This window comes from Streptomyces sp. NPDC004721, from assembly GCF_053601495.1.
In genome coordinates, this window is record NZ_JBSGBZ010000063.1 from 1 (window position 1) to 42,074 (window position 42,074).

Sequence of the window (42,074 nt, forward strand, 5' to 3'; positions counted from 1 at the left end):
GCTCGGGCTGGGTGCTGGACTACCCGTTCAACGCCAACTTCCTGCGTGACCTGTTCGGTACCCACTCGGACGGCAACCAGGGTGGCTTCTCCAACCCGACGATCGACAAGGAGATCGCCGCTGCCGACACCGCCAGCTCCCTGGAGGAGTCGGAGAAGAAGTACCAGGAGCTCGAGAAGAACCTGGTCAACTACATGCCGACCATCCCGCTCTGGTACAACAAGGTCAACGCCGGCTATTCGACCAAGGTCACCGGCGTCCAGTACGACCAGCACGGTGACCCGGTCCTGACTGGCGTTCAGGTCAAGAAGTAAACACAAACAGCCCGTTCGTCCCGGGGTGCGCGATACCGCACCCCGGGGAACGGCAGCGGCTGGGGGCCCTTTCCGCACGTACCGTCCTGCGCTTGCCGAATACCTCATCCGTGTTGGTCGGCCGCATGTTGGTACTCGCGGAGGGTTCCCCCAAGCCGTGCTCGTCGTCGCATGTCCAGACGGGCGATCCGGTCCGGGTCCTCGATCGGAGCGGGCAGCAGGGGTGGGGGCGGGTGTTCGCAAGGCCCTGGTGCGGCCTGTGCTCGTTGTAGAACGTCTCGAACTCGCACAGTGTGTGCACGAGATGCCGCTCGTCCCAGATCAACATGCGGTCCAGCGGTTCTCGCAGGCAGGTCCGCACCCACCGCTACATGATCGAGTTCATTCTCGGCATCCGGACGCCGCTGAGCACGACCTCGATACCCTCGTCCTTGCGAAGGCCCCGTCCGTGCTCGACGGGGCTCAGGAGAGGGGAACGATGGTTGTGCAGGATCTGTTACCGGGCCTTCAGAACGTGGGCAGTCGCACGGCTCCGGCCTGGGCGTCTTCCGCTGGGTGGTCGAATGCACCATCGTCTGGCTGGTAGACGGGGCGGTGGTCTCTGCGCCGAACCGTGATCAAGGAAGCGGTGCTTCTCTTCTTTCACCGGGGATACTGTTCCGAACTGCCGTTATCGTGGGGGGACACGATCATCACCAAGTTTCTGAGATCCGCCTTCGCCGTCACGCTCCTGGCCTCGGTCACCGCCTGCGGTGCGTCGTCCGGGCCGGCTGTCTCTGTGGGCACGCCCACTGGCTCGGGTTCTGCCGAGACGCACCGTTCGGCGAACCCGGAGCCAGTCGCGGCTGTCATGCCCGACGTCGTCGGCGGTAACGCCGGGCGTGCGCAGGAGCAGATGAGCTCCGAAATCGACATGATCTTCGAGGACGCAAGCGGGCAGGGCCGTCTGGTGGACGACCCGGCTGAGTGGAAGATCTGCAACTCCGAGCCGGGCCCGAACCAGCAGATCACTGATTTCCCGGTGGTCTTCGGCGTGGTGAGAGTTTCGGAGAGCTGTGAGGACACGGTGCCGGAGTGATGCTCCGAGCACTCCGGCGTCCCGCCTGTGGGGCTCGGAAAGTCATCGTTGCTACTCAGGTCGAGTAGCGGTACTCGTTGATGACGCCGTCGAGCACTCGGGTGCGCAGGAGTCTGCGCGTATCGAAGTCGTGCATGGTGGCGGGCTGTTGGACCGAGTCGGGTGGCAGCTGGCTGCGGGTCTGATGAGGCCGCCGCACGTTGTAGTGCTTCTCGTGGGTGGCCAGGACCTGTCGGGCGTGAGCCTCGTCCACGAGGAGGACGTGATCGAGGGCCTCATGCCGGATACTGCCGATGGTCCTCTCGCGGTGGGCATTCATCCGCGGCGCTCGCGGCGCGCTCTTGAGGATCTCCATCTCTGCCGCTGCAAGGCCGCGTCGAAGGTCTCGCCGTACATGTCATCGCGGTCGCGCAGCAGGACGCGCAGTGGCTCCCAGCGCGTGCCCTGGTCGACGGCGAGATTTCGTGCCTGTTGACCGGCCCAGGCCTGGGCCGGGTGGGCGGTGACGCCGGTGCCCGAACGCCGCAGCCAGCGACTACGTCCGTGCCGGCACCACCACCCTGTTCGCCGCCCTGGAGGTCGCCACTGGCAAGGTGATCGGTTCCCTGCACCGGCGGCACCGGGCCGTCGAACGCGACATCCGCAGCCGGCTCGCCGACTGGAACGAGCATCGAAGGCCCTTCGTCGTCGTCGGGAGCCTGCTGCGGCCAGGCCGCGTGGAATGAAGGCCCGACCCTAGATGCGGGGCCTTCAGCACAGTAGCCCGTTCAGGACATTCCGCAACACCTCATCGGCGACCACGCAGCTGCCCCACCTGGGCCCACTCGGCTGTGACTTCGAGCGATAGGTGGCCAGGGACGCTCGGACGCGCCCTGGCCACCTATCGCTGACGGCTCGTAGTTGGCCACTGTGCAGACTCAGGTCACTGGGTTTCCGGGGCTCTGGTCACCATGCGTTGATGATCGGCGTGTCGGGTTCGTGCTGCCGCCAGGCCTCGTTGAGGCGCGCGAGCCGGCCCGCGGCGGCGATGCCGCGCAGGGACGCGACCTTGCCGTCGCTGACGTCGAACGCCACGGCGCCCACGACCCGGTCGTCAACCACGGCGAGGACGGCCGGGGAGCCGTTGACCAGCGCGATGTGGAACGCGGGGGAGCCGCCCGCCAGCCGCCGCTTCGCCGGCGTGGGCTTGAAGCCGGCCCGCACGTAGGTGGCGACGCGCTCGCGCGTCTTGTACCGCAGCAGCCGCCTGGCCAGTCCGGCGCCGTCCGAGACCGCCGTCACGTCGTCGGTGAGCAGCGCCACCAGCCGTTCGGTGCGCCCTGATGTGGCGGCGGCGAGGAACTCCTCGACGACCCGGCGCGCGGACGCGGGGTCCACCTCATCGCCGCCGCGACGCTCGGCGACGACCCGGCGTCGGGCCCGGTGGACATGCTGCTGGCTCGCGGACTCGGTGATGTCGAGGATCCCGGCGATCTCGGCGTGGGGGTACGAGAAGGCCTCGCGCAGGACGTAAGCGGTCCGCTCGACCGGCGAGAGGCGCTCCATGAGGGTCAGTACGGCCAAGGATACCGATTCGCGCTGCTCGAAGGTGTCGGCAGGGCCGAGCATAGGGTCGCCCTCAAGGAGTGGCTCGGGCAGCCAGTCTCCGGCAGCGCGCTCATGGCGCGCCTGCGCCGAGCGGAGCCGGTCGAGGCAGAGATTGGTGACGACCTTGGTCAGCCACGCCTCCGGCACCTCGATACGTTCCCGGTCCGCGGCCTGCCAGCGCAGGAACGCGTCCTGCACGGCGTCCTCGGCGTCGGCCGCAGAGCCGAGCAGACGGTACGCGAGCGAGGCCAGCCGGCCCCGGCTGGCCTCGAACCGATCGATGGCTGCACTGTCCATGCGGAACAACCTATGCGGCGGCCCTCACACCGACCAGGTCAGGCGCGGTGGCCAGGCGACGCTTGCGCTTCGGCATGCCGAAGGTCGGGTGGGCGATGCCCCACCCGGCCCCCTTGAGCACGCCCGACTTGAGCCGCGCGGCGGTCCGGCCACCCAGGTACCAGGACTTCGACCGGGCATCCCCGTCCACCATCTGGAAGATCGCGTCCCGCCGCCCGAGGCTGATGTGGTTGCCGAGGTACTTCAGCCCGGTGGTTGGGATCTTGCTGCCCGTCAGGCGCGCGATGATCGCGGCGGTCGCCTGCATGTTGGTGAAGCCGGCCGAGGCGCAGGACATCGGCAGCGGCCGGCCGTTCTCGCCGATCGCATAGGCACAGTCACCGGCGGCGTAGACGTCCGGGTGCGAGACCGAGCGCATGGTGCGGTCGACGACGATCTGGCCGGTCTCGGCGACCTCCAGACCGCTGGCGGCCGCGATGGGATGCACGGCGAACCCGGCCGACCACACAGTCACGTCGGCCGGGATGGACGTACCGTCGGCGGCGATCGCCCGAGTCGGCTCGACGGCTTCGATGCCGGTGTGCTCGTGGACGGTGATGCCGAGCCGCTCGAAGGCCTGGCGCAGGTGACGGCGGGCCTTCGGGGAGAGCCAGGCGCCCAGCTCGCCGTGGGCGGCGAGTGCGACGGAGAGGTCGGGCCGGGACTCGGCGAACTCGGTGGCGGTCTCGATGCCGGTCAACCCCTCACCGACGATCAGCACGGTGCCGCCCTCGTCCAGGCCGGCCAGGCGCTCGCGCAGACGCAGCGCCGAGGACCGGCCGGTCACATCGAAGGCGTACTCGGCCACACCGGGGACGTCGTGATGGGCCACGGAGCTGCCGAGCGCGTAGAGAAGCGTGTCGTACGCGAGCTCGCCGTCGCCGTCCTCGCCGGTCACGGCGACAGCCCTGCGCTCGGGGTCGACGCCGGTGACGCGCGCCAGGCGCAGCCGCACCCCGGTACCCGCGAATACGTCGGCGAGCTTGCGGAACGCGAGGTCCTGACCGATCGCGAGCTGGTGGAGCCGCATCCGCTCCACGAAGTCGGGCACGGCGTTGACGACGGTGATCACGGTGTCGGCGGGGGAGAGCCGGCGGGCCAGATTTCCGGCGGCGAAGGCCCCGGCGTATCCGGCGCCGAGTACGACGATGCGGTGCTTCATGGCGTTGCTCCTGTCTCGTTCGCGTGCCCCTTGAACGAGACGGGGCCTTGATTGCTGACAGGAGCCGGGTGTGACGCGGGTCACCGAACCAAGACGAGCGGCTGAGCCTCCGACAGGCGCCTGGGCCTGTCTTGGGCAGTCGAAACGGGGCGATGGCCGACTAGCTGTCAGCCCCCGTGAACGCGCCCTGGCGGCGCCCCGCCCACAGATGTCCCCCCGGGGCAGGCGGACAGGCCACCCTCAAGCCACCCCAACCAAGTCGTTGACGATGACCATGACGACCGTGGAAACCGAGACCGACAGGCCACCCGGGCTACAGCATCACAATGTCCTCCATGCCGGAGACGGCCGCCGAGGCGCGGCGCTTGGCCCGCCAGAGCTGCGCCCTGGAGGCTCGCGAAGGGCGCCGCCGCTCAGTCTCCATGAGGCCGGGCCAGGCCGTGGTCATAGGCGAAGATCACCGCCTGGATGCGGTCGCGGGCGCCGATCTTGGCCAGGACGCGGCCGACATGAGTCTTCACCGTGGACTCCGACAGGACGAAGCGGGCGGCGATCTCGCCGTTGCTCCAGCCCTTGCCGATGGCGACGAGGATCTCGCGCTCACGGTCGGTGAGGGAGCTCAAGCGCGGGTCCTCAGCGGAGCCGTCGCCGCCGAGTGGCACGAGACGGGCGAACTCGTGCAGGAGACGGCGGGTGAGCGCGGGGGCGATCACAGCGTCTCCGACGGCCACGGCCCGGATGCCCGCGAGGAGTTCCTCGGGGCGGGCGTCCTTGAGGAGGAAGCCGCTGGCTCCGGCGCGCAGAGCCGCATACACGTACTCGTCCAGGTCGAACGTGGTCAGCATCAGGACGCGCGAGCGATCGCCCGCGGCGACGATGCGGCGGGTGGCCTCGATGCCGTCCATGCCCGGCATGCGTACGTCCATGAGGACGACGTCGGGCCGGAGTTCGGCGGCCTTGCGCACCGCTTCCGCTCCGTGCGCGGCATCGCCGACCACCTCTGTTTCGGGCACGGAGTCCAGGAGCATGCGGAAGCCGTACCGCTGGAGCGGCTGGTCGTCCACGACGAGCACGGTGGTCACCGGGCACCGCCCTGGGGAGTGAGGTCGAGTGCGGCCCGTACCGTCCAGCCGCCGCCCGCGGGACCCGCGCTTACGTGTCCGCCGTAGAGAGCCGCTCGTTCCCGCATGCCCACCAGGCCGTGTCCTTCCTCGTTCGCCGTGCTGGGACGGTCGCCCGGGACGAGTGGGCCGGAGTCCTGGACGGTGATGGTCAGCCGCGTGTCCTCCACGGCGACAGCCAGGTTCGCACGCGCGCCGGCGCCGGCGTGTTTCAGGGTATTCGTCAGGGCCTCCTGCACGATGCGGTAGACCGTGAGCTGGACCCCGCTGTCGAGGGCGTCGACGTCTCCGGCGGTACGGTAGACGACCTCCAAGCCGGCGGCGCGCACCCCTTCGCACAGCGCGTTGATGTCCGCGAGACCGGGCTGCGGGCTCAGCTCGGGCTCGGCCGGCGGGCCGTCCACCTCGCGCAGCACGCCGAGCACCCGGCGCAGTTCGCCCAGGGCCTTGCGACCGGTGTCGCCGATGAGGTGGAGGGCCTCCCTGCCCCGCTCCGGAGCGACCCCGGCGGCATAGGCACCCGCGTCGGCGAGCGTGATGATGACGGACAGGTTGTGGCCGACGACATCGTGCATCTCACGGGCCACCCGTGCTCGTTCGGCCGCGACTGCGAGCCTGCCACGCTGGTCGCGTTCGATCTCCAGCCGGGCCGCACGGTCCCGAAGCCCGGCCAGCTGAGCCCGCCGGATACGGATCATCAGGCCGAGCGCGAGGGCCGCGGTCGCCGTGCTGAGCAGGAAGAACAGCGCGTCCCAGACCGACACCGCCGCCGACACCCGTGCCGCGACCAGGCCCACCGCGCCCGCCGTGGCCGCACAGGCCCACGGCAGCTGCCGCAGCCGTCCGTGCAGGGCCAGGCTGTACAGGGCGACGAAGAGGGCGACGTCCGCACGGAGCGCGGCGCCGAGGGACCACTGGAGGACGAACACGGCCGCGATGGCGCCGAACGCGGCGGTGGGTGCCCGGCGCCGCCACAGCAGCGGCAGCACCAGCCCGGCCTGCAAGGCCAGCATGCCCGCCACGGGCAACCGGGTGAACACCAGGCGGAAGCGGCGCGGGCCGTCGCCTTCCCCGTCGATGGCACCGACCGCGTGCAGCAGGTCCGGCAGGCAGAACATCAGGAAGACCAGCACCACGACCGCGGTGTCCAGCACCCACGGACGGGCCCGGTCGGCATGCCGGAGCCACTGGCCGGCCCGGCCGAGCCGGGCGACCAGCGGCCCCATCCCGCTGAGATCTTCGGTGGTCACGGAGTTCACGAGCCCATGATGCGGGTGGCTGCTCAGACGTCGCTGCGCCGCAGCCGGTACGCCGCTGCGGCCAGCGCCAGTGCCGTCCAGCCGAGGAAGACCCAGAGCCCGGCGCCCGGCGACAGGGTGGTCGAGTCGTGGGTCAGGGCGAAGATCGACTCGCCGGCGTGGCTGGGCAGATAGGGGTCGATGTTCCCCCTCCATGAGCTGGGCAGCAGGGAGATCAGTCCGGGTACGAGCATGAGGGCGGCCACCAGGACCGAGATACCGCCGGCCACGGACCGCAGCAGCGCGCCCAGGGCGGTGCCGATCACGCCGACCAGGCCCAGGTAGAGCCCGGCGCCCAGCAGACTGCGAAGGACACCGGCGTGGCCGAGGCCCATGGCGGCGGGCGTGCCGGAGACGACCTGGCTGCCCACGAGGAAGGCGACGAACGCGCCGACGGTCGCGATCAACAGCGCGACCAGCCCGTACACAGCCGCCTTGGACCACAGCACGGGCAGCCGGCGCGGCACCGCGGCCATGGTGGAGCGGATCATGCCGGTCGAGTACTCGCCCGCCGTGACCAGCACGCCCAGCACGCCGAGGGCCAACTGGGCGAAGTTCGTGCCGAAGAGGGACAGACTCACGGCCGTCGCGTCGGCGAAGTCGCCGTGCATGGGGCGGCCGGAGTCGATCCCGGACTTGTAGCGGCTCGCGGCGATGACGCCGAAGGCGACGAGGAACAGCAGGCCCAGGCCGAGAGTGATCCAGGTGGAGCGCAGAGACCACAGTTTGGCCCACTCCGAGGCCAGCACGCGCCGTCCGGTCACCCGGTAGGCGGGGCGGGCCGGCGCGGCCTGAGCGGTCTCGGGGGACTCCGGGGTTGCCGTGAGGGTGCTCATGCCGCGCTCCCGGAGGTCTCGGTGCCGGTCGTGGAGCCGTGGTACTCCACGGCGTCCCTGGTCAGTTCCATGAATGCCTCCTCCAACGACACCGCCTTCGTGGTCAGCTCGAACAGCGGAATCCTGTGCTCGGCCGCCTTCAGCCCGATCTCGCGGGCGGACAGCCCGGTCACCTGCAGTTCCTCGGAGCCCACGCGGCCGGTGATCTCCACGCCGTATCCGGCCAGTACCTCCCGCAGCCGTGCGGGGTCGTCCGTCGCGACCTTCACGGCGTCGCCGCCGGCCTCGCGGACCAGGTCCCGTACGGTCGTGTCGGCCAGCAACCGTCCACGGCCGACGATGATGAGGTGATCAGCCACCAGGGACACCTCGCTCATCAGGTGCGAAGAGACGAACACCGTGCGCCCTTCACTCGCGAGGGAGGTGAGCAGGTTCCGGATCCAGAGGACGCCCTCGGGGTCCAGCCCGTTGACCGGCTCGTCGAGCATCACGGTCTGCGGATCGCCGAGCAGGGCGGCCGCGATGCCGAGCCGCTGGCCCATGCCGAGGGAGAAGGCACCGGCCCGCTTCTTCGCGACGCTGCCAAGACCGGCAAGGTCGATGACTTCGTCGACCCGGCGGCGCGGGATGCCGTGAGTGAGGGCGAGGGCCCGGAGATGGTTGTAGGCCGAGCGGCCCGGGTGGATCGACCTCGCCTCCAGCAGCGCCCCGACCTCCTGGAGCGGCGCCTGGTGGCGGGCGTAGCGTCGTCCGTTCACCGTGACGGAGCCGCTCGTCGGCGCGTCAAGCCCGACGATCATGCGCATCGTCGTCGACTTGCCCGCCCCGTTGGGGCCGAGGAAGCCGGTCACCGTGCCCGGCTTCACGGTGAAGTCCAGCCCGGCGACGGCTGTCTTCTCCCCGTACCTCTTGGTGAGCTGCTGTGCCTCGATCATTCGCGTTCCCTCTTTCGGACTCCGGCGCGCCCTGTACGCCTGACGCCTCCTCCGTCACGCTAAGCCCGCGATCTGCCGGATCCGGTCGTACCGGGGACTGAACACTGCCAGGCAGGTGGTACCGGGGTACTACAGCCCCGCTGGCGGCGGGGCGTGGTTCCGGGATACCAGTGACACGGGCGGCCGTCATCGGCCATGGGGAACCACAGGGGACCACTTCATGACCACCTTCTGATCCTGAACCGCGTGCAGCGCCCGGACAGCACCTGGTACCAGCATGCCGTCGCGGCCGGGACGCTCTACACCCTCAGGATGAACACGGAGGTGTGTGAGGAGCTGGGCCTGGCGACGGTGCCCCGCGAGGTGACGCCGGGCCTGCGACCGGCAATGGAGATAGCCGCAGTCGGCTCCGAGCTGATCCACTGGTCCTCCACCCGCCGCCAGCGGATCGAGGACGCCCTGGAGGGCCTCACTGACCAGTACGTGAAGGACCACGGGCGGCTGCCCGGCGAGCGCGGCCGCCACGGCCTCGGATGGGCGCAGGACACTCGCCCGGAGAAGAAGACCGCCCGCCCGCTGGAGCAGCTGCGCGCGTGGTCGCGGACGTCCGCGATCCTCCACTTCGGACAGCAGCTGGTCGACGGGCCCCTGGAGCGCTGCCGGGCGGCCGGTGCGGCGATCCGGGCCCGGGTGGGGCCGGTGGTGGACACCGCCCTCGCTGCCGTCGACGTTGCCGCGGTTGTCTTCACCGTCCGCGGTACGTTCGCCCGCCGTCACGTCCTCGCCGAAGCCCGCCGGCACCTGCTGGAGACGCGGCGCGGCCGGGCGTTCCCGCCCGGCGCGGACGACTACATCGCCGACCAGGCTCTCCCGCCACGGTCGCCACCTCACCGTTCCCCAGCCCGGCCGCCGGAGTCCGGCACTGGAGCAGCTCACCTACACCGTCGACTTCGCGTGGCCCGCCCGCTGGTGGATCGCCAGCACCGACGGCAAACCGCCCCGCGCATCGACTCGGTACGAGCGGGCCCTGGCCGCCGGCCTCGCCTGTCGTCCACGCCCACCAGCAGGCCACGATGCCGGAGCTGCTGGAAGGCCGCACGACCGCTGAGCGGTGGGCGCCGCGCCCTTCCGCTGTCGTCCACGCCCACCAGCAGGCCACGATGCCGGAGCTGCTGGAAGGCCGCACGACCGCTGAGCGGTGGGCGCCGCGCCCTTCCGCCGGCCGTCGGCGGGCCTGGCGCCGCCCAGGCCGAAAGCGGAGACCGCCGCCCCAGCAGTCGGCGCGGTTAGTGCCGCCGCCGTCCGTGAGTGGAGTCGCACACTCGGTACGGCAATTACTACGAAGAGTTCCTAGTAATCGATGTTTGGAGCACGTATATGTGGATGAGGCGGTATACCATTTCGTAACCTCATCGGAGTTTTCTCTTCATGTCTTGCGGAGCCGACACCGGATCCCAGCAGCCCAATCCTCACGCCGATCCGGTTCGCGCCCGCGGTTGTGAGGAGTGCCGGGAGTGGGGGAGCGTGGTCAATGACGAGGGTGGGCACGAACTTTGCCCCAACTGCCAGACGGACGTGGTCGGGGCTGAGCCGGCCGCACGTTCACCGCGGACTCGAAACGAAGGCGGCCGGCCTGGTTCGGTTCAGGCCGGCGGCGCTCAGCGGGTGATTGACGACAAGTGCCGGTGAGCGGGCTGTCATGGCAGGCCGCTCACCGGTCGCCTTCGGAGACGAGCAGTTGCCGATGGTCCCCGAGGCCGGGCCTGTCCGCCGAGGACATCATGGTCGCCATCGTGTCCGTCGGCGCGCCCCCGACGGGGCGCGAACTCCCGCGCCACGCCGACCGTGCGCAGAGCCCTCAGGCATGGCGACCTCATTGTGATGGGCGGCTCCTGCCAGCGCACTTGGAAACACGCGATCCCCAAGTCGGCGCGGGCGGCCGGGCCAGGATCAGCATTCAGTTCCGGCCGGACGGGGTGCGCTGAGCCGGCACCCGGCCCCCCGCCCACCGCTCCGGCGACCCCGCCGGAGCCGACGTGACCTGGGGGAACATCAAGTCGCGGATCCCGAGTGCGAGTTCGGGTCCGCATGTGCATCGGGCCCAGCCCGTGCCCGCTTCCCTCGCGCCCGCGGACCGCGGCGGGACACGGACTTGATCCCACCCCTTGTCCTGCCGCCCGTCGGCACCGAAGAATGCGCACGGCAACCATCGGCTACAGACGTCACACCCGGCGTCGGCAAGGGGGCTCCACCCAATGTCACCTGCAGCACCGATGACACGCACGACACGTCGCTCACCGAGGATCGGCAAGGCGCTCACCGGCGCGGCGTTCGCGCTCGCCCTGGTCGGCGCGGGCGCGGCACCCGCCGTCGCCGGGACCGCGGGCGGGGACGCCGGCACCCGCACGAGACCGAACGACGCACCCGTCACGTTCGCCGGCACCGTAGCGCTCAGCAACTGTTCCGGTTCCGTCGTGCGCACCCCGCAGTCACAGCCCGACGACCCCGCCCTCGTGCTGTCCAACGGGCATTGCATCGAGGGCGGCTTCCCGAAGGCCGGCCAGGTCATCGTGGACCGGCCGTCCACCCGCACGTTCAAACTCCTCGACGAGGACGCCGGGGTGCTCGGCACGCTCCAGGCCGACCAGATCTCGTACGCGACGATGACCGACACCGACATCTCGCTGTACCGGACGACCACCACCTACGCCGAGATCGAGAGCACCTACCACGTACGGCCGCTACTGCTCGACCCGCGCCACCCGCGCAAGAACACCGAGATCACCGTGGCGTCGGGATACTGGAAGAAGCAGTACAAGTGCTCCGTCGACGGGTTCGTAAACCAGCTCAAGGAGTACTGGTGGACCTGGAAGGACTCGGTGCGCTACACGCCCGGGTGCGAGACCATCGGCGGCACCTCCGGCTCCCCGGTGATCGACGACCACACCGGACGCGTGATCGCCGTCAACAACACCCATAACGAGGACGGCGAGCAGTGCACGCTCAACAACCCCTGCGAGGTCGACCGCAAGGGGCTCATCACCGTCCGCTACAACGCGCGCTACGCGCAGGAGACCTACGGGATCGTGCCGTGCGTCATCGACGGCAGCAAGCTCGACCTGGGCCGCAAGGGATGTGAACTCCTCGAGCCCCAGGCCTAGTCCGCAGAAGGGCGTACGCCGTACGGACCGGCCCGCGAGCAGGTCCGTGCGGCGGTCCTCGATGACGTAAGGGAGCCGCAAGTGGTGTGGTCTCCGTCGACTATGTGTGCAGCATCTTGTAATCGCATTTTGGGACAGGAGATCTCATGGCAGACACCGCGCTGACCGCACGCACCGGTTGGTTCCACGCCGCCGCGAGTTTGCTGCTCGGAGCCGTATCCGTGGCAGCCCTGGCGGTCAACTTCCTGCTGGCGGTGCCGGTCGGGCTTGCCGCAGTCGGCAGCTCGCTGATCGGCCGTCGACGCGACGCCGAGCACCGCGGCATCCACAGCGCCGCGCTCATCATGGGTACCGTCGCCGCCGTGGCGGGACTGCTCCTGGCGATGCTCCTGCTGTCGGCCACCTCCGGCGTCAGCAGCACCAGCGTTCCGGCCCCGTGAACCACCGGGGCAACACTGCCTGATCGCTGCCCATGGGCCCCGTCCGCCAACCCAAGGCGGACGGGGCTTCTTGCTTTCAGTCCATCCATTGGATGAGCCATGAGGGCCGGGGCGACACGAGCGAGGGTGTCGCTACGAGAGCCGACTCATCGGCCGATCAACTCATTGCCCTTTGACGCGTACCTGGGTCACACCCCCTGATCCCTCTCCGGCCCACCTCAACCCCGACTACGTGACAGACCCTGATTCCTGACGGACCCCGTCCAGCAGTCCCGGAAGCGGAGCCGGGCTGGAGGACGGGGCGAGCCGGAGTGGTGCCACCAGTGTGACCGGCGTGGGGCGTGATGAGGAGACGAGCACGGCAACCTTGCGGATCTTGAAGCGTAGACGCCTCCATGATCCACATGTGCCGTGCTCGTCTGGGTTTTCCTCTCCCAGCCCGCCGTGATCAAAACGGGCGAAGCGAACTCTCCCCGGGGTCCTGAGCCGAGTTGAGTTAGCGGGTCACGACTTACTGCCCGTTGTTCGGCACCGCGTCCATGACGGTCAGCGTCATGCTGTTGTTCTTGTAGGACACCCGGAACAGGTAACCGCCCACGTTCAGGGCCCGGTTCTCCGGCAGCGCGTGGAAGGCGCCCTTGATCGAGCTACCGCTCATGATCGTGAACACGGTGCCCGGTGTCAGCTTGCCCCGCACGTCCAGGTCCAGCTCACCGTCCAGCACCAGGTTTCCCGCAGCCCGGACGCTCGTGTAGTCCCGGTCGCCGGAGATCGTGACGGCAACGCGACCCTGCTTGCCGATGGTCGCGTTCCCGCCGACGTTCAGGACATTGCCTGCGGCGCCGGAAGCGCTGGTGATCTGCGCGGCCTCGTCGGCCGTGAGACCCGGCCGCAGCACGCCGCCGCCGACGTTGATGCTGCCACCCACGGTGCCGCTGCCGCCGAGTGTTCCGCCGCGCACGTCGACAGCGCTCGCGTGCGAGCCGACGACCGAGAGTTTGCCGTCGAGGACGGTGCTCGTCCCGTGCCAGGTCTCGCTGCCGGTGAGGAACAGGGTGCCGGCGCCACGCTTCGTGAGGCTGCCCTCGTAGGCGCGGGCCTCGCGGGCTTGCTCACGGCGGACCCCGATGGCGTAGTCCGACTTGTCGGCGTCGCTCGCGCCGGCCGGCAGGCCCTTGGTCCAGCCCTTGGCGGCCTTGGTCGCCGCCCAGGCGTCCGCCTCGGTGGCGTCCTCCTGCTGGCGGGCCCGGATCGCGACGTCCGAGATGTCGTTCGACCACACGTCGTCGCGCCCCTGCGTGTCGACGACGAACGGCCCCAGGAACTGGCCCGGGCCGTTCATGGCCTCCCGCAGGCTGACCGTGCCCCAGCCATTGCGGCTGTCCGGCACCTGCACGATCTGGCCGCCGGCGGGGTTCAGCACGGCGTTGCCCGCCGCGTCATTGATCGTGTTGTTCTGCCGGCCGGTGGTGAACATCGTGTAGAGCGCCTGCTCGTTGGTCATGTACGGGAAGCGCTGCATGATCAACGACAGTGCGGCCGCCGAGTGCGGGCCGGCCATCGACGTCCCCGACGCACTGCCGTAACGGGGCTCGGGCACGCCGTTGACGACCGATACGGTCGTGCTGTTGATGCCGTTGGCCGGCGCCGTCACGCAGGACCACTTCGCGACGCCGCACTGGTTGAACGTCTGCTGGCCGGGGACCAGGACGGAGCCGTCAGGGTTGAACGTGCGCCCCACGGTGGGGTTGATCCCCGACGTCGTGTACCAGCTACCCTCCAGCTCGGGCATGAAGTACGGCGCGGCGCCTCGTGGCGACGGGTTCACGTAACCGCTGTTCCCGGCGGTGAACTGGATGACCGTGCCGGTACGCGCGGCCTCGATGGCACCGTTCAGCCAGTGGGCGGTGCTGCCGTTCGCGTCGACGACGCCGTCCGGAGTGGACCAGAGGCGCCATGCCGTGTTCAGACCGAAGCCCGCCGGGCTGCCGGACGGCGTGTCATACGTGTTGTAGTTTTCCGTGTTGGGCTGGCTACCCCAACTGCTGGTGATGATCCTGACGGGCTCGCCGTTCGCCGTCTTGGCGGAGTTCACGGCCCGGTAGACATTGCCGATGTAGGCGTCGTCCGGTTTCTGCGCGGCGGTCGCGTTCGCCGGCAGGAGACCGTAGAGCACGCCGTCCGTCTTGCCGGTGTTGCCCATGTACACGTTGCTGTTGAACGCGACGCCGTGCATGTTGGCATCCGGCCCGGCCGGTTGCGTCTCGCCGACGCCGTCGCGGCTCGCACCGATGGTCCCGGTGACGTGGGTGCCGTGACTGTCGTTGAATGCCGGGTTGTAGAACCCCGGCGTGGGGCCCGTCTGGCCGCCCTGGGCCTCCACTGAGAAGTAGCGGTCCCCGACCGCGTAGTTCGTGTCCAGGCTTCCGTGCTCCCGGACGTGCCCGGCGAAGACGCCCGAGTCGACGACGCCGATGTTCATCCCGGTGCCGGAGTAGCCTGCGGCGTAGGCGAATTCGGCTCCCATCGACGCCAGGCCGGCGTCCCGGTTGAACTCAGGGGTACGCCAGCTCGCCGCGTCGCCGAGTCGGCCGGGATCTCCCTCGTAGGTCTTGATCGGCGGTGGCACGGGCACCTGCCCCATCGCCGGCTGCGCGGCGACGCCGAGCACCACTATCGGTATCAGCGCTGTGATCAGCACCGGCTTCACGCGTTTTGTGTTCGGCACTTCGACCCCTTCCAAGATCAATCGCGCCGGATGCTATTCCCTCCTTCAGGAGCGGTTCAAGGCCTCGGCGGACACGTTATCCATCCGTCGAGATCCATGAGTTGGCGGAGGCCGTTGAGGGCGCCGGGTATGGGCGGGTCGTAGATGGTGCCGTCGTGCCGGCCTCGGGAGTACCGGTGGACAGCTCCGTCGAAGTCGACCGCGAGCGTCATGAGGACTTGTCTCCTGGGGTGGTGAGAGTGGTGAGTCGGTGGGCGAGGTTGAGTAGGAGGCGGGCTGCCAGAGGCGGCCTTGGGGCGGAGCCGGGGGCTACATGACCGCAAGATGTCCGTTCTCAGATCCTCAAGATCCACGTCTCAAGTGTCCGAGATCCGGGGCCAAGGCCCCAGACAGTTTGACCCTCTCCTTACGTCAGGCTTAAGGCTGTATGCCGACGAAAGGGCAGGTGGATGAGCTACTCCGTGGGACAGGTCTCGGCCTTCGCCGGGGTGACGGTGCGTACGCTGCATCACTACGACAAGGCAGGGCTGCTCTCGCCCAGCGGCCGCAGCCACGCCGGCTACCGGCTCTACAGTGACGCTGACCTGGTCCGTCTCCAGCAGATCCTCTTCTACCGCGAGCTCGGCTTCTCCCTCGTTGAGATCGCTGCGATCCTCAAGGATCCGCAGTCGAACGCCCTTGAGTATCTGCGGGCCCGACAGCGGCAGTTGGGTGAGAAGATCGCCAGATTGCAGCGGCTGGCCGAGGTGGCAGAACGGGCGATAGAAGTCCAGCAGACCGGGGTGTCCCTGACTCCCCAGGAACGCTTCGAGGTCTTCGGCGAGATTACCTTCGACCTGAGCTATGCCACCGAGGCGGAGCTGAAGTGGGCGCAGTCGGAGGGACAGCGCGAGGCGATGGCGCGCGCGGCTGCCCACACCAAAGAGGACTGGCGGCAGCTCATGGGCGAGGCCGCCGCCTGGCGCGCGGAGCTACTCGCGGCCTTCGACAAGGGGGAGCCGAACGACGGCGAGCGGGCCATGGACCTCGCCGAGGAGCACCGCCTGCACATCGCACGCTGGTTCACCTCCTGTCCGCCCGACATGCACTGGCGCATCGCGGACGACTTCATCGCCGATCCGCGCGCCTTCGCTCTGGTGGTGCCGCCGTCGCAGCAACGGCCGGGGCTGGCCGCCTATCTGTGCAAGGCGATCCACGCCAACACGGCCCGCCACGCAGGTCGCCGTACCGATTCCGAGGAGGACTGATGAGGGTTCTGATCGCCGCGGCCGGATCGCGGGGCGACGTCGCGCCCTACACCGGGCTGGGCGCCGCACTGCGTCGCGCCGGGTACGACGTCGCCCTTGCTACCACGGATGACTTCGCGCCCCTCGTACACGACGCAGGGCTAGAGTTCCGACGTCTGCCCGCCGACCCGCGGGCCCACGGCGGCGTCACGGGCCGACGTGAACTGATGTGCGCGGCCGCCGCGTTCATCACCGAACTGGGCCAGGGATTCGCCGATGCGGTGGCCGATGGCACGGATCTGCTCTTGCTGTCGGCCGCCACCGCCCCGCTCGGCTGGCACCTCGCCGAGGCGACGGGCATACCGAGCCTGGGCGCATACCTGGTGCCCACCGCACCTACCGGCGACTTCCCGCCCGTCGTCACGAGTATGCGTTCGCTGGGCCGTCCCGCCAACCGCATGGCCGGAGGCTTCACTCTTCGCATGGTCGACCGCGTCTACGAGCAGGCGGTCGCAAAGCTGCGCCACAGCCTGAAGCTGCCGCCACTGTCCGCCGCTGCGATGCGCCGACGGCAGGAACAGGCGAATTGGCCCATCCTGCATGGCTTCAGCGCGGCACTCGTGCCTCGCCCCTCCGACTGGCGCTCCGGCCTGGAGGTAGTGGGCACCTGGTGGCCCCATCAGGATGCGTCTGAACGGCTGCCCACCGGCCTGGAGGACTTCCTTCGTGCCGGACCCCGGCCCGTCCTCATCGGCTTCGGGAGTATGGCAGCCGGCGACGGGGAGCGGTTGAGCGAGATCGCCGTGCGAGCCCTGCGCCACGCCGGGCTGCGCGGCATTCTCCAAGCCGGCAGTGCCGGACTCGCGGCCGACGGCGACAACGTGCTCACCATTGGGGACGTACCGCACGCCCTACTGTTCCCACGGCTGGCTGCGGTGGTTCACCACGCAGGGGCCGGCACGTCGGCCGCGGCGTTGCGTGCCGGAGTGCCCGCGGTCACCGTGCCGGTGACCGCCGACCAGCCGTTCTGGGCGGGACGACTTGCTGCCCTCGGCGCCGCCACAGACCCGATCCCCTTCCGATCCCTGACTGTTGAACGGCTTGCCGACTCACTCGACCAAGTCGTGAAGCAGCAGACATACGCACGAGCCGCCGCGAGAGGCGCGCAACACATGGTGACCGAGGACGGAGCGGGCCAGACCCTCGAGGCCATCCAGCAACTGGCCAACGGATGATGCCGATCCGTTCCCCACCGTCGTCACTCAACGTTGTGCTCCGCCAGCCGCCATATCGAATGACTGAGCCTTTCCAACCTGGCTTGCAGCGAGCTGAGTCGACGTGGAGGCCGGCAAGCCGTCAACCGCTCCCACGCCAAGATCCGAGCCGTCGGCGAACAGGCCATGGCCACCCTCAAGACCTGGCGACTCCTGCGCAAACTGCGGTGCAGCACGGGCCGCATCACGGATCTGATCAAGGTCGGCTCAATCTCCAGACCAACCCCAGAAGTAGATCTCCTGTGGCATCCCGTGGTCGTCGTGCAGTACTGCGCAACGGCCGTACCAGCGCTCGCGAGCGAGGTCTTGGATCGCTGGAACGTGTTCGCGGGTCAGCCGCTCAGTGCCGATGGCCCTCCGGGCCTCTTCGGCGGTCACCGGCTGTACTGCACAGACCTCGGGCACCTCGTCTTCCCGTTGAACGTGGAAGACATCGAGAATCGAGTGGGTTCCAGAGTGCTGTGTCCACTCGTCGGCCCACAGTTCGTCCAGGGTCAAAGGCTGCGGGCGGCGCTCCTCCTCAGGAAGCCAGTCGCCACCGCGCACCCAGTAGTAGTCACCGGCGAGGAACGCTCGGTTCCGCAACTCCTGCAGCGCGGCATCAAGATCCTCTTGGTACGGCACGTAGTAGTCCCAGGCCGAAGCACCCATCCTGTACCCCTCCGAGTCAGCTGCCATCGCGGTACCACGTCACAAGAACGTTAGCTGTCGCCCCTGACAGGCCATGAAGGCTGACGACATTCCTCGTGCAGCGACGCGGAGACGTACCGAAGAAGACGACCAGCCCATGCATGGTCGACGAAGAGCCGAGCGGAGTTGTCACGCTGCGCAAGGTCTGCTCGCCGTGACCAAGGTGCCCGGCCCAGTTGGGGCGACTACTCTCGGCCGTTGCCCAACAGCGAGGCTGTGGACCGCGCATGGAGGCGTTCTCCGGCTGCATGTACTACGCGGCCATGAGACCGGCGGAAGTCATCCATCTCCGGCTCGTGCAGTGTCACTTGCCCAAGCACGGGTGGGGATGCTGAACCTGTCGGGAGGTGTCGTCATCGCTTCGGAGTGGCAGACGATGGCCGGCGAGGGCTTGGATGCGCGTCCTGACCGGAGTCCATCATGGGCGGTCGTGGGGCCCATTCGGGCGGATGGCACCGGCGGCCGGGCGTGGCCGCGTGGCACGGGATCCTTGTGCCCTTACTCTTCCGCTGACTGACCAGCAGCATACGGATCTCCGTCCGGACGTTCCCGGTCGGGGCCCGCCCGTTTTCCTGGGGGAGACAAGTGACCCGGCCCACCACACGTTGTTCCTCGCCGTCCAGCATCGTCGCCGGCCTGCTCCTCGCCGCGCTCTGGCTCGCCGGCTGCGCGGGTAGTGCACCGAGCGAGCGCTCCAGCGCCACGCAGGGGTCCGGGGTTGAGGGTGGGCCCACACCGCCGGGCACGGGGCCGCGGCTCCAGGATCCCCCGGAGGTGGTGAGCCGCAACGGTGTGCTCAGGACCACGATCGTGGTGGAACGGCGAAAGGTCCGCGTTGGCAACCGCCAGTTGTACGCGACGACCTACAACGGGGCCTACATGCCGCCGACGTTGCGCGTGTGGCCTGGCGACCGTATCGACCTGACCATGATCAACAACGCAGACAAGTACACCAATCTGCACACGCACGGACTGTTCGTGTCGCCGCGCGCTCCCTCCGACGACATCTTCATCTCCATCAAGTACGGGCAGTCGTACCACTATGCCTATCAACTGCCGCGCGGTCACCCCACTGGCACTTTCTGGTACCACTCACACGCGGACATGCTGTCCGCCCCGCAGGTCGCGGGTGGTGAGTCGGGCATCCTCGTCGTCGGGAACCTGAAGCAGCACCTGCCTTTGTCGTTGCGGAACATCACCGAGCACACCATCGCGTTCAAGGACTTCCAGGTCCAGGGCGACGCGATCAAGACCCATCCCCTGAGTATCGGCGCGTCGACCAACCGCACCGTCAACGGCCAGCAGAACCCGGTGATCCACATCCGGCCCGGAGAGACCCAGTTGTGGAGGCTGGCCAACATCGGCGCCAACATCTACTACAAACTGCACCTTCCGGGCGTCCGCTTCCACGTGATCGCTCAGGACGGCGTCCCCGTGGGCAGGGCCTACGCCGAGGACACGCTGCTCATTCCCGCCGCGGCCCGCTTCGATGTCCTGGTCCAGGGCGGCGCTCCCGGCACCACCCGGCTGGAGACACTGCCGTACAACACCGGCCCGGCCGGGAACCAGTTCCCCCGGGCCGACCTCGCTACAGTTGTCACCAGTGGCACGCCCGTGACGCGGGCCGTGCTCCCGACCGACCTCGGCTCATACGAGAACCTGAGCCACGCGACGATCGCGGACCGCAAGACCGTCGTCTTCACGGAGAACAAGGCCGGCACGATCTTCTACATCAACGGCCGGACGTACGACGCGAGCCGGACCGACTTCGTCTCCACCCTCGGCGCCGTCGAGGAGTGGACCGTCCGCAATGACTCGGACGAGGACCACAGCTTCCACCTGCACACCAACCACTTCCAGTTGATGAGCACCAACGGGGAGGCCCACGACCCCACCCACGGCGTCTACGACACGGTGAACGTGCCGAAGCGCGGTGCGATCGTCGTCCGCATCCACTTCAGGGACTTCACCGGCAGAACCGTGTATCACTGCCACATCCTCAATCACGAGGACATGGGCATGATGGCCGTCCTGGACATCGTTCCGCCCGGCGCGCGACCCCGGGCCACCCACAGCGGATGACCGTCGACACGTGGCGCGACCGCCCCGCCCACCGGGCCGGACCTGTCCCCGGCTGCGACGACTTGTACATGGCTCGCCGTGGCGCCTGTCCGGGCGGTCAGCACCACGGAGAGTTGTTCTCGACGCGCACTACTTGTCAGTGTTCGGTCAGGGACGGCACGTGATGTGCAGGTGCGCCGCGGCGTTGTTGGCGTATCCCCTGGGATTCCAGACGGTTGCCGGGGATTCGGCCTGCACGGCCGCGGTGGAGTCCCAGGCACGTGCGATGAGCTCGGCCTCACCGGGGGGCAGGGTGACCATGGCGCGCCAGTGCTGCCAGGTCCAGGGATTCTCCGGGGGGTCGAGATCCGTGGGGGTCCAGGTGCTGCCGTGGTCGGCGGAGACATCCACGCGTGCCACGGTTCGGTCGTCCCCGGCGAAGGCGAACCCGCTGACCTCGGTCGGTCCAGAGGGCAGGTGGTCGTTCTTGCCGGGCCGTAGGATCGCGCAGTGGATGGCGACCGGGCCGAGGGTGATGCCGTCGCCCGGTCCAACGGCCTCGGGGTCGGCTTCGGGGGGCAGGACGCTGTATTCGGCTTGGAAGTAGTTGTCGGTCGGTTCGGCCTGTGCGCTGATGCGTTGGAGCCATTTGACGCTGCGGGCGCCGATCCAGCCCGGAACGATCACGCGTAGGGGAGCGCCGTGCGCGGCGGGCAGTGCCTGATCGTTCATGGCCCAGGCCAGGAGCACCTCGCCGGAGGTTGCCTTGGCCACCGGTATGGAGCCGCCGAAGGGCTGGGGCGGGGTGGCCTGCTGTGACACGTCGGCGCCGGTAAAGGCGATGTGGGACGCTTCCGGCTGCGCTCCGGCCTCGGCCAGTACGTCTGCCAGGCTCGCCCCGCTCCATCTCGCAGTGGAGATGGCTCCTGGACCCCAGGGGACCTGGCCGGGTATGTCTCGGACCTTGATGAGATCGGCGCGGCGGTTGCCGGCGCACTGCAGCGTCGCCACCAGTGTCCGCTCGGTGAAGCGGCGCAGATCGTCCATCGACAATTCCAGGGGACGATCGACCAGACCTTCCACCCGCAGCCGCCAGCTCGCGGAGTCGATGCGGGGGATCGGTGCGTGGTTGCGGCCGTAGAAGGTGTCCAGGGAGGTGATCTGGGCTGCGAGGGAGCCAGGAGGCGCTTCGGCGTTGTAGGGCTCGTCTTGGTGTACGAGCATGTCGTCACGTTTGCCCCATATATCCATGAGGTCAATGTCCACCACGTTGGGCGCGGACGCCAACCCGCTCACCAAGGGGGCAAGCCTGTGACGTATAGACGGCGCGGGGGCCGGCAGGTGCTGAAACGGCAGAGATTCGCGGCGTCTCCTAGCCTGATGAAGGGCGGCACATCATCCCGCGTGCACGGGAAGGGGTGCGGTCAATGTGCTTCGGGCCGATTCGACGCCGAAGCCGCCTTGGAGGCGTCGCCGGCGCCCGCCGCTCAGGAGAGCGACGGGCGGACACCGACGAGGGCGCCGAGCCCGACCCGCGTTTCACCTTCGCCAACGAACGCACGTTCCTGGCGTGGAGCCGCACCGCATTGGCGCTGGTGGCGGCGGGGCTGGCCGTCACGCAGCTCCTGCCGCCCTTCCCCGGAGTCTCCTGGGGCCGCCGTGCCATCGGCGTGCCGCTGATCGTGCTTGGCGCAGCCGTCGCCGTGATCAGCTACGTCGAATGGAGCCGGGACCAGCGCGCGCTGCGAACAGGCAGGCCTCTGCATCACACACATCTGCCGTTGATCCTGTCCCTGGTGATTGCCGCGGAGTGCCTGTTGGCAGCAGCCCTCGTGATCTTTGCGAAGGGAGTCTGACCATGTCCGGATCCGAGAGATCGCCACGCCCGGCTGTCGCCGAGGAACTCGAAGATCTCGACCCCGGACTCGCCCGGGAGCGGACCTGGCTGGCCTGGCGCCGTACGGCCATCTCCTTGACGGCCGTCAGCGCCGCCGTGCTGAAGATCTCCCCGATCGACGGGGCACTCCTGCTGGTGATGACCCTGGCGGTATGGGCCACTGGGCGAGGGCACGTCGCAACAGGATCACGCTCGAGCGATACAAATGCACGGCGTCCCGCAGTACGCCTCACCGCGTCGACCATCGTGCTCACCGCTTTGGCCGCCCTCATCGTGGCCTTGTGATCGTATTGAGCGATCCGAACACTTCTGTCTCGCCCGAGGCGGCTTTCTCTTCAGGTCGGCGGAGTGGATATGACTGGTGGCCTGCCTGGCCTTGCTAGGCAGGAGTCCTGGCTCAGGGAGGTGGGCACAGCCGTCGAGGCCACCATCGCCGAGGAGGCCTTTCGTCGGTCTTCGCCGCCGACGTGCCGGCGGCGGTCACGAAGGTCCTCGCGGCGGCTCGGCACCCGCTCGCCGCCGCGGCCTTCGGAGAGAAGGCCACCGCCGCCGCATGGAAGACCAAGCCGTCCTGGGCACTGATAGCAGGCGCGGACCAGGCCATCAATCCGGAGGTGGAGCGCTTCGCCGCGAAGTGCGTAGGGGCGACCGTAGTCGAGATGGAGGGCGCGTCGCACGCCGTCGCCGTTTCCCATCCCAAGGAGGTCGAGGACCTGATCCGCGAAGCGGTACGCGCGACGAGCTGACGGGCGGCAGGGACAGCCGCGCGGGAACAGTCTCCGCACCGCGTCCGTGCGGCCCGGTCGTCGTGCTTCCCGGCCGCACGGGTCGCGTCAGAGGGCCTCGCTCGGATGTGGTTGGCTCAAGCTCTGCCGGACGGTTCGAGCCCTTGAGGCCGCCGACTATGAAAACCGTCCGAATCCGACATGAGCCAAGTACTTCAGGAGCCAGCTTGTCCCGGAGCCACTCTCGCAAGTTCTCTCGTTCTGAGACCACACGGGCCGAGGCCTTCAGCGACGGTGTATTCGCCATTGCCGTCACGCTTTTGGTCCTGAATCTCGCTGATCCGCCGCACAAGCCGGGCGGCCTTGGCCAGGCATTGCTGGCTCAGTGGCCCGCCTACCTCGGCTACTTGGCGTCCTTCGGCTATGTTTCGGTGATCTGGCTCAACCACCACCAGGCCTTCGTGCGCATCAGGGCCATGGACCGCGGACTGCATGCTGTCAACCTGTTTCTCCTGCTCACCACGGCGGCGCTTTCCTTCCCCACAGCGGTGGTCGCGGACGCACTGCAGGCTGACCCTACGGGCTCCGACGCGCGGGTGGCCGTCGCTCTCTACGCCGGCCTCGCCGCAGCGATGTGCCTGAGCTGGGTGGCCTTCTACCAACAGATCGCCCGCCGACCCGAACTGCTGGACCCTGACGTGGAGGACACGTACGTACGGCACGGACAGCTTCGTTCCGGAGCTGGAGCCGTTGCCTACACCATCGCCGGCCTCCTTGGGGTGTTCGTCGCACCGTTGCTGGCGATCGCGGTGTTCGTCATGCTCCCTGTCTTCTACTTCGTCACCAGCGAAGGTCTGCCCGGCGGCCGGGGCGGCTCTCCTGATACAGGACCCCATGCCGACGAGGGAGGTCGTGGCGGTGCGGTCTAACGCGTCCTGACACTCGGTGGCACGGTGTCGGCCAGGCGGGCGGTGTCTTCCAAGCGTCTGGCTCGCTGGATGGATGGGCCACTCGAGAGGAGAGTGACGCGGACCGGGCCAAGCTACTCAAGAGCGGCCGAAGGCCGGCACGCGCACGCCGTGCCGGGGCACCTCGCCAATGTCCGGCAGGCTCACCTCGATCACCGCAAGGCTGTTGCCCCGCAGGAAGCGGTTCAACGCGGCTTCGTAGGAGCCGGTGCACTCCACTCCGGCGCGGTGGACGATGCCGTGCGAGAGGCCGGCGGCTGGCTCCCACTTCCGCTCCTGACCAGGCAAGCTGTCCGCCGGCGGCGCGGGCACATCTGATTGGGCCGGGCAGCTGTCACCGGATCAGGGCCGTGGCCTGGTTCGTGTTGGCCGCTTGAGCGAGGTCGTTGTCACCCTCTGGGTGTTCTTGTTGTCACCAGCTTCGATCTTCGGGGGCAGAGAAGGTGGGGCGGGCTGAGTGGACTCGCGCCGGTACGAGTGTCCGCATGGCTCCGCGGGCGGCGTCACCGTCCTGGGTGAACGTCGGCTGCCAGAGGCGGGGGTCGCGGGCTGCCCGGTGTGGGGGCGCTGGCGGGTGTCAGGAGATTTCGTCGTCGCGGAGTGTGAGGTCGAGCAGGCCGGGGAAACGGGCGTCGAACTCTTCCCGCCGCAGTCGGTTGAGTCGCTTGGGCCCGTCGTCGCGCTGTTCGACCAGGCCGGCGGCGCGCAGAACCGAGAAGTGATGGCTCTTGGCTGCCCGGCCGACGGGGACGTCGAAGTTGCTGCAGCTCAGGGACCAGTCGGGATGGTCGGCCAGAGTGCGCACCAGTTGGATGCGGACCGGGTCGGCGAGCGCGGCCAGTGCGGTCAGCAGCGGGACGTCGTCGGGGTGCGTGAAAACGGGTGCCGGGCGGTGACTCTTGCCCGGGGTCTTGTCCGTCATCGCTCGCCCTTCCTGGCGTTGCCCTTTGCGGAGTGTTCGACGGACATCATACAGTGCGAGTGTTTGCTTCCCGTCGAACACTCTCGGAGAGGTGGTTCTGCGTATGCGTGCGGTCGAGTTCCAGGAGTACGGCGGCCCCGACGTACTGCGGGTCGTCGAGGCCGAGGTCCCCGAGCCCGGCGCTGGGCAGGTGGCCATCGACGTCGCGTGGGCGGGCGTCAACTTCGCCGATCTCAAGGCCCGGGCCGAGGGCTACCGGGTCGCCTCGCTGCCCCACCGCCCCGGTCTGGAGGTGTCCGGGCGCATCCGGGCCGTCGGCGAGGGCGTGACCACGCTGCAGGTGGGGCAGGAGGTCGCCGGGCTCGTGCAGGGCGGCGGATATGGCGACGTGGTCGTTGCCGAGGCGGCGGCCGTGTTTGCGCTGCCCGGCGGCGTGGACCTGCGCACCGCGGCGACACTGCCGACGGTGCTGCCGACCGCCCACGCGCTGGTGCACGAGGTGGGCCGGCTGCAGGCCGGGGAGAGCATCCTCGTGCAGGGCGCTGCCGGCGGTATCGGCACGGCTGCTGGGCAGTTGGCCCGCGCGGCGGGCGCCGGCGCCGTATACGGGGTGACTTCGAACAAGGCCAAGGCCGAGTACGCACGCGAGCACGGATACCACGACGTGTTCCTGGCCGACACCTTCGACCAGGACGTACGTCGAGCCACCGGAGGCCGAGGCGTCGACCTGGTCCTCGACCCGGTCGGCGGAGACACACTGCGCCGCGGACTGGAAGCGCTGGCCGCCTTCGGGCGCCTCGTCTCCTTCGGCAACGCGAGCGGCGCCGACCCATGGCAAGCAGGACAGGCCGACCTTGCCACCCGCGGCCTGTCCGTCAGCGGCTTCTCCGTGCTGGCCCTGGCCGGCACGGCCCCGGACGCACTGCGTGCGCTGACCGCCCGCGCGCTGCGCACCGTTGCCGAAGGGACCGTGTCCCTGCCCGTCACCGCGGAATTCCCGCTGCACGACGCGGCCGGGGCCCACCGCCTCATGGGCAGCCGCACCTCCACCGGCAAGCTCCTGCTGCGCATCGCCTGAGACGAACACCTCCCAAACCAGGGTGGCGCAGGCACTCCTGCCGCACCCAGCACCCCACCCCGGCACCCGAGGCCCCATGCACAAGGCCTGCGACCATGGACGGAAGCGATGCAACTGAGCAGTGCGCCTCAAGGATTCTCGGCCGTGGCGGGCAAGGTGCCCGCCTCCGGTCTGGTCCTGGCCGGAGTCTGCGGGATCCAGTTCGGCGCGGCACTCGCTCCCCGCGTGTATCCCCAGGTGGGTTCTGCCGGAGTGGTGTTCCTGCGCCTGCTGATCGCAGCCGTGCTGCTGTGCGTGATGTGGAGGCCGCGGCGCGCGGCACTCGGCCGGATGAAGGGAGCCTGGCCGGCCATGCTCGGCGCGGGCACGCTGCTCGTCGGCCATCACATCGCGTTCTTCGCGGCCGTGGAGAAGAACGTCCCGCTCGGCGTGGTCGCCACGATCGAGTTCCTCGGCCCGTTCACCATCGCCCTTGGCGCTTCCCGGCGCCTGGCCGACCTGGTTCCGGCCTGCGTGGCGGCAGGCGGCGTGGCATTGCTGAGCCAAGGCGGCACCGCCTCCCTCCCACTGAGCGGCGTCGTCCTGGCCGCCCTGGCGGCTTGCTGCTGGGCCTCCGTTGTCGCTGATCACAGCGACGTGGACGGTGTCGGCGTGGGAATCGACCCCGCCGAACACATCCCGGTCCACAGTGTCCGCCGCAACCTCTGATGTCATGCTGATACTGCCTTCCCAGCCGAAGGTAGGCGCCGGCCGGGTGGCGCAGACAGGACATTGAGGGGGCTTCTGACCAAGCTCCTGACTTGTTGAATCGACCCCAGAAGCTCGGTCTGCAGCCGTAGCGTCCAGGGTGTCGGTCGGCACGGGCCCGCAGTGCTCCTATCAGGTCATGTTCCGCCCGGCCGGGGCCACGAGAACGAGCTCCGGCGGCCGGACAGAACAACGCGAAGACAGCCCAGTAGGGCGTCAGTCAGTGCCCGAGTCACGACCGCCGGAACCCGAGTATCAGCATCAATGTCAGTGCCGGCTGCAAGGCTGATCGAATGAACGGCGATGAGCAGCTACTGCGCGGCCGGGTCTACGGCCACGACCACGACGACCCCAACCCCGGTCCGCTTCCGCACCGGACGTACGCCACGCTCATGGGCGGCCCGCTGGACGGCCTGCTGCTGGACATCACGGGCTGGCGCCCGGAGGAAGTCGACGACGGCGTGGCCCTGCCCACCGAGCTCGGGCAGTTCCCCGGCGGCCGCGCCCTGTACGACCCGCGCCCCGGCGAAGCGCGCACGCCCGGTCCCGGCGTCGCGTGCCGTCTCTACTACTCCGGCGACATGCCCTGACCGTAGCCCCGACCATGACCCCGACCAGAGCCGAAAGCGACCCGGGCAAGCACTCCCGCTCAGCAGTGGCTGTCGGCGTCAGCGGACGCGTTCGTCCGGCTGCGGCTCTGCCAGTAGGCGGCCCGCAAGAACGGCGTCCGCTTCAGCTCCGGCAAGCCGTTGTGGGTGACGCTGCGGCGTCCGCTCCGGCCGCTGGACTACGCCGCGTTCCGCGCGGTTTCGGTCTGAGCGAACAAGGCCCTGGGCGCCAACTGGAGTTCATCCCGGGTGATGTCCGCAGCCCGGGGGCGACCTGGCCGGGCAGCCTCCGCGGCGAACTCCTTTAGGCCTCGGCCGGCGTCGTACTCGACGAGGTCGAGGGCTACGTAGTCGTGGCCCGCCATTGCCTCGAAGACTGTGATCGCCTGGGTTGTCGGGTCCGGTGTCGTCGGGTGCCGCGACGAAGATATTCGGACGACTGCCGGTCGCCTGGGACGTCTGACCGGGGGCCCGGCGGCCGACGACTGGCCGCCGGGCGGACACGGGCTCAGACCAGCGCGTTCTTGTAGAAGATGCTGGAGCGCCGGTCGCCCTCCACGCCGGTGGCGAAGCCGATGAAGAGGCGGGCCTCGCCGGCGTCGGTGCGGTAGATCGCCAGGCCCTCGGGCTCGCGGTAGTGGAGGGTGGAGCCGGCCTTGGTGAGGACGGGGCCCTGCTTCACGGTGCCCGTGTTGATGTCGATACTGGTGACGTAGGAGTTGCCGTCGCCGGTGGGGGTGCCGTCGCCGGGGTACGCGTCACCCGTCAGGTAGTACATGTACGAGCCGTAGAGGGTGTAGCCCTGCGGAGTGCCGGAGATCGTCGGCTGCTTGAAGTCGACCAGCGGCGAGCCGAAGCTGCGGGTCTCGAAGGCGGAGAGGGGGTACACGGCGATGCGCTTGCCGGCGCTGGTGTGGTAGCGCACGATCATGCGCTGGTAGACCGGGTCGACGGAGCAGGTGTACTCGGTGGCCCCAGAGATCGGCCGGTAGGCGGCCGAGGCAGCCGGCGAGCCCAGGGTGGTGTCGGCGGTGTAACGGATGGGGGCGAGCGCGGTGCCGTACCCGTTGGTGTTCGCGGCGCACTCGATCCACAGCTCGGTACCGGAACCGCTCGGCAGCGCGGCGAAGGCGACGCCGTGGCCGAAGCCATTGAGGTGCATGTACGAGATGAAGTTCCCGCCGAAGTCCATCTTGTTGATGCACAGGTCACCGGCGGACTCGGCGCTTCCACTCCGCTTGGTTGCCACGAACAGGAACTTGTTCACCCAGTCGAAGGCGAAGCTCTGCTGGACCCGCGGACCGTGCGTGTCCTTGGACCGGAATAGGTCGTACGACGGCTGCGTGAGATCGAACCGCTTGGTGGTGGCCACCGCGGCGGAGGCGGTCTGCGCGCCGACGCCGAGCCCGAGCGCGGTGAGCGAGGCGCCGGCGCCGGTGCGTAGGAGGCCGCGGCGGGAGAGGGGGAAGCCAGGGGTGCGGTTCACGGGCGACTCCAGGGGCATGGGTGGAGGGCACGGACACGTGATGCTATCCGTCACAGGGGTGGTGTGAGTACCGGGTCTCGGTGGGCAGTTGGATGTCCGGTTACCCGGAGGCCAGGCGCGAAGTGGTGTCGTCCGGGGCCGCCCCGGACCGGGTGGAGAGGACTTCGCGGGCCTTGGCTGACCTCGCTGTCGTGGTTCCCGGACTTCGGAGCGCGCGGGGCTGATCGCCCGGAGCGGCGAAGCTTCCCTCGAACGAGTCATCCCGAACGTCGTCTCCGCTGGTCGGAGGGCGTCCCGTCCCGTCGTGTCGTCAATTGCGGGACGAGCGTTGCCGGTGTCCGTGCCGACCTCGCACCCTCGTGGTGTCCGCTCGGCAGCACGGCCGTCGGCGGACGTGAACCGCCCTCCTCACTTAAGATCGGAGTACTGACATGCGGACGATCGGCACGCGCTTTGGCGTCCTCGCCAGCATCACCACCCTCACTCTCGGCGTGCTCGCCGGCCCGGTGGCCCACGCGGCGACCGCCGACACCACGGCGACCGCGTGCAAGTCGGGCCACGGCGTGGGGGAACTGTGGTCCCCCAAAGGCCGGAACATCGGCGTGGAGAAGAACTGGAAGTGCGACGGGCACGGTGGCTACAACGGCAAGTTCCGCTGGTGGAAGAGCGACGACGGCGTGTGGGCCCAGATGCTCATCAAGTGGGAGTCCGGTCGGCGCGAGCAGAAGAAGATGAAGTTCGGGAAGCAGTACACGTACAAGGGGGCCTACGGCGTCTACATGCGTGCCTGCGACTCGAGTGGCTGCGGCGGCTGGTGGTGAGCTGACCGGACAGATCCACGCCATGGGGACCGGTAGCCCTCGATCCGGAAGGTAGTCACGCAAGGATCGACTCCCAGCCTGGCCGCCCCGGCGCCCGGCCGGGTGACGCCACCGCGACGATCCGCTGCGCCGCGATCGCCTGATCGACGGTGACGGCCGAGATTCCAACGTTCCGGACGAGGCCCTTCTAGCGTGCTTCGGCGAGCATGCCGAACTGGTCCCTGCCGGATAGTCCGGCCTCCGGGCTGCTCCAGCAGCAAGGAAGGATCCTGGGCGCGCAGCGCTGCCCGGATGGTCGCGGCATCCATGATCGGCATCCCGGCAGCACTCCGGCCAGCCAGGATGGCTCAAGTGGATCCGATTGTGCAGCGTCAGTTCAAAAAGGGTGCTGCTGGCTCAACAGCCCTTCATCGGCGGGTCGGTGGAGTTCGGGGGTGTCTCGGGGGAGCTGCAGGTCGTCCAGATCTTCGCCGTCCCTCTGCGGCGCTGAACCGACACCAGCTCCGCATGCAAACACTATGACCAAAAAGATCGCGCCCTAGTCCAGCAGTCCGCTCCTTCCTAGCATCGCAGCGCACGGCACAAGAACGCACCGCGTAGGGACAAGGAGCAAGAGCTTGACCAGGTCCAACGCATCACAGCACGTAGGCAAGAGAGTCCGCGGGCTGTTTCGCACAGCCCTAGCCGTCGCTGCCACGGGCGTACTCGTCGGCACCCTCTCCAGCGCCCCACCGGCCGCTGCGAACGTCCAGCACCCAACCGTCGCTGCATGTCCTGCTGATCTGACCGACAAGGCCACGTGCTACACCGGCCAGGATGCCAACGGCGCCTACTACGCGATCGCTGTCCCCAAGCACTGGAACGGCTCCCTCGTCGTACACGCTCACGGCGGCCCTGACCTGGGCGCCAATTCCGATCCCACGCGTAGCATCGACGACCTGGCGCGCTGGTCGGTTATGGTCGACCAGGGCTACGCCTGGGCCGGCTCGTCCTACCGCCGTGGCGGCTACGGTACGCGCATGGCCGCCGCCGACACGGAAAACGTGCGGCGCCTATTCGTCTCCACGTTCGGTCAACCACAGCGGACTTACGTGCACGGTCAATCCTGGGGCGGCGACGTGGCCGCCAAGGTCGTGGACCTCTACGGCAAGAAGAACGGCCCCTACGACGGGGCCTTGCTCACCAGCGGGGTCCTGGCGGGAGGCTCCCGCGGTTACGATTACCGTGTCGATCTGCGGGTGGTCTACCAGTACTACTGTCAGAATCACCCCCGGCCCACCGAACCGCAGTACCCGCTGTGGCAGGGCCTGCGCGCTGACTCCACAATGACGACCAACGGGCTGCGCGCCCGTTTGCAGGAGTGCACGGGCTACGCCTCCGCCCCACAGGATCGCACCGCCCTGCAGCAGCGCAACCTCGACGACATCCTCGCCGTCACCAAGATCCCCGAACGCACCCTCGAGTCGCACCTGCGTTTTGCCACCTTCACCTTCCGCGACATCGTTCACAACCGCCTCGGCGACCGCAATCCGTTCAGCAACCAAGGCGTGTGGTACTCCGGATCCCACGACGACAAGGCCCTCAACGCCGCAGTCGAGCGCTTCTCAGCCGACCCGACCGCCTTCCGGGATCTGTCCTATGACAGCGACCTCACCGGCAAAGTCTCCATCCCCGTCCTCACCCTCCACGCGATCGACGACCCCACCGCGTTCGTCGAGCATGAAGCGGCCTACCACGCCACTCTCCAAGGCGCCCACCGGGACAGGTACCTGGTGCAGACGTTCACCCAAGAGCACGAGCACAGCCAGCTCAGCAACTCGGAGTACGCCAGTTCCATCTCGGCCCTGAATAGCTGGGTGCGCACCGGGAAGAAGCCTACGGCGAACTCCATCGGAGCCACGTGCACTTCTTTCGAGCGCGTCTACGGCACAGGATGCTTCTACGAACCCGCCTTCCGCCCCTCGCCCTACGCCTCGCGCGTCGCCGCCCGTCCGGACGGACTTCACTGGCCTGCCATGACCGCGACGCAGGAAAAGACTTGGAGCCGTATCAACGGCGTCGGTATCGCCCCCTAGTACTCCAGTCCGAATTCGCGATCTTGTCGCGGACCCGGCTGGGGAACAGGTACGGCCACCGCGTGATCATCAAGGGTTGTGTGGACTTTTGAAGACCGTGCGGTGGCCGCAGGTCATAGCGTAGGCCCTGGCCGCTGGAGGGCGATGTTCGACCAGGTCATGGCCCGGATCGCGGGCACATACAGGCGAGTTGAGCCCCGGGCCGCGGTCCGCGCTTACCTGCTCGGGCTGCTGTCGGCGTCGAAAGGACGCTCGTGACGCCACCTCGTGGGACCCCCGAATGGTGGTTCACGGTGGCTGTGACACGTCGTCATGAACTCACGGACCGGAAGTGGGAGTTCCTTGCTCCGCTGATACCGCGAGCTGCGACGGGCCGGCCGCGTGTGACGGACCGGCAGGTCATCAACGGGATGGTCTACAAGATCCGTACCGGGATCGCCTGACGCAACCTGCCGGACTACCGGCCGTGGCAGACGGTGTGCACCCGCTTCCGCCGCCACGCCCTGATCGGCGTGTCCACCCGAGCCCTCCAGCAGATCCAGTCCCGCGCGGACGCGGCCGGGGACATCGACCGGCTGGTTCCGAATCGACTCTGCCATCGTGCGGCGGCGGTTCCCGTCAATGCTCGATTTCTATCTGCGCAACCATGTGGACGGGTCATCGATGATGGCCCGGATGACCGAGCTCGCGGCCCCGAGCACGGAGGCGTCGGTGCCCGCGAGCGAGATCCGGACGCGGATCGGAGACCAGGATGAGGACAGCACCCGAAGATCGACCTCACGCTGCACCTCTGGCTGGATCCAGGGCCCCAGCGGTGCGTAGATGCCGCCGAGCACGACGCAGCCGATGTCGAGGAGTTTGACGGCCCCGGCGATCGTGATGCCGAGAGCGCGGCCGGCTCGCCTGAGCGCCGCCAGGGTTTGACAATGGCCCGCCTCCGCCGCCTGCACGATGCGGCCGACGGTAGCCTGTCCCCCCATTGAGGTGGCGGCCCGCAGGGGGAGTCCGGCGGCCCGCAGGATGGCCTCTTGGCCGGCCACTTGTTCCAGGCAGCCGTGGGCGCCGCACTGACATGGTGGTCCGTCCATCCCGATGGCCATGTGCCCGATCTCACCGCTCCAGCCGTGCTCGCCACGAAACAGCCCACCGCCCATGACGATGCCGGCGCCCACCCCGATCTCGCCCGAGACATGCAGAAAATCGGGGGGCACGGCGCCCCGGTCCATGCGCAGTTCGCCCAGCGCGGCGAAGTTCGCCTCGTTGTCGACCGTGATCGCCAGCCCGTCCAAAGCTCCGGTCCGGGCGAGCAGCGACGAGATGTGGACATCGCGCCAGCTGAGGTTGGGTGCCAGGCGCAGCAGCCCTTTGTCGACCAGTCCGGGAACGGCCACGCCCGCACCGGCCACGGTCAAGTCCAGCCTCTCGGCCGCAGTGATCGCGGTCGCGGCCATGTCGGCGACGGTGCTCAGCACCTCGCGCGGGGTCCGCCCCCGCTGGTCCTGCTGTACAACCTCCTGGTAACGGATTCCTCCGGCGAGGTCGATGACGCATGCTGCGATGTAGTCGACGCTGATTTCCAGCCCGAGTCCGGCCGCTCGATCGTCGGCGAGTACCAATCCGGTCGCCGGGCGGCCCGTCGGCCTGGTCTTGCGTGGTTCCAGTTCGCCGACCAGACCACCCTCGATCAGGACGTCGACCAGAGCCGAGACGGTGGCCCTGGTCAGTCCGGTCGCCGCTGCCACGTCGGCACGCGACACCGGTTCCGCCGCGCCGGCGATCTGGTTGAGCACCAGCGACAGGTTTCGGGTCCGCAGGCTTTCTTGCCGGGCCGGACTGGCCATGACTTCTCTGTTCCCGGGCCCTGCCGAGTCTCCACCCTTCATAGGTGTTGACACTGCCACATTCCCGCTCTAAGTTCAGCGACTAAACAAAGCCAATCTGGACATGGATCTCACCTTGGGGAACCACGTGACCGTGCCGCGGTTGCGGGTGCAGGGCGTCAATACGTTCCCCGGGGCCCGAGCACTCGATGGCGTTGACCTGGAGACACTCCCGGTGCGGTGCACTGTCGGCTCGGGCGGAACGGTGCGTCGGAAAGTCAATTCTGATCAAGGTTCTCGCCGGCGTGCATCAGTCGGACGGCGGTGAGATCCATGGCCGCGGCGATGCGCCGTGGCCCGATGGACCGTGGTCCGGCGATGTCGGACCGCAGAGGGAGGGGCCGTCCATGCACGTAAAGCTCCTGCGTTTGCTCGCCTCGTCAACCGCGAGTGGCTAGGAGCCATCCACTGAGGGTGTCCCTCAGTCCCGGCAAGAGACCCCCCGTACCGCATTACGAGGGGACCGACGACCCCGTCCCGGCCCCAGCCCGGCATGTGCGGCCGGACGACCCCAGAACGTGGGGGGCGCCGACGTTGACAGCACCCCGGCGCACCCCAACCAGCAAGCGGCCCGATGAGTCCACATTCCCCCGAGCCCCAGAGGAACGGCTGTGGCCCACAGACATAGAACCCTACGCCGAATAGCCGCGACGATGGCGTTTGCCCTCGTCCTTCCCATCCTGTCGCTGGTCGCCCCAGCGGCCCTGGCGTCGCCGGCGCACGCCGCCACTGCGGCACCTGCCTTCAAGGTGCTCGTCTTCTCCAAGACCACCGGATTCCGACACGACTCGATCCCTGACGGCGTCGCAGCCATTCAGAAGCTCGGCCAGGAAAACGACTTCGCGGTCGACGCCACCGAGGACAGCGCGGCGTTCACCGACGAAAACCTGGCGCAGTACCAGGCCGTCATCTTCTTGTCCACGACCGGCGACCCGCTGGGCACGCAGGACCAAAAGGACGCCTTCCAGCGCTATATCCAGCGCGGCGGCGGTTTCGCCGGCGTCCACGCCGCTTCCGACGGCGGTTACAACTGGCCGTGGTACGGCAAGCTCGTCGGCGGGTACTTCAAGTCGCACCCGGCGATCCAGAACGCCACCGTCAAGGTCGAGGACCCGGCGCACCCGTCGACCGAGGGTCTGCCGACATCGTGGAAGCGCAACGACGAGTGGTATGACTACCAGGCCAACCCTCGTGGCACCGTGCACGTGTTGCAGTCGATGGATGAGAAGTCCTACAACGGCGGCACGATGGGCATCGACCACCCGACCACGTGGTGTCAGGACTACGACGGCGGCCGGTCGTGGTACACGGGGCTCGGTCACACCAAGGAGAGCTTCAGCGAGCCGGAGTTCCTGAAGATGCTCCTCGGCGGCATCAAGACCGCCGCGGGTGTGGTGAAGGCCGACTGCGCCGCGTCGCAGAGCGCCAGCTTCGAGAAGGTCGCCCTCGACAACAAGACGTCGAACCCGATGATGCTGGACGTCGCAAAGGACGGCCGGGTCTTCTACATCGACCGCCTGGGCGACGTCAGGATCGTCAAGCCGACTGGCGGTACGGTGACGGCTGGTCACCTGAACGTGTTCACCGCCAACGAGAGCGGGCTGCTCGGGCTGGTGCTGGACCGTGACTTCGACTCCAACCACTGGGTGTACCTGTTCCACTCCCCGGTGGGCGAGAACGTGGACCGGCTGAGCCGGTTCACGGTCACGGGAGACACGCTCGACATGTCGAGTGAGAAGAAGGTGCTCGACGTGCCGGTGCAGCGGGCGGAGTGCTGTCACCACGGCGGCGGCATGCTGATGGATCGCAAGACCGGTGATCTGTGGCTGGCTGTGGGCGACAACACCAACCCGTTCGCCTCGGACTCCTACACCCCGATCGATGAGCAGCCGGGCCGTGAGGCGTGGGACGCTCAGCGCACCTCGGGCAACACCAACAGCCTGAGTGGCAAGCTGCTGCGGATCCACCCCGAAGCGGACGGCACCTACAGCGTGCCGGCGGGCAACCTGTTCGCTCCGGGGACGGCGAAGACGAAGCCTGAGATCTACAGCATGGGCTTCCGCAACCCCTTCCGGATCGGCCTCGACCCGAAGACCGGGAATCCGATGGTCGCCGACTACGGTCCTGACGCCGGGTCTCCGAGCGCCACGCGGGGTCCGGAGAACACGGTGGAGTGGAACCTGATCACGAAGCCGGGCAACTACGGCTGGCCGTACTGCACCGGTCCCAACAACCCGTACATCGAGTACGACTTCGCCACCAAGAAGTCGGGATCGGCGTTCAACTGCGCCGCCCCGGTCAACAAGTCGCCCAACAACACCGGGCTGGCCGACCTGCCGCCGGCGATCCCGGCAACGGTCTGGTACCACTACAACACCGACCCGAACCAGTTCCCCGAGCTGCAGGGCGGCGCGCCGATGGCGGGCCCGGTCTACCGGTATGACGCGGACCTGAAGTCGGACGTCAAGTGGCCGGCGTACTGGGACGGCAAGGCGATCTTCGGCGAGTGGAACACCAACAAGATGTTCTCGTTCCAGCTGAATGAGGACACCACCAAGCTCGTCAAGATCAACCAAATTCTCAAGTCCATGAGCTTCAAGCGGCCCATGGACATCAAGTTCGGCCCTGACGGTGCGCTGTACCTGATCGAGTGGGGGTCCGGGTTCGGCGGTGACAACGCCGACTCTGGCGTCTACCGGATCGAGTACGTCAAGGGCAACCGGCCGCCGGTCGCCCGCGCCTCGGCGGACAAGACCGACGGTCCGCTGCCGCTGACCGTGAAGTTTTCCAGTGAGGGGACCAAGGACCCCGACGGCAAGGCGCTCACATACGCCTGGGACTTCGGTGACGGCACGGACGGCGCGACCGACGCCAACCCCACGCACACCTACACCAAGGCGGGCGAGTACAACGCGGTCCTGACCGTCACCAACGACGACGGCATGACCGCCAAGGCCAGTGTGACGATCACCGCGGGCAACACCCGGCCCACCGTGAAGGTGGACCTGCCTCCGAACGGCGGATTCTTCGACTTCGGCGACCAGGTGAAGTTCAAGGTCACCGTCACCGACGCCGAGGACGGCCAGATCGACTGCAACGAGGTCCAGATCCAGGCGATCCTCGGCCATGACGGTCACGGTCACCCCCTCGACCAACTCAAGGGTTGCGAGGGCATCGTGCAGACCAACGAGGGCGGGCACGGCGCCGACGAGAACCTCTTCTATGCGATCGAGGCCAGCTACACCGATCACGGCGCTGCCGGCGGGGCCAAGCCGCTGACCGGGCGGGGTCAGGTCGTGTTGCAGCCCAAGCACAAGCAGGCCGAGCACTTCTCGGCGACCGGCCGGGTCTCGGACAGCAAGGCCACCACCGCCCATGGCATTCAGACGGAGACCACCGGCGACCCGCTGGGCGGCGGCCTGAACATCGGGTACATCCGGGACGGCGACTGGTGGTCGTTCGACCCGGTGAACCTGACCAACATCGACGCGATCCGGCTGCGAGTGGCCTCCAACAACTCCGGCGGAACTGTGCAGGTACGGCAGGGTGACCCGGAGAACGGGAAGCTGGTCGGGACTGCCGATGTGACGGGCACCGGCGGCTGGCAGAAGTACGTCGATGTCACGATGAAGCTGACCAACGCGTCGACCGACAGCGGCCCGCTGTACTTCGTCGTGCGCAAGCCGGCGAGCGCGGGCGACGACGCCTTCTTGATCAATGCCAACTGGGTCGACTTCATCGGCAAGGGTGTCACCGACAGCCAGCGCCCGGTGGTGACCGCGTCGGCGAACCCGACCTCGGGCACCGCGCCGCTGAAGGTCGACTTCACCGCGTCGGCCACCGACCCCGACGGCAACCTGCCGCTCACCTACAAGTGGGACTTCGGGGTGAAGGGAGCCCCGCAGCCGACGACCGCGGACGCGAGCTACACCTACAGCGCGCCGGGAACGTACACCGCCTCGGTCACCGTGACCAACGCCAAGGGCGCGGCGACGACCAAGGAGATCTCGATCAAGGTGGAGGCGTCGAACACGCTCTGCCTGACCGGACGTTCCGACGACTTCCTGGGCACTGAGCTCAACCATGACCGCTGGTCGGTCATCCGGGAGAACCAGGACCTCAAGGTCGAGGACGGCAAGCTCGTCATCCCGACGTCGAACACCGACATCTACGGATCCAACAGCGGCTCGCCGAACATCGTCGTGCAGCCGGCGCCGTCAGGCGCCTGGATGGCCACCACCAAGGTCACGCTCAATGCCCGCGACGCCTACCAGCAGGCGGGTCTGATCCTGTACGGCGACGACGACAACTACGCCAAGATGGTGCTGCAGGGCCGCGGCACCGACAGCCACGCCAACCGTATCTTCCAGTTCATCCGCGAGGAGAACGGCGATCCCAAGGAGGTGGCGGCCAGTAACACGGCCCAGCTCGGGGACGCCTACCCCGACACCGTGTACGTGCGGTTCATCAGTGACGGCACCAACCTGACCGCTCACTACTCGGCGGACGGCATCAACTTCACCGCGATGCCGGAGACGAAGCCGCTCGCCGGGATCAAGAACCCGAAGATCGGCCTGTTCGCCATCACCGGCACCGGCAACCGCCCGGTGATCGACGCCCGCTTCGACTGGTTCCACATCACCCCCGACGACACGGCGACCAAGCCGGGTCCGAACGACGAGTTCGACGGCACCACGCTCGACCAGTGCCGCTGGGACTCGATCGTGCGCCACGACCCCTCGGCCGTGCGGGTGACCGGTGGCAACCTGGAGATCGACACCTCCAAGGGAGACATCTACGGCACCGACAACAGCAACCCGAAGAACTTCATCGTGCAGAAGGCGCCGGCCGGCGACTGGACGCTGGAGACCAAGGTTGACGGCAGCGCCTTCAACGAGCGGTACCAGCAGGCCGGCCTGATCGTCTACAAGGACGACGCCAACTACGTGAAGTTCGACTTCGTCACCGACAACCAGCCCGGCGAGGCCGTCGCCCGGCGGCTCGAGCTGCGCAGCGAGATCGGCGACGTGGTCCAGAACCCGCAGCCTGCGATCAGCAACCTCACCAGCGGCGTGGCCTGGCTGCGACTGAAAAAGGAAGGCGACACCTTCCACGGCTACTACTCAGCCGACGGCAAGACGTGGACCGAGATCGCGTCGAACGGCAACCCGACGCCGGTCAAGAACGACGTCGTCTCGGCGAACGCGAGAGCCGGACTCTACGCCTTCGGCGTCAACCAGACGGCGTCGAAGACGGCCAAGTTCGACTACTTCCACCTCACCCCGGTGGTCGAGGAGGACAAGACGCCGCCGGTGACGACCGCGAAGACCGACCCGGCACAGCCGGACAGCGGCTGGTTCACCGGTCCGGTCACCGTCACGCTGACCGCCGCCGACGAGGACAAGGGCAGCGGCGTCAACCGTACCGAGTACAAGCTGGACGGCGGCGACTGGACGGCCTACACCGCCCCGGTCATCGTCCACGGAGACGGCTCGCACACGCTGGCCTACCGCTCGGCCGACAAGGCCGGCAACGTCGAGGACGCCAAGACCCTCACGGTCAAGGTGGACGCGACGGCGCCGATGACCACCGCGAAGATCGCCTCGGCGAACGACGACGGGTGGCACAACGGCGCGGTGCCGGTGACGCTGACCGCGACGGACGCGACGTCCGGCGTGGCCAAGACCGAGTACTCCACGGACGGCGGCCCCTGGACGCCGTACACCGCGACGGTCACGATCACGGGCGAGGGGCAGCACGAACTGCGCTACCGCTCGACCGACAAGGCCGGGAATGTGGAGGACATCAAGGCCGTCACGGCCAAGATCGACACGAAGGCACCGACCGTCTTCGTCTCCGGCGTGGCAGACGGCGAGAAGTACGGCGACAGCCAGGACCTGGCCATCAGCTGGCAGGCCGTCGACTCCGGGTCCGGGATCGCGTCGGTGAGCGGCACGCTGGACGGCAAGCCGTTCGCCTCCGGCACGGTTCTGGCGTTGCACGAGCTCGGCCTGGGCAAGCACACGCTCAGCGTCACCGCCGTCAACAAGGCCGGCAACCGGACCGAGCAGACCGTGAAGTTCACCGTCGTGACCTCGACGACCGACATCGCGAGCCTGATCGACCGCTTCGAAAGCACCGGAAAGCTCACCCCGCTGGGCGCCCACAAGCTCCACGGCAGGCTCGACAGTGCGATCGACGCCGAGAACAAGGACAAGTCCAACGAGAAGATCATCGATGAGCTGGAGAAGTTCAAGGCCTTCGTCAACGACGACAAGAACGTCTCCGACGACCAGGTCCGGGCCACGCTCCTCCGCGACGCCGACGCACTGATCATTCAGTACGGCGGCACGCCGAAGGACTGACCACCGGCCGCGACCCCGAAGAGGTGCAGGGCGACCGAAAGGAACCCCGGCACCCCGCTGAACCAACCAGGGTGCCCCGCGACAACTGTCGTGGGGCACCCGCCCATTCCGCTCCCATCAGTACATACGTCCAACGTTCATCAGGAGGTGGGCATCATCAGCCGACGCAGGGAACCGACGGTGGCCAGGAATTCGCCCCGAGGTTGGGTGCTCACACTCGCGGCCGCATTCACACTCGGCGCGCTTCTCGTCGGCGGTCTGGTGTTCGCCGGAACCCGGGCGAGTTCGACCGAGCGGACGGCCGACCGGATTCGCGTCGAGGCCGCCCAGCGGGACAAGGCGCAGATCAAGACCCTGACCGAGCTGGCCCGTACGACCCGCGACCGGCTCGTCCCTGTACTCGAGGGCCTGGACCGGGCCATGCCCGCTGACGACAGCACCCGACCCGCTACGGTGACCTCCGCCGATGTCGCGGGTTGGCGGCGTGCGGCCACCGCAGCCGTCGAGGCCTTCGCCGATCCACCCTCCGGCGAGACCGCTACCAACGTGGCGAGGTCGAGCCTTGCCTCCGCCGTACGCCAGATCGCCACCACCGTCGACACATACGCGACCTCGCGGGCACTGACCGGATCCACCCGCGAGACTGTGGTGGCCCTCGCCGTACGGCAGCGCACCGACGCGATCTTCACCTGGTCGACCGCGGCCACGGCGCTCGACGCCGCGAACACCGACGCAGGCCTCGGACACCAGCACGTGTTCTTGCCGGCACCCCCCGGCAGCGGAGCACTCACCCCCGACGACGAACCCGAAGGGAGCCACGGACCATGAAGATGACACGGAGGCACGCCACGACGACTGTCCTGTTCACCGGGCTCGTCCTGCTGCTCGGCGCACCGACGGCGTCCGCCCATAGCGGCCCGATCAAGCTGGAAGTGAGCGGGGATGGCAGCCACGACATCAACGTGCTGGTCACCTGGAAAAAGGACGGCCATCCGGTCAGAGACATTGTCGCAGCGACGTTGGTCGCAACCTCCACCGACGGCCGTTCCTTCGGTCCGGTCCGGCTCAACTCGGCGCCCGAAGGCCAGAACCTCTACCACTCCGCCCAGCCGCTGCCGAACGGCCAGTGGCGTGTCACGGTGACCACGACCAAGCCCGCCAAGGCGCAAGCGACGGCGAACGTGACGGCGCGAGACATTCCCGCACCCAAGAAAGCGGCAGCCGTGCCAGACCGTGGGAACCCGATCGGCATGGCACTCAAGATCGGCCTCATCGCGGTCGTGGCGGCTGTCGGCGTCGCGGCCTGGAGACGCCTGGGTCATCGCAAGCGCCTATGAGTGGGCGATGACGGAGCCGTTGCTGCCTTTGCCGTCTGGCGAGGCGGTGATCGCGGAGAAGGCCCCGAGACAGCAGGCGTGATTGAGGCGGTCGTTCTTCACTCACCGTCTGGTGATGCTGGACTTCGAGCATCTGCTGAGCGATTACAGCGCAGGGCAGTCACGCAAGGGCTCGGGACCGCGGAGAGTCCGCGGCCCCGAGCCCGTTGGCGACGCCCGGCCTCCAGGCTCCTCAGCAGTGCCGTCGCGGTCCGCGGTCCGCGACGCGAACAGCGTCCAGTGCTGGTCGTATTACGCCTTGGCGGCCTCCGGGTTCTCCTGGAACCTCTCATCCGCCAGTCACCAGACCATGCAGCGCCCTAACCTGCGGGCGCGCAGGCCGGTCATCTGCCCGGCCCTGTACGCCCTTCGCTGTTCTGCGACCCACTGCCCGAGCGGGCCAGGCGCCTTCCTTGTGCCATACGGGAGCCGGACGCCAGGCCGCGACCATCACCGGGTCACGCGGAGCAGCAGACGCGATTCTTCCTCGCCTTCCTCCGGCGCTGCGAGTTCAGCGTCCTTGGCGGCGTTCTTGGGCTCCGGCCCTGGGGTGACTACACGCTGGAGCCAAACCGGGCCGGGATCGGGTGGACGGTCTGCGGGCCCGGGGGCCGACCGGGCTGTGTGGTGCGGCCGCAGGCCCGGGGCCGGAACCCTATCGGCCCCCGGGCCGTGTCTGGAGACAGGACCCCAGCGGAACGGTGCGATCGGCTTCAGCTGCGGCGTGCCGGCAGTACCTGCAGGGTGTCGCCGACCGGGCGTTCACCGGTCGCGTCGGAGGTGATGTTGACGAGCCGTCCGTCCACCGCCATCGCGGAGGAGCCGCCGCCGTCCAGGTTGAGCGCCTGCACCGCGCCCAGGGAGCGCATGAAGTGCGCG

Annotated in this window: 34 protein-coding genes and 6 pseudogenes; 25 read left to right on the forward strand and 15 right to left on the reverse strand. The window is 68.4% G+C overall.

What is annotated here, in order from left to right:
* Positions 1-314, forward strand: a pseudogene (locus ACWEK3_RS35715) (ABC transporter substrate-binding protein); the annotation flags it as partial.
* Between the two features lie 613 nt (positions 315-927).
* Positions 928-1,392, forward strand: a complete 465-nt coding sequence (locus tag ACWEK3_RS35720; RefSeq protein WP_453251590.1) for a hypothetical protein — start codon at positions 928-930, stop codon at positions 1,390-1,392.
* Positions 1,393-1,447: 55 nt separating this feature from the next.
* On the opposite strand, the gene ACWEK3_RS35725 is transcribed toward ACWEK3_RS35720, so the two are convergent.
* Complete coding sequence (locus tag ACWEK3_RS35725; protein WP_450545629.1) at positions 1,448-1,747, reverse strand: integrase core domain-containing protein; 300 nt, start codon at positions 1,745-1,747, stop codon at positions 1,448-1,450.
* A gap of 238 nt (positions 1,748-1,985) precedes the next feature.
* Here ACWEK3_RS35725 and ACWEK3_RS35730 point away from each other — a divergent pair, with 238 nt between their 5' ends.
* Positions 1,986-2,117 carry a hypothetical protein gene (locus ACWEK3_RS35730; protein WP_453251591.1) on the forward strand — a complete coding sequence of 44 codons (132 nt, stop codon included), beginning with the start codon at positions 1,986-1,988 and terminating at the stop codon, positions 2,115-2,117.
* 220 nt (positions 2,118-2,337) lie between these two features.
* Here ACWEK3_RS35730 and ACWEK3_RS35735 read toward each other — a convergent pair whose 3' ends face one another.
* From ACWEK3_RS35735 to ACWEK3_RS35760, 6 genes are all read right to left on the reverse strand, one after another.
* Entirely contained in the window at positions 2,338-3,276 is a 939-nt protein-coding gene (locus ACWEK3_RS35735; protein WP_453251592.1) for a sigma-70 family RNA polymerase sigma factor, read from the reverse strand.
* Positions 3,277-3,286: 10 nt separating this feature from the next.
* Entirely contained in the window at positions 3,287-4,477 is a 1,191-nt protein-coding gene (locus ACWEK3_RS35740; RefSeq protein ID WP_453251593.1) for an NAD(P)/FAD-dependent oxidoreductase, read from the reverse strand.
* A 413-nt stretch (positions 4,478-4,890) separates the two neighbouring features.
* Positions 4,891-5,559, reverse strand: a complete 669-nt coding sequence (locus ACWEK3_RS35745) for a response regulator (protein WP_453251594.1) — start codon at positions 5,557-5,559, stop codon at positions 4,891-4,893.
* Positions 5,556-6,824 carry a sensor histidine kinase gene (locus ACWEK3_RS35750; RefSeq protein ID WP_453251606.1) on the reverse strand — a complete coding sequence of 423 codons (1,269 nt, stop codon included), beginning with the start codon at positions 6,822-6,824 and terminating at the stop codon, positions 5,556-5,558. Before ACWEK3_RS35750 ends, ACWEK3_RS35745 begins: the two co-directional genes overlap by 4 nt.
* A 56-nt stretch (positions 6,825-6,880) precedes the next feature.
* The gene (locus tag ACWEK3_RS35755) at positions 6,881-7,732 is read right to left on the reverse strand and encodes an ABC transporter permease (RefSeq protein ID WP_453251595.1); all 852 of its coding nucleotides are present in this window, start codon (positions 7,730-7,732) and stop codon (positions 6,881-6,883) included.
* Entirely contained in the window at positions 7,729-8,667 is a 939-nt protein-coding gene (locus ACWEK3_RS35760) for an ATP-binding cassette domain-containing protein (RefSeq protein ID WP_390729326.1), read from the reverse strand. The genes ACWEK3_RS35755 and ACWEK3_RS35760 overlap by 4 nt, the downstream gene beginning before the upstream one ends.
* A 246-nt stretch (positions 8,668-8,913) precedes the next feature.
* Between ACWEK3_RS35760 and ACWEK3_RS35765 the strand changes: the two genes are divergently transcribed.
* The 4 genes and pseudogenes from ACWEK3_RS35765 to ACWEK3_RS35780 all read left to right on the forward strand — a co-directional run bounded on the left by ACWEK3_RS35765 (position 8,914) and on the right by ACWEK3_RS35780 (position 12,268).
* Positions 8,914-9,957: a relaxase domain-containing protein gene (locus tag ACWEK3_RS35765; protein WP_453251596.1), complete on the forward strand. Its 1,044-nt coding sequence runs from the start codon at positions 8,914-8,916 to the stop codon at positions 9,955-9,957.
* A gap of 482 nt (positions 9,958-10,439) precedes the next feature.
* Positions 10,440-10,652: pseudogene (locus ACWEK3_RS35770) on the forward strand (alpha-ketoglutarate-dependent dioxygenase AlkB); the annotation flags it as partial.
* A 318-nt stretch (positions 10,653-10,970) separates the two neighbouring features.
* Positions 10,971-11,828 (forward strand): S1 family peptidase, encoded by an 858-nt coding sequence (locus ACWEK3_RS35775; protein WP_453251607.1) that lies wholly within the window; start codon positions 10,971-10,973, stop codon positions 11,826-11,828.
* A gap of 146 nt (positions 11,829-11,974) precedes the next feature.
* Positions 11,975-12,268: a hypothetical protein gene (locus ACWEK3_RS35780; RefSeq protein WP_453251597.1), complete on the forward strand. Its 294-nt coding sequence runs from the start codon at positions 11,975-11,977 to the stop codon at positions 12,266-12,268.
* A 511-nt stretch (positions 12,269-12,779) separates the two neighbouring features.
* Here the strand turns inward: ACWEK3_RS35780 and ACWEK3_RS35785 are convergent.
* Complete coding sequence (locus ACWEK3_RS35785; protein ID WP_453251598.1) at positions 12,780-14,996, reverse strand: S8 family serine peptidase; 2,217 nt, start codon at positions 14,994-14,996, stop codon at positions 12,780-12,782.
* Positions 14,997-15,445: 449 nt separating this feature from the next.
* Between ACWEK3_RS35785 and ACWEK3_RS35790 the strand changes: the two genes are divergently transcribed.
* From ACWEK3_RS35790 to ACWEK3_RS35800, 3 genes and pseudogenes are all read left to right on the forward strand, one after another.
* A complete protein-coding gene (locus ACWEK3_RS35790) occupies positions 15,446-16,243 on the forward strand; it encodes a MerR family transcriptional regulator (RefSeq protein ID WP_450545646.1) in 798 nt (265 codons plus the stop codon).
* Positions 16,243-17,457 carry a glycosyltransferase gene (locus ACWEK3_RS35795; RefSeq protein ID WP_453251599.1) on the forward strand — a complete coding sequence of 405 codons (1,215 nt, stop codon included), beginning with the start codon at positions 16,243-16,245 and terminating at the stop codon, positions 17,455-17,457. Before ACWEK3_RS35790 ends, ACWEK3_RS35795 begins: the two co-directional genes overlap by 1 nt.
* Before the next feature lie 108 nt (positions 17,458-17,565).
* Positions 17,566-17,697, forward strand: a pseudogene (locus tag ACWEK3_RS35800) (IS5/IS1182 family transposase); the annotation flags it as partial.
* Positions 17,698-17,703: 6 nt separating this feature from the next.
* Here ACWEK3_RS35800 and ACWEK3_RS35805 read toward each other — a convergent pair.
* Positions 17,704-18,147, reverse strand: coding sequence for a hypothetical protein (locus ACWEK3_RS35805; RefSeq protein ID WP_453251600.1), 444 nt, complete (start codon positions 18,145-18,147; stop codon positions 17,704-17,706).
* An 816-nt stretch (positions 18,148-18,963) separates the two neighbouring features.
* Here ACWEK3_RS35805 and ACWEK3_RS35810 point away from each other — a divergent pair.
* Positions 18,964-20,268, forward strand: coding sequence for a multicopper oxidase family protein (locus ACWEK3_RS35810; protein WP_453251601.1), 1,305 nt, complete (start codon positions 18,964-18,966; stop codon positions 20,266-20,268).
* 147 nt (positions 20,269-20,415) lie between these two features.
* Here ACWEK3_RS35810 and ACWEK3_RS35815 read toward each other — a convergent pair whose 3' ends face one another.
* The gene (locus tag ACWEK3_RS35815) at positions 20,416-21,471 is read right to left on the reverse strand and encodes a sulfite oxidase (protein ID WP_453251602.1); all 1,056 of its coding nucleotides are present in this window, start codon (positions 21,469-21,471) and stop codon (positions 20,416-20,418) included.
* A gap of 203 nt (positions 21,472-21,674) precedes the next feature.
* Here ACWEK3_RS35815 and ACWEK3_RS35820 point away from each other — a divergent pair, with 203 nt between their 5' ends.
* The 4 genes and pseudogenes from ACWEK3_RS35820 to ACWEK3_RS35835 all read left to right on the forward strand — a co-directional run bounded on the left by ACWEK3_RS35820 (position 21,675) and on the right by ACWEK3_RS35835 (position 23,798).
* Positions 21,675-22,103 (forward strand): YidH family protein, encoded by a 429-nt coding sequence (locus tag ACWEK3_RS35820; protein WP_453251603.1) that lies wholly within the window; start codon positions 21,675-21,677, stop codon positions 22,101-22,103.
* Positions 22,104-22,105: 2 nt separating this feature from the next.
* Positions 22,106-22,429 (forward strand): DUF202 domain-containing protein, encoded by a 324-nt coding sequence (locus ACWEK3_RS35825; protein WP_450545661.1) that lies wholly within the window; start codon positions 22,106-22,108, stop codon positions 22,427-22,429.
* Positions 22,430-22,558: 129 nt separating this feature from the next.
* Positions 22,559-22,890, forward strand: a pseudogene (locus ACWEK3_RS35830) (alpha/beta fold hydrolase); the annotation flags it as partial.
* A 206-nt stretch (positions 22,891-23,096) separates the two neighbouring features.
* Complete coding sequence (locus tag ACWEK3_RS35835; protein ID WP_450545665.1) at positions 23,097-23,798, forward strand: TMEM175 family protein; 702 nt, start codon at positions 23,097-23,099, stop codon at positions 23,796-23,798.
* A gap of 616 nt (positions 23,799-24,414) precedes the next feature.
* On the opposite strand, the gene ACWEK3_RS35840 is transcribed toward ACWEK3_RS35835, so the two are convergent.
* On the reverse strand, positions 24,415-24,759 hold the full coding sequence (locus ACWEK3_RS35840; RefSeq protein ID WP_384439890.1) for an ArsR/SmtB family transcription factor: 345 nt from the start codon (positions 24,757-24,759) through the stop codon (positions 24,415-24,417).
* 103 nt (positions 24,760-24,862) lie between these two features.
* Here ACWEK3_RS35840 and ACWEK3_RS35845 point away from each other — a divergent pair, with 103 nt between their 5' ends.
* From ACWEK3_RS35845 to ACWEK3_RS35855, 3 genes are all read left to right on the forward strand, one after another.
* Positions 24,863-25,837 (forward strand): quinone oxidoreductase family protein, encoded by a 975-nt coding sequence (locus tag ACWEK3_RS35845; RefSeq protein WP_450545666.1) that lies wholly within the window; start codon positions 24,863-24,865, stop codon positions 25,835-25,837.
* A gap of 144 nt (positions 25,838-25,981) precedes the next feature.
* The gene (locus ACWEK3_RS35850) at positions 25,982-26,545 is read left to right on the forward strand and encodes an EamA family transporter (RefSeq protein ID WP_450545668.1); all 564 of its coding nucleotides are present in this window, start codon (positions 25,982-25,984) and stop codon (positions 26,543-26,545) included.
* Between the two features lie 332 nt (positions 26,546-26,877).
* Positions 26,878-27,174 carry a hypothetical protein gene (locus ACWEK3_RS35855; protein WP_390729337.1) on the forward strand — a complete coding sequence of 99 codons (297 nt, stop codon included), beginning with the start codon at positions 26,878-26,880 and terminating at the stop codon, positions 27,172-27,174.
* Positions 27,175-27,700: 526 nt separating this feature from the next.
* On the opposite strand, the gene ACWEK3_RS35860 is transcribed toward ACWEK3_RS35855, so the two are convergent.
* Positions 27,701-28,678: a phage baseplate protein gene (locus ACWEK3_RS35860; protein WP_450545670.1), complete on the reverse strand. Its 978-nt coding sequence runs from the start codon at positions 28,676-28,678 to the stop codon at positions 27,701-27,703.
* Between the two features lie 431 nt (positions 28,679-29,109).
* Here ACWEK3_RS35860 and ACWEK3_RS35865 point away from each other — a divergent pair, with 431 nt between their 5' ends.
* The 3 genes from ACWEK3_RS35865 to ACWEK3_RS35875 all read left to right on the forward strand — a co-directional run bounded on the left by ACWEK3_RS35865 (position 29,110) and on the right by ACWEK3_RS35875 (position 32,017).
* A complete protein-coding gene (locus ACWEK3_RS35865; RefSeq protein ID WP_450545672.1) occupies positions 29,110-29,499 on the forward strand; it encodes a hypothetical protein in 390 nt (129 codons plus the stop codon).
* A 665-nt stretch (positions 29,500-30,164) separates the two neighbouring features.
* Complete coding sequence (locus ACWEK3_RS35870) at positions 30,165-31,574, forward strand: hypothetical protein (protein ID WP_453251608.1); 1,410 nt, start codon at positions 30,165-30,167, stop codon at positions 31,572-31,574.
* 299 nt (positions 31,575-31,873) lie between these two features.
* Positions 31,874-32,017, forward strand: coding sequence for a transposase (locus ACWEK3_RS35875; RefSeq protein WP_453251609.1), 144 nt, complete (start codon positions 31,874-31,876; stop codon positions 32,015-32,017).
* Between the two features lie 189 nt (positions 32,018-32,206).
* On the opposite strand, the gene ACWEK3_RS35880 is transcribed toward ACWEK3_RS35875, so the two are convergent.
* Positions 32,207-33,415: an ROK family transcriptional regulator gene (locus ACWEK3_RS35880; RefSeq protein ID WP_450546835.1), complete on the reverse strand. Its 1,209-nt coding sequence runs from the start codon at positions 33,413-33,415 to the stop codon at positions 32,207-32,209.
* A gap of 103 nt (positions 33,416-33,518) precedes the next feature.
* Here ACWEK3_RS35880 and ACWEK3_RS35885 point away from each other — a divergent pair.
* From ACWEK3_RS35885 to ACWEK3_RS35900, 4 genes and pseudogenes are all read left to right on the forward strand, one after another.
* A pseudogene (locus ACWEK3_RS35885) lies at positions 33,519-33,744 on the forward strand (ATP-binding cassette domain-containing protein); the annotation flags it as partial.
* 363 nt (positions 33,745-34,107) lie between these two features.
* Positions 34,108-39,819 (forward strand): ThuA domain-containing protein, encoded by a 5,712-nt coding sequence (locus ACWEK3_RS35890; RefSeq protein WP_453251604.1) that lies wholly within the window; start codon positions 34,108-34,110, stop codon positions 39,817-39,819.
* A 207-nt stretch (positions 39,820-40,026) separates the two neighbouring features.
* Positions 40,027-40,647, forward strand: a complete 621-nt coding sequence (locus tag ACWEK3_RS35895) for a hypothetical protein (protein WP_450546833.1) — start codon at positions 40,027-40,029, stop codon at positions 40,645-40,647.
* A complete protein-coding gene (locus ACWEK3_RS35900; RefSeq protein WP_453251605.1) occupies positions 40,644-41,156 on the forward strand; it encodes a hypothetical protein in 513 nt (170 codons plus the stop codon). The genes ACWEK3_RS35895 and ACWEK3_RS35900 overlap by 4 nt, the downstream gene beginning before the upstream one ends.
* A 339-nt stretch (positions 41,157-41,495) precedes the next feature.
* On the opposite strand, the pseudogene ACWEK3_RS35905 reads toward ACWEK3_RS35900, so the two are convergent.
* Together ACWEK3_RS35905 and ACWEK3_RS35910 are read right to left on the reverse strand one after the other, a co-directional pair.
* A pseudogene (locus ACWEK3_RS35905) lies at positions 41,496-41,573 on the reverse strand (hypothetical protein); the annotation flags it as partial.
* A 335-nt stretch (positions 41,574-41,908) separates the two neighbouring features.
* Entirely contained in the window at positions 41,909-42,064 is a 156-nt protein-coding gene (locus ACWEK3_RS35910) for a phosphodiester glycosidase family protein (protein ID WP_453251610.1), read from the reverse strand.
* Between the last annotated feature and the right edge of the window lie 10 nt (positions 42,065-42,074).

Bases quoted from the DNA above. Each gene is read 5' to 3' on its own strand.
- ACWEK3_RS35760 (WP_390729326.1), bottom strand. From the start codon at position 8,667: ATGATCGAGGCACAGCAGCTCACCAAGAGGTACGGGGAGAAGACAGCC.
- ACWEK3_RS35900 (WP_453251605.1), top strand. From the start codon at position 40,644: ATGAAGATGACACGGAGGCACGCCACGACGACTGTCCTGTTCACCGGG.
- ACWEK3_RS35880 (WP_450546835.1), bottom strand. From the start codon at position 33,415: ATGGCCAGTCCGGCCCGGCAAGAAAGCCTGCGGACCCGAAACCTGTCG.
- ACWEK3_RS35855 (WP_390729337.1), top strand. From the start codon at position 26,878: ATGAACGGCGATGAGCAGCTACTGCGCGGCCGGGTCTACGGCCACGAC.
- ACWEK3_RS35815 (WP_453251602.1), bottom strand. From the start codon at position 21,471: ATGCTCGTACACCAAGACGAGCCCTACAACGCCGAAGCGCCTCCTGGC.
- ACWEK3_RS35750 (WP_453251606.1), bottom strand. From the start codon at position 6,824: ATGGGGCCGCTGGTCGCCCGGCTCGGCCGGGCCGGCCAGTGGCTCCGG.
- ACWEK3_RS35755 (WP_453251595.1), bottom strand. From the start codon at position 7,732: ATGAGCACCCTCACGGCAACCCCGGAGTCCCCCGAGACCGCTCAGGCC.
- ACWEK3_RS35735 (WP_453251592.1), bottom strand. From the start codon at position 3,276: ATGGACAGTGCAGCCATCGATCGGTTCGAGGCCAGCCGGGGCCGGCTG.
- ACWEK3_RS35740 (WP_453251593.1), bottom strand. From the start codon at position 4,477: ATGAAGCACCGCATCGTCGTACTCGGCGCCGGATACGCCGGGGCCTTC.
- ACWEK3_RS35725 (WP_450545629.1), bottom strand. From the start codon at position 1,747: ATGGAGATCCTCAAGAGCGCGCCGCGAGCGCCGCGGATGAATGCCCAC.
- ACWEK3_RS35840 (WP_384439890.1), bottom strand. From the start codon at position 24,759: ATGACGGACAAGACCCCGGGCAAGAGTCACCGCCCGGCACCCGTTTTC.
- ACWEK3_RS35805 (WP_453251600.1), bottom strand. From the start codon at position 18,147: ATGGGTGCTTCGGCCTGGGACTACTACGTGCCGTACCAAGAGGATCTT.
- ACWEK3_RS35910 (WP_453251610.1), bottom strand. From the start codon at position 42,064: ATGCGCTCCCTGGGCGCGGTGCAGGCGCTCAACCTGGACGGCGGCGGC.
- ACWEK3_RS35890 (WP_453251604.1), top strand. From the start codon at position 34,108: ATGGCGTTTGCCCTCGTCCTTCCCATCCTGTCGCTGGTCGCCCCAGCG.
- ACWEK3_RS35825 (WP_450545661.1), top strand. From the start codon at position 22,106: ATGTCCGGATCCGAGAGATCGCCACGCCCGGCTGTCGCCGAGGAACTC.
- ACWEK3_RS35790 (WP_450545646.1), top strand. From the start codon at position 15,446: ATGAGCTACTCCGTGGGACAGGTCTCGGCCTTCGCCGGGGTGACGGTG.
- ACWEK3_RS35820 (WP_453251603.1), top strand. From the start codon at position 21,675: ATGTGCTTCGGGCCGATTCGACGCCGAAGCCGCCTTGGAGGCGTCGCC.
- ACWEK3_RS35865 (WP_450545672.1), top strand. From the start codon at position 29,110: ATGCGGACGATCGGCACGCGCTTTGGCGTCCTCGCCAGCATCACCACC.
- ACWEK3_RS35780 (WP_453251597.1), top strand. From the start codon at position 11,975: ATGGCAGACACCGCGCTGACCGCACGCACCGGTTGGTTCCACGCCGCC.
- ACWEK3_RS35795 (WP_453251599.1), top strand. From the start codon at position 16,243: ATGAGGGTTCTGATCGCCGCGGCCGGATCGCGGGGCGACGTCGCGCCC.
- ACWEK3_RS35845 (WP_450545666.1), top strand. From the start codon at position 24,863: ATGCGTGCGGTCGAGTTCCAGGAGTACGGCGGCCCCGACGTACTGCGG.